The sequence below is a fragment of the Rhizobiaceae bacterium genome, assembly GCA_023953835.1.
Taxonomy (GTDB): domain Bacteria; phylum Pseudomonadota; class Alphaproteobacteria; order Rhizobiales; family Rhizobiaceae; genus Mesorhizobium_G.
Genome location: JAMLJB010000001.1, coordinates 1,897,096 through 1,954,766, shown reverse-complemented (window position 1 = coordinate 1,954,766; position 57,671 = coordinate 1,897,096). Strand labels below are relative to the sequence as shown.

General features: G+C 63.3%; 48 protein-coding genes, 1 tRNA gene and 1 pseudogene (2 of these 50 only partly in view). 28 read left to right on the top strand and 22 right to left on the bottom strand.

What is annotated here, in order from left to right; all coding sequences use genetic code 11:
* Positions 1-95, bottom strand: partial view of a glutamate 5-kinase gene (gene proB, locus M9924_09120; GenBank protein ID MCO5064568.1) — the 5' end (the start) only. 1,042 nt of this gene lie to the left of the window's left edge; the window shows 95 of its 1,137 coding nt (coding positions 1-95); its start codon is at positions 93-95; its stop codon lies beyond the left edge, outside the window.
* Positions 92-1,090 (bottom strand): GTPase ObgE, encoded by a 999-nt coding sequence (obgE, locus tag M9924_09115; protein MCO5064567.1) that lies wholly within the window; start codon positions 1,088-1,090, stop codon positions 92-94. The genes proB and obgE overlap by 4 nt, the downstream gene beginning before the upstream one ends.
* Before the next feature lie 71 nt (positions 1,091-1,161).
* Between obgE and M9924_09110 the strand changes: the two genes are divergently transcribed.
* Positions 1,162-2,031 (top strand): endonuclease/exonuclease/phosphatase family protein, encoded by an 870-nt coding sequence (locus M9924_09110; GenBank protein ID MCO5064566.1) that lies wholly within the window; start codon positions 1,162-1,164, stop codon positions 2,029-2,031.
* Between the two features lie 25 nt (positions 2,032-2,056).
* Here the strand turns inward: M9924_09110 and M9924_09105 are convergent, their stop codons facing one another.
* The 4 genes and pseudogenes from M9924_09105 to rplU form a co-directional block, all read right to left on the bottom strand.
* A complete protein-coding gene (locus tag M9924_09105; protein MCO5064565.1) occupies positions 2,057-2,644 on the bottom strand; it encodes a GNAT family N-acetyltransferase in 588 nt (195 codons plus the stop codon).
* A gap of 124 nt (positions 2,645-2,768) precedes the next feature.
* Positions 2,769-3,038: a 50S ribosomal protein L27 gene (gene rpmA, locus M9924_09100; protein MCO5064564.1), complete on the bottom strand. Its 270-nt coding sequence runs from the start codon at positions 3,036-3,038 to the stop codon at positions 2,769-2,771.
* 22 nt (positions 3,039-3,060) lie between these two features.
* Positions 3,061-3,231: a hypothetical protein gene (locus M9924_09095; GenBank protein MCO5064563.1), complete on the bottom strand. Its 171-nt coding sequence runs from the start codon at positions 3,229-3,231 to the stop codon at positions 3,061-3,063.
* Positions 3,232-3,257: 26 nt separating this feature from the next.
* Positions 3,258-3,674: pseudogene (gene rplU, locus M9924_09090) on the bottom strand (50S ribosomal protein L21).
* A 375-nt stretch (positions 3,675-4,049) separates the two neighbouring features.
* Here rplU and phnA point away from each other — a divergent pair.
* The 3 genes from phnA (at position 4,050) to chrA (ending at position 8,083) form a co-directional block, all read left to right on the top strand.
* Positions 4,050-5,306: a phosphonoacetate hydrolase gene (gene phnA, locus M9924_09085; GenBank protein ID MCO5064562.1), complete on the top strand. Its 1,257-nt coding sequence runs from the start codon at positions 4,050-4,052 to the stop codon at positions 5,304-5,306.
* A gap of 10 nt (positions 5,307-5,316) precedes the next feature.
* A complete protein-coding gene (phnY, locus tag M9924_09080; GenBank protein MCO5064561.1) occupies positions 5,317-6,774 on the top strand; it encodes a phosphonoacetaldehyde dehydrogenase in 1,458 nt (485 codons plus the stop codon).
* A 109-nt stretch (positions 6,775-6,883) separates the two neighbouring features.
* On the top strand, positions 6,884-8,083 hold the full coding sequence (chrA, locus tag M9924_09075; GenBank protein MCO5064560.1) for a chromate efflux transporter: 1,200 nt from the start codon (positions 6,884-6,886) through the stop codon (positions 8,081-8,083).
* 35 nt (positions 8,084-8,118) lie between these two features.
* Here chrA and M9924_09070 read toward each other — a convergent pair whose 3' ends face one another.
* The gene (locus M9924_09070; GenBank protein MCO5064559.1) at positions 8,119-8,325 is read right to left on the bottom strand and encodes a hypothetical protein; all 207 of its coding nucleotides are present in this window, start codon (positions 8,323-8,325) and stop codon (positions 8,119-8,121) included.
* A 36-nt stretch (positions 8,326-8,361) separates the two neighbouring features.
* A complete protein-coding gene (locus M9924_09065) occupies positions 8,362-9,231 on the bottom strand; it encodes a LysR substrate-binding domain-containing protein (GenBank protein ID MCO5064558.1) in 870 nt (289 codons plus the stop codon).
* A 113-nt stretch (positions 9,232-9,344) separates the two neighbouring features.
* Here M9924_09065 and M9924_09060 point away from each other — a divergent pair, with 113 nt between their 5' ends.
* The 6 genes from M9924_09060 (at position 9,345) to M9924_09035 (ending at position 16,432) form a co-directional block, all read left to right on the top strand.
* Positions 9,345-10,547 (top strand): 2-aminoethylphosphonate--pyruvate transaminase, encoded by a 1,203-nt coding sequence (locus tag M9924_09060; GenBank protein ID MCO5064557.1) that lies wholly within the window; start codon positions 9,345-9,347, stop codon positions 10,545-10,547.
* The gene (locus M9924_09055; protein MCO5064556.1) at positions 10,547-11,662 is read left to right on the top strand and encodes a TIGR03364 family FAD-dependent oxidoreductase; all 1,116 of its coding nucleotides are present in this window, start codon (positions 10,547-10,549) and stop codon (positions 11,660-11,662) included. Before M9924_09060 ends, M9924_09055 begins: the two co-directional genes overlap by 1 nt.
* Before the next feature lie 219 nt (positions 11,663-11,881).
* Positions 11,882-12,904 carry a putative 2-aminoethylphosphonate ABC transporter substrate-binding protein gene (locus M9924_09050; protein ID MCO5064555.1) on the top strand — a complete coding sequence of 341 codons (1,023 nt, stop codon included), beginning with the start codon at positions 11,882-11,884 and terminating at the stop codon, positions 12,902-12,904.
* A gap of 63 nt (positions 12,905-12,967) precedes the next feature.
* Positions 12,968-14,125, top strand: coding sequence for a putative 2-aminoethylphosphonate ABC transporter ATP-binding protein (locus M9924_09045; GenBank protein MCO5064554.1), 1,158 nt, complete (start codon positions 12,968-12,970; stop codon positions 14,123-14,125).
* Positions 14,125-16,137, top strand: a complete 2,013-nt coding sequence (locus M9924_09040) for a putative 2-aminoethylphosphonate ABC transporter permease subunit (protein MCO5064553.1) — start codon at positions 14,125-14,127, stop codon at positions 16,135-16,137. Before M9924_09045 ends, M9924_09040 begins: the two co-directional genes overlap by 1 nt.
* A gap of 85 nt (positions 16,138-16,222) precedes the next feature.
* Positions 16,223-16,432 (top strand): hypothetical protein, encoded by a 210-nt coding sequence (locus M9924_09035; protein MCO5064552.1) that lies wholly within the window; start codon positions 16,223-16,225, stop codon positions 16,430-16,432.
* A gap of 9 nt (positions 16,433-16,441) precedes the next feature.
* Here M9924_09035 and M9924_09030 read toward each other — a convergent pair whose 3' ends face one another.
* A complete protein-coding gene (locus M9924_09030) occupies positions 16,442-16,861 on the bottom strand; it encodes a helix-turn-helix domain-containing protein (protein ID MCO5064551.1) in 420 nt (139 codons plus the stop codon).
* Between the two features lie 67 nt (positions 16,862-16,928).
* On the opposite strand from M9924_09030, the gene cadA reads away from it, so the two are divergent.
* The 4 genes from cadA to M9924_09010 all read left to right on the top strand — a co-directional run bounded on the left by cadA (position 16,929) and on the right by M9924_09010 (position 21,443).
* Entirely contained in the window at positions 16,929-19,214 is a 2,286-nt protein-coding gene (gene cadA, locus M9924_09025) for a cadmium-translocating P-type ATPase (GenBank protein ID MCO5064550.1), read from the top strand.
* Between the two features lie 70 nt (positions 19,215-19,284).
* A tRNA-Ser gene (locus M9924_09020) sits at positions 19,285-19,374 on the top strand.
* A gap of 76 nt (positions 19,375-19,450) precedes the next feature.
* On the top strand, positions 19,451-20,980 hold the full coding sequence (locus M9924_09015; GenBank protein ID MCO5064549.1) for a malonyl-CoA synthase: 1,530 nt from the start codon (positions 19,451-19,453) through the stop codon (positions 20,978-20,980).
* A 79-nt stretch (positions 20,981-21,059) separates the two neighbouring features.
* Positions 21,060-21,443, top strand: a complete 384-nt coding sequence (locus M9924_09010) for a hypothetical protein (GenBank protein MCO5064548.1) — start codon at positions 21,060-21,062, stop codon at positions 21,441-21,443.
* A gap of 33 nt (positions 21,444-21,476) precedes the next feature.
* On the opposite strand, the gene M9924_09005 is transcribed toward M9924_09010, so the two are convergent.
* Positions 21,477-23,621 (bottom strand): hypothetical protein, encoded by a 2,145-nt coding sequence (locus M9924_09005; protein MCO5064547.1) that lies wholly within the window; start codon positions 23,619-23,621, stop codon positions 21,477-21,479.
* A 698-nt stretch (positions 23,622-24,319) separates the two neighbouring features.
* On the opposite strand from M9924_09005, the gene M9924_09000 reads away from it, so the two are divergent.
* Positions 24,320-24,883 carry a sugar transferase gene (locus M9924_09000; protein ID MCO5064546.1) on the top strand — a complete coding sequence of 188 codons (564 nt, stop codon included), beginning with the start codon at positions 24,320-24,322 and terminating at the stop codon, positions 24,881-24,883.
* Positions 24,880-25,758 (top strand): NAD-dependent epimerase/dehydratase family protein, encoded by an 879-nt coding sequence (locus tag M9924_08995; GenBank protein ID MCO5064545.1) that lies wholly within the window; start codon positions 24,880-24,882, stop codon positions 25,756-25,758. Before M9924_09000 ends, M9924_08995 begins: the two co-directional genes overlap by 4 nt.
* Here the strand turns inward: M9924_08995 and M9924_08990 are convergent.
* Positions 25,730-27,010, bottom strand: a complete 1,281-nt coding sequence (locus M9924_08990) for an AGE family epimerase/isomerase (protein ID MCO5064544.1) — start codon at positions 27,008-27,010, stop codon at positions 25,730-25,732. The genes M9924_08995 and M9924_08990 overlap by 29 nt on opposite strands.
* A 45-nt stretch (positions 27,011-27,055) precedes the next feature.
* Positions 27,056-27,619, bottom strand: coding sequence for a peroxidase-related enzyme (locus M9924_08985; GenBank protein MCO5064543.1), 564 nt, complete (start codon positions 27,617-27,619; stop codon positions 27,056-27,058).
* Positions 27,620-27,780: 161 nt separating this feature from the next.
* On the opposite strand from M9924_08985, the gene M9924_08980 reads away from it, so the two are divergent.
* Together M9924_08980 and M9924_08975 are read left to right on the top strand one after the other, a co-directional pair.
* The gene (locus tag M9924_08980; GenBank protein MCO5064542.1) at positions 27,781-32,592 is read left to right on the top strand and encodes an NAD-glutamate dehydrogenase; all 4,812 of its coding nucleotides are present in this window, start codon (positions 27,781-27,783) and stop codon (positions 32,590-32,592) included.
* Positions 32,593-32,613: 21 nt separating this feature from the next.
* On the top strand, positions 32,614-33,990 hold the full coding sequence (locus M9924_08975) for an MFS transporter (protein ID MCO5064541.1): 1,377 nt from the start codon (positions 32,614-32,616) through the stop codon (positions 33,988-33,990).
* Between the two features lie 362 nt (positions 33,991-34,352).
* Here the strand turns inward: M9924_08975 and M9924_08970 are convergent, their stop codons facing one another.
* Together M9924_08970 and M9924_08965 are read right to left on the bottom strand one after the other, a co-directional pair.
* Positions 34,353-35,222 carry a transglutaminase family protein gene (locus M9924_08970; GenBank protein ID MCO5064540.1) on the bottom strand — a complete coding sequence of 290 codons (870 nt, stop codon included), beginning with the start codon at positions 35,220-35,222 and terminating at the stop codon, positions 34,353-34,355.
* Between the two features lie 83 nt (positions 35,223-35,305).
* Positions 35,306-35,521, bottom strand: coding sequence for a DUF1674 domain-containing protein (locus tag M9924_08965; GenBank protein ID MCO5064539.1), 216 nt, complete (start codon positions 35,519-35,521; stop codon positions 35,306-35,308).
* An 89-nt stretch (positions 35,522-35,610) separates the two neighbouring features.
* On the opposite strand from M9924_08965, the gene htpX reads away from it, so the two are divergent.
* The 4 genes from htpX to purH all read left to right on the top strand — a co-directional run bounded on the left by htpX (position 35,611) and on the right by purH (position 41,484).
* Positions 35,611-36,609 carry a zinc metalloprotease HtpX gene (gene htpX / locus M9924_08960; protein ID MCO5064538.1) on the top strand — a complete coding sequence of 333 codons (999 nt, stop codon included), beginning with the start codon at positions 35,611-35,613 and terminating at the stop codon, positions 36,607-36,609.
* A gap of 35 nt (positions 36,610-36,644) precedes the next feature.
* Positions 36,645-38,009, top strand: coding sequence for a methyltransferase domain-containing protein (locus M9924_08955; GenBank protein MCO5064537.1), 1,365 nt, complete (start codon positions 36,645-36,647; stop codon positions 38,007-38,009).
* Between the two features lie 145 nt (positions 38,010-38,154).
* Positions 38,155-39,813 (top strand): heparinase II/III family protein, encoded by a 1,659-nt coding sequence (locus M9924_08950; protein ID MCO5064536.1) that lies wholly within the window; start codon positions 38,155-38,157, stop codon positions 39,811-39,813.
* Positions 39,814-39,867: 54 nt separating this feature from the next.
* A complete protein-coding gene (gene purH / locus M9924_08945) occupies positions 39,868-41,484 on the top strand; it encodes a bifunctional phosphoribosylaminoimidazolecarboxamide formyltransferase/IMP cyclohydrolase (GenBank protein MCO5064535.1) in 1,617 nt (538 codons plus the stop codon).
* A 180-nt stretch (positions 41,485-41,664) separates the two neighbouring features.
* On the opposite strand, the gene acs is transcribed toward purH, so the two are convergent.
* On the bottom strand, positions 41,665-43,617 hold the full coding sequence (gene acs / locus M9924_08940; protein ID MCO5064534.1) for an acetate--CoA ligase: 1,953 nt from the start codon (positions 43,615-43,617) through the stop codon (positions 41,665-41,667).
* Positions 43,618-43,899: 282 nt separating this feature from the next.
* Between acs and M9924_08935 the strand changes: the two genes are divergently transcribed.
* Both M9924_08935 and M9924_08930 read left to right on the top strand, forming a co-directional pair.
* On the top strand, positions 43,900-44,172 hold the full coding sequence (locus tag M9924_08935) for an usg protein (protein MCO5064533.1): 273 nt from the start codon (positions 43,900-43,902) through the stop codon (positions 44,170-44,172).
* Between the two features lie 366 nt (positions 44,173-44,538).
* Complete coding sequence (locus tag M9924_08930; protein MCO5064532.1) at positions 44,539-46,530, top strand: PhoX family phosphatase; 1,992 nt, start codon at positions 44,539-44,541, stop codon at positions 46,528-46,530.
* Between the two features lie 188 nt (positions 46,531-46,718).
* On the opposite strand, the gene M9924_08925 is transcribed toward M9924_08930, so the two are convergent.
* Positions 46,719-47,381, bottom strand: coding sequence for a YggS family pyridoxal phosphate-dependent enzyme (locus tag M9924_08925; GenBank protein MCO5064531.1), 663 nt, complete (start codon positions 47,379-47,381; stop codon positions 46,719-46,721).
* A gap of 122 nt (positions 47,382-47,503) precedes the next feature.
* Between M9924_08925 and leuS the strand changes: the two genes are divergently transcribed.
* The 4 genes from leuS to M9924_08905 are packed head-to-tail and all read left to right on the top strand — an operon-like array spanning position 47,504 to position 51,950.
* On the top strand, positions 47,504-50,137 hold the full coding sequence (leuS, locus tag M9924_08920; protein MCO5064530.1) for a leucine--tRNA ligase: 2,634 nt from the start codon (positions 47,504-47,506) through the stop codon (positions 50,135-50,137).
* A 27-nt stretch (positions 50,138-50,164) separates the two neighbouring features.
* Entirely contained in the window at positions 50,165-50,701 is a 537-nt protein-coding gene (gene lptE, locus M9924_08915; GenBank protein ID MCO5064529.1) for an LPS assembly lipoprotein LptE, read from the top strand.
* A gap of 26 nt (positions 50,702-50,727) precedes the next feature.
* Positions 50,728-51,210 (top strand): TerB family tellurite resistance protein, encoded by a 483-nt coding sequence (locus M9924_08910; GenBank protein MCO5064528.1) that lies wholly within the window; start codon positions 50,728-50,730, stop codon positions 51,208-51,210.
* The gene (locus M9924_08905; protein MCO5064527.1) at positions 51,210-51,950 is read left to right on the top strand and encodes a glutamine amidotransferase; all 741 of its coding nucleotides are present in this window, start codon (positions 51,210-51,212) and stop codon (positions 51,948-51,950) included. Before M9924_08910 ends, M9924_08905 begins: the two co-directional genes overlap by 1 nt.
* On the opposite strand, the gene M9924_08900 is transcribed toward M9924_08905, so the two are convergent.
* The 6 genes from M9924_08900 to M9924_08875 form a co-directional block, all read right to left on the bottom strand.
* A complete protein-coding gene (locus M9924_08900; GenBank protein MCO5064526.1) occupies positions 51,925-53,160 on the bottom strand; it encodes an MFS transporter in 1,236 nt (411 codons plus the stop codon). The two genes, M9924_08905 and M9924_08900, sit on opposite strands and share 26 nt — an antisense overlap.
* A 48-nt stretch (positions 53,161-53,208) precedes the next feature.
* On the bottom strand, positions 53,209-54,264 hold the full coding sequence (locus M9924_08895; GenBank protein MCO5064525.1) for a sulfate/molybdate ABC transporter ATP-binding protein: 1,056 nt from the start codon (positions 54,262-54,264) through the stop codon (positions 53,209-53,211).
* Between the two features lie 9 nt (positions 54,265-54,273).
* The gene (cysW, locus tag M9924_08890; protein ID MCO5064524.1) at positions 54,274-55,206 is read right to left on the bottom strand and encodes a sulfate ABC transporter permease subunit CysW; all 933 of its coding nucleotides are present in this window, start codon (positions 55,204-55,206) and stop codon (positions 54,274-54,276) included.
* A complete protein-coding gene (cysT, locus tag M9924_08885; GenBank protein ID MCO5064523.1) occupies positions 55,190-56,044 on the bottom strand; it encodes a sulfate ABC transporter permease subunit CysT in 855 nt (284 codons plus the stop codon). Before cysT ends, cysW begins: the two co-directional genes overlap by 17 nt.
* Before the next feature lie 3 nt (positions 56,045-56,047).
* On the bottom strand, positions 56,048-57,073 hold the full coding sequence (locus M9924_08880; protein MCO5064522.1) for a sulfate ABC transporter substrate-binding protein: 1,026 nt from the start codon (positions 57,071-57,073) through the stop codon (positions 56,048-56,050).
* Positions 57,074-57,330: 257 nt separating this feature from the next.
* Positions 57,331-57,671 carry the 3' portion of a TetR/AcrR family transcriptional regulator gene (locus M9924_08875; GenBank protein MCO5064521.1) on the bottom strand. It continues 205 nt past the right edge of the window, so the window shows 341 of its 546 coding nt (coding positions 206-546); its start codon lies off the right edge, out of view; the stop codon is at positions 57,331-57,333.

The following is a 57,671-nucleotide window of genomic DNA, read 5'->3' as shown; positions in this document are numbered from 1 at the left end:
CATTCGCGCTTGAGGCCGCTTGCGCGGTCCACCAGAAGCGCCGAGCCGATCTTCACCGTGATGCGGCGATATTTTTTCAGCGTCTGGGACATCATGCGGTCCGTGCGGCTTCGATTTCGGTCATCAGCGCGCGCAGCGTTTCCTGAACGCCCTCCCCCGTAACCGCCGACAACAGGATCGGCGCACGCCCCGCCGCGCGTTTCAGCGAGGCCACCTTCTTCTTGCGTGCGTCAGCGTCGAGCGTATCGACCTGGCTGAGCGCCACGATCTCGGGCTTGTCGGCAAGGCCGTGGCCATAGGCCTCCAGTTCGGCGCGGACGATCTTGTATGCCTTGCCCGGGCTTTCGTCCTGCGCCGAAACGAGGTGCAGCAGCACGCGGGTCCGCTCCACATGGCCGAGGAAACGGTCGCCTATGCCGACGCCCTCATGCGCGCCTTCGATGAGCCCCGGAATATCGGCCAGCACGAACTCGCGCGCATCGATGCGTGCGACGCCGAGTCCGGGATGCAGCGTCGTGAAAGGATAGTCGGCGATCTTCGGCTTCGCCGCCGTGACCGTCGCGAGGAATGTAGATTTGCCCGCATTGGGCAGGCCGACCAGCCCCGCATCGGCAATGAGCTTGAGCCTGAGCCAGATGGTCAGTTCCTCGCCGGGCAGGCCGGGATTGGCGCGGCGCGGCGCCTGGTTGGTGGAGGTCTTGAAATGCTGGTTGCCGAAGCCGCCATTGCCGCCCGCCGCCAGCCGGAAGCGCTCCCCGACCGCGGTCAGGTCGCAGATCAGCGTCTCATTGTCCTCGGCATAGACCTGCGTTCCGGCGGGCACCTTGAGCGTCACATCCTTGCCCTTGCCGCCCGTGCGGTTGCGGCCCATGCCGTGCGTGCCTGTCTGCGCGCGAAAATGCTGTTGATAGCGATAGTCGATGAGCGTGTTCAGACCCTCGACGGCCTCGACCCAGACATCGCCGCCCCGGCCGCCGTCGCCGCCGTCCGGACCGCCGAATTCAATGAATTTCTCGCGTCGGAATGACACCGAGCCCGCGCCGCCGTCGCCGGAGCGAATGTAGACTTTGGCCTGATCGAGGAATTTCATCTGGAACGTGCCGCCTTGTTTTCGCGCTACGCTCTATCGCAGGATGCGCAAAAGGGCGAGGGGAAGCATCCATGAAGTGCGTGACTTACAATATTCAATACGGAATCGGGCTCGATTTCCGCTACGATCTCGGGCGCATCGTCGATGCGCTGCACGGCGCCGACCTCATCTGCCTGCAGGAGGTAACCCGCAACAATCCCGGCAATGGCGGGCATGACATGGTGGCCGCGATCAAGGCGGCGCTGCCGGAGTTCTTTTGCGTCTACGGCCCCAATTTCGAGGCCGACATGGGGTCGCGCATCGCGGACGGAAAGGCTGAGACGATCACCTTCCAGTTCGGCAACATGATCCTGTCGCGCTGGCCAATCCTCCTGTCGCGCAACCTGCTGCTGCCTCGCACGCGCACCTTCGACCATGCCAATTTCCAGCGCGGCGCGCTCGAAGCCCTGATCGCGACACCTGCCGGCCATATCCGCTTCTACTCCGTTCATCTCGACCACCGCAGCCCCGACGAGCGCCTGGCGCAATGTCGTTTTCTCAAGGACCGCATTTTCAACTATCCCGCCGAGGGCGGGGGACTGACCGGCCTTGCCGAATACGGCCTGCCGGAACCGCCCTGCCCCGACGAGTTCGTCGTCATGGGCGACTTCAACATGCTTGCCGGCACTCCCGAGCATGCGGTGCTGTGCGGGCACCCCGACCCGGTGTTCGGACTGACGCCCAACGCGCGCCACGCCGTCGACGCCGCCCTGCATCTGGGCGCACTGGAGGCCCACCCCGCCACCTGGGTCGACCCGCACGACCCGGCGGACGAAACGCGCATGAAGCGCATCGACTATGTGTTCACCAGCGCTTCCCTTGCCGGTCGGCTGAAATCCTACCGCGTCGACCGGCAGGCAGTGGGGTCCGACCACCTGCCGGTCTGGGTCGAGATCGAATGATCGGCGACGACGGCCGCCACACATCTCAGTTCTTCCATGTGCGCAGGCTGACCCAGGTCTTGCGGTCCAGCCGGTAGCGCTCGACCGGCACCTTGCCCGCCACGATGGAATCCAGCATGCCCTGCCCCGCATACTGGAAACCGCATTTGTGGATGACACGGCGCGAGGCGGGATTGATGACCCGGCAGGCAGCGTGGACCGTATTGGTCCGCGTCTCACGGAACGCGAGATCGACCAGCGCATGCGCCGCTTCCGTGGCATAGCCCTTGTTCCAGTAGGTCTCGCCGATCCAGTAGCCGAGTTCCAGCCCATGGTCGCGCGAGACGAGCCCCGCCGTGCCGATGAACGCACCGGTGTCGGCGAGCGTCAGGGCATAGGTCGCACCTCCGGCAATGCCGTTGCTGGTGATGGCGAGAAAGGCGCGTGCATCGCGCTCGGTGTAGGGATGCGGCACGCGCGCCAGCATCTCGGCGATGCGGCGATTGTCCGCGAGGCGCACGAGGTCATCAAGATCCTCCTCGCGCGGCGCGCGCAGAACCAGCCGCTCGGTGTTCAGGACCGGCCGATCTATGGTGTAACTTTCGTCATCGAAATCTTCCGTCTCGGCAACCATGTGAAGTCCTCCAGGCAAAGAAAAAGGGGAGCTGGGTGGCGACCCATCTCCCCTGATCCATTTCCTGGACTTGCCAGACACCGGTTCCCGAGATGGGGCGCCGGTGTTGTTGGTGCGGAACCGGCTACTCCGCGGCCTTCGGCATCGGGTTTACCGACACGTAGGTTCGGCCATTGGCTTTTTTGTTGAATGCGACGACGCCCGCTTCGAGCGCGAAAAGCGTATGATCCTTGCCAATCCCGACATTGACGCCGGGGTGCCACTTGGTGCCGCGTTGGCGCACGATAATATTGCCGGCGACGACTGCCTCGCTGCCGAATTTCTTGACGCCAAGGCGCTTGGATTCTGAATCGCGGCCGTTGCGCGACGAACCGCCAGCTTTCTTGTGTGCCATCGTGGTTCTCCTTCAGTCTTTCCTATGCCGTGCCCTTGACCGGCAATGTCGCCAGGTCCGGTTCGGCTTTCTTTTCAGGCCGGACGCCGCCACCGCTGATCGCGGTAATCGACGCCGTCACCATTACACGCGGACGATCTGCCTCGGACTTGCGCTTCTTGCGCGGAGTTTCCTTTCCCGACTTGGGGGCCATGGCGAAAGTCCTTCAACTACCTATTCTTCGGTCGCGGCAGCCTTTTTGGGAGCCGCTTTCTTCGCAGGCTTCTCAGCAGCTTCCGCAGCGGGAGCAGCCTCTGCCTTGGCTTTCTTCGCCGGCTTGGCGCCCCCGGTCAGGATCTCGGTGATCTTGACCGTGGTGAGCAACTGGCGATGGCCGATCCTGCGGCGCGAGTTCTGGCGGCGGCGCTTCTTGAACGCGATGACGGTGCGGGCCTTGCCCTGCTCCACCACTTCGCCGACCACTGTCGCTCCATCGACGAAGGGAGCGCCGATCGTGACGCTCTCACCCTCGCCGAAGGCCAGGACCTGGCCGAATTCCACTGTGTCGCCGACATTTCCGGCGAGCTTTTCGACCTTGAGCAGGTCGTTGGCGGCGATGCGATACTGCTTGCCGCCCGTTTTGATGACTGCGAACATTTTTTGCCTTTCGCTGTTCACTTCGGCGTAGACAATCCCGAGGATCGCCCCGTCGTCTTTTTATCAGTCTGTTTCGGGTTCAAAGCACAACCGGCGCGGAGACGGGCTCCACGCCGGAAGTAAGACGCCTTTAGCCCGGCGGCCATGCGAAGTCAACATTGGAAATGCCCGCGCAGCCCGGCGCGAAGGCGCGCAAACGTGCCGTCTCCAAAGGGTGAAAATGTATCGGCCCTGCCTATGGTAACGATAAGGAATAACGATTTGGCAAATAGATCGATGTGGTTCACAAGGTTCGCGAGACCAAAAGCGCACCCCTGACAGGCCAACCGGATGTCGGTCGGACGCGCATCCAAAGATCAGCCCCGGAGCATAGCGATGAACCAGATGTCACCCGTCTCGGTCGAAGCCAATGGCCGCAAATATCCATGGCCGCGCGTGCCTGCCATAGCAATCTGCCTTGACGGCTGCGAGCCGGCCTATCTCGCCGAGGCGATCGGGGCGGGACTGATGCCGACGCTGGAGCGGATCATGCAGGACGGAACGGTGCGAACCGCCTTTTCCGTGATCCCGAGCTTCACCAACCCGAACAACATGTCCATCGCAACCGGACGCCCGCCTGCCGTGCACGGCATTTGCGGCAATTATCTCTACAACCCGGAAACGGGCGAGGAGGTGATGATGAACGATCCGAAGTTCCTGCGCGCGCCCACCGTGTTCAAGGCGTTCCACGATGCGGGCGCAAAGGTCGCCGTGGTGACCGCAAAGGACAAGCTGCGGGCTCTGCTCGGCCACGGCCTGACATTCGAGGACGACCGCGCCATCTGCTTCTCCTCCGAAAAATCGGATACCACCACAAGAGCCGCGCACGGCATCGACAACGCATCGCAATGGCTGGGTCGACCGGTGCCGGAGGTCTATTCGGCGGACCTGTCGGAATTCGTCTTTGCGGCGGGGGTCAAGCTTCTCAAGGAATGGCGGCCGGACGTGATGTACCTGACCACCACCGACTATGTGCAGCACAAATATGCGCCCGGCGTGAAACAGGCGAACGACTTCTACGCCATGTTCGACACCTATTTTGCCCAACTCGATGCACTCGGCGCTGCAATCGTCGTGACCGCGGACCACGGCATGAAACCGAAGCATCATCCGGACGGCTCGCCCGACGTCGTCTATGTTCAGGACCTGATGGACCAATGGCTCGGCAAGGATGAGGCACGCGTTATCCTGCCGATCACCGATCCCTATGTCGTGCACCATGGAGCGCTCGGATCCTTCGCCACGGCCTATCTCCCGCAGCACGCCGACCGGCAGGCCGTCATTGACAGGCTGCGCAAGGTGGAAGGCATCACGCTTGTTCTCAGCCGCGAGGAAGGATGCGCGCGCTTCGAATTGCCACCGGACCGCGTCGGCGACGTCATCATGATTTCCGGCGAGAACAAGACAATCGGCACTTCGGAGAACCGGCACGATCTGGCGGCGCTCGACGAACCGCTGCGCTCGCATGGCGGACTGACGGAACAGGCCGTGCCGTTCATCGTCAACCGCGTGGTGCCGGACATGCCCGACGCGCCGGTCCTGCGCAATTTCGATGCCTTTTTCCATGCGGTGACCGCCGCAGCCCAAAGTTGAGGTGCGCACCATGGACAGGCCGCAACATGCGATAGCGGTTCGTCACGAGCCGATGCGGATCGCGGGCAGGAAGGTGGACGCGGAGGAAACGCTGGGCATCCGCTACCCCTACACCGATGCCGTTGTGGGAACCGTTCCGGCGGGCAATGCCGCGCATGCCCGCGAGGCGTTCGAGATCGCTGCAAACTACAAGTCGAAGCTGACACGCTACGACCGGCAGAAGATTCTGCTCAGGACCGCCGAACTGCTCGATTCCCGGAAGGAGGAAATCTCCGACCTGGTGACCCTCGAGCTTGGCATCTCCAAGCTCGACTCGCTCTACGAGGTGGGTCGCGCCGTCGACGTGTTCACTCTCACCGGCCAGTTGTGCCTGAATGACGACGGCGAAATCTTTTCCTGCGACATCACCCCGAATGGCAGGCAGCGCAAGATCTTCACGACACGCGAGCCGCTGCTCGGAGCGATCTCGGCCATCACCCCCTTCAACCATCCGCTCAACATGGTGGCGCACAAGGTTGCGCCCGCCGTCGCCACCAACAATTGCGTCGTTGTGAAGCCGACCGAACTGACGCCGATGACCGCGCTGATCCTCGCCGACATTCTCTACGAGGCCGGTCTGCCGCCCGAAATGCTGTCGGTCGTCACGGGCTGGCCGAAGGACATCGGCGACGAGATGATTACCAATCCGAATATCGACCTCATCACCTTCACCGGGGGCGTGCCTGTCGGCAAACTCATCGCCTCGAAGGCGGGATACAGGCGGCAGGTGCTGGAACTCGGCGGCAACGATCCGCTCATCATCCTGAACGACCTGTCCGACGACGACCTCGCAAGGGCCGCCGACCTCGCGGTCACCGGAGCGACGAAAAATTCCGGCCAGCGCTGCACGGCGGTGAAGCGCATTCTGGTGCAGGAAAGCATCGCGGATCGCTTCGTGCCGCTGGTGCTGGAGCGCGCCAGGAAAATCAGGTTCGGCGACCCGATGGACCGCGCGACGGAACTCGGCACCGTCGTGCATGAAAGGGCCGCCGCGCTCTTCGAGAAACGCGTCTACACGGCCGCCGAACAGGGGGCGGAAGTCCTGTACGATCCGGGCCGCAGCGGCGCGCTCCTGCCGCCCATCGTCGTGGATCGCGTGCCGCATGGGTCCGAACTGGTGATGGAGGAGACATTCGGCCCGGTCGTGCCGGTGATACGCGCACCCGACGATGACGACGACCTGATCCGGCTCTCCAACTCGACGGCGTTCGGCCTGTCGTCGGGCGTCTGCACCAATGATTTCCGTCGCATGCGGAAATACATTGGCGGGTTGCAGGTCGGCACCGTGAACATCTGGGAAGTGCCGGGCTACCGGATCGAGATGAGCCCGTTCGGCGGCATCAAGGACTCGGGCAACGGCTACAAGGAAGGCGTCATCGAAGCGATGAAGTCGTTCACCAACGTCAAGACCTTCTCGCTGCCCTGGTGACATATCGGCCACCCGCCAAGCACATGCAGCTTGGCGGCTATTCGCCTTCTGCCGCATGCGGGCCAGTGTGCTAGATTGAGCGGAATGCGTCAGCGAAATCAGGTAGCCGATGGACCGCCAGCATCCCAGCCGGGGAAATGCAGCCGAAGTCTTTCTTGCTTTTCTCAAGCTTGGCCTGACCTCGTTCGGCGGACCCATCGCCCATCTCGGCTATTTCCGCGACGAGTTCGTGGTGCGCCGTCGCTGGCTTGACGACCACGCCTATGCGGACCTTGTGGCGCTGTGCCAGTTTCTGCCCGGCCCCGCGTCGAGCCAGGTCGGCTTTGCCATTGGAATGATCCGCGCAGGATGGGCGGGCGCGCTGGCGGCATTCATCGCCTTCACCTTGCCCTCGGCGCTCATCATGCTGGCGTTCGCCATGTCTGCCTGGAGCCTGACGGGACCGGCGGCGGGCGGCGCGCTGCACGGCCTCAAGATCGTGGCTGTCGCGATCGTCGCGCAGGCGGTCTGGGGCATGGCGCGAAATCTCTGTCCGGATCGCGAGCGCGCAACGATTGCCCTGCTGGCTGTCATTGTTCTGGCCTTTGTCCCGAGCGCCATCGGAATGTTCGTCGCCATTGCGGCGGGGGCGACGGTGGGGTTTGCGCTTGGCCTTGGAAAAGTCATGCCGCAGGGCACTGAGTTGCCCCTGCCCTTTTCAAAGAGCACGGCGACGGCCGCCCTCGTCGCCTTCTTCGCCTTGCTGGCGCTGTTGCCGGTTCTGTCAACGCAATCGCACGCGCTTGCCGTGTTCAACAGCTTCTATCTCGCAGGCGCGATGGTGTTCGGAGGCGGCCATGTCGTCCTGCCGTTGCTTGACGCGCAGGTCGTGCAGCAGGGCTGGGTTTCGCCGGATGCCTTCCTTGCCGGTTACGGCGCAGCACAGGCCGTGCCCGGACCGCTGTTCACCTTCGCCGCATATCTCGGCGCGGTTCTCGGTTCCGAGCCGAACGGCATATCGGGCGCCTGCATTGCGCTCGCGGCGATCTTCCTGCCGGGCTTCCTCCTGCTGATCGCGGTGATGCCGTTCTGGCACCAGTTCCGCTCGGCTGCGGCGGCGCAATCCCTGATGCGGGGCGCAAATGCAGCCGTCGTCGGCATCCTTGCCGCAGCGCTCTACGCGCCGGTCTCCACCACCGCCATTGCCGACCTGCGCGATTTTTCGCTTGCGCTGGCGGGGTTCGTTGCGCTGACCGCCTGGAACGCGCCGCCCTGGATCGTCGTCGCGCTGTCCGCCCTGGCAGGAATGGCCCTCGCCGCATTGGGCTAAGGTCAGACGCTAGAGCGTTTCACAGTTAGTTTGAATCATTCTGTTTGTCGTTTGGCGAGGCGATCCACAAGGAAGGTCGCGAAGAACGGGCTGGTTGCCCGGTCGAGCGGCATGACGAAGTGGGTGCCCGCCAAACGCAAACCAGAAGGGCCGGGCCGTTTTGCGCCAAATCCTTCGGTCTTTGTCTTGTCCGGGCCACCAGCCCGACCTGCGACAAACCCCTTGGCCTTGTCGCAAACCATCGCCGGCAGAATGCTTCAAACTAACTGCGAAACGCTCTAGTCATTGATCGAACTGCTGGCCATGTCCCAGAACGCCTTGACCAGCTTGCCGCTGGAGCGTTCGCGCAGGCATATCAACGCCTCGTCCATCAGCATCTCCGGCGCGTCTATCTCGATGGGCAGCAGCCTGGCGTCATTGCCGAATTCGGCGCGCGACACGAAGCCGATGCCGGCACCCGACGCGACGATCTCCCGTACCGCCTCGCGACCCTCCGCCTCGATGGTGGGCTTGAGTTCGATTTCCTGCGAAACGGCGAGCGCTTCGAGCTTGTGCCGCGTCTTGGAGCCGCGCTCGCGCATCACCAGCGGCTGTGCCGCCAACTGGTGCAAGCTGAGTTTCCGGGTACCCGCAAGGGGATGGTCCCGCGAAACAAAGGCGACGATGGGCGACGAGTTAAGCTTCAAAATGTCGAACTCGCGCCCCTCCGGAATTTCGCCCAGCACGCCGATATCGGCCTCATAGGCGAACAGGCTGGCGATCACGGATTGGGTATTGCCGGCGCGCACGGTGACACGGATGCCCGGATATTTCTCCCGGAAGCGCGCGAGAATCTGCAGAAGATGGTGGGCGGCGTCCGCCACGATGCGCAACGTGCCGGAACGCAGCGCCCGCGATTCCGAAAGCAGGTCCAGCGCCTGCTGTTCGGTATCGAACATGCGTCGGGTGATTTCGAGCAGGCGCGCGCCCTGCCGCGTGAGATTCACCTGCTTTTTGTGGCGATTGAACAGCAGCACATCATACTCTTCCTCAAGCTTGCGGACCTGATCGGAAATGGCCGGCTGGGTGAGAAAAAGTGCCTCGGCGGCGCGCGAAAATCCACCGCAAATGGCCACGTAGTGAAATGCGCGAAGCTGGACATATCGCATGGCGCTCTCCCGACCCATATGCGGCGCTTATCGAAGGATACAAAATAACGATTGTGCAGATAGGTCAATCGCGCCGTATGACATTGGGGTCCAAGAGCATCTGGAGACAACGCATGGGCGCCGGAAAGACCAAGACCGCGGCAGGATCGTTTGAAGCGCCCGCGATGGGCGAACCCTACCTGCTGACGCCGGGGCCGCTGACCACCGCCTATTCTGTCAAGCAGGCGATGCTGCGCGACTGGGGGTCGTGGGACGGCGATTTCCGCGACATGACCGCCGACCTGCGCCGTCGGCTTCTCGCGCTGACCGGCGACCGCAAGGGCGAATATGATTGCGTGCCGATGCAGGGATCCGGCTCCTTCTGCGTCGAGGCGATGCTCGGCAGCTTCGTGCCCCGCGACGGCAAGGTGCTGGTGCTTGCAAACGGCGCCTACGGCCTGCGCGCCGCACAGACCATGCACTATCTGAACCGCGCCTGCATGTTGATCGACAAGGGCGACTACCTTCCGCCACGCGGAATGGAGGTCGCCGCGGCGCTCGATGCGGACCCGGCCATCACCCATGTCGTCGCAATTCATTGCGAGACGAGTTCAGGCATCCTCAATCCGCTCAAGGAAATATCGGATGCGGTCATCGCGCGCGGCCGCGACCTGCTGGTGGATTCCATGAGCGCGTTCGGCGCGATCCCGCTCGATGTTCGCGAAATCCCCTACGCGGCAATGGTTTCGTCGGCAAACAAATGCATCGAAGGCGTTCCGGGCTTCGGCTTCGTGATCGCCGGAAAAAGCGAACTGGAGGCCGCCCGGGGCAACAGCCACTCGCTGTCGCTGGACATCAACGCGCAATGGGAGGTCATGGAGCAGACGGGCCAATGGCGCTTCACGCCGCCGACCCACGTGGTGGCGGCTTTTGTCGAGGCCTTGAAGATGCATGAGGCCGAAGGCGGCGTCGCCGCGCGGGGCGCGCGCTATACGCGGAACCGCGACGTGATGGTGGCCGGCATGCGCGAACTCGGGTTCGAGACGCTTCTGGCGGACACATGGCTGTCGCCGATCATTGTTACCTTCTTCTGCCCTGCGGACGAAAGATTCGTGTTCAGCCGCTTCTACGATCTCATGAAGCAAAAGGGCTTCATCATCTATCCCGGCAAGCTGACCGCGGTGGAATCCTTCCGCATCGGCTGTATCGGGCGGATGGACGAGCATGTGATGCGGCAGGTCGTGGACGCCGCGCGCCATTCGCTGGCCGAGATGGATGTCGCCAGCGCCGCCCCGCCCCGCGCCGCGCTTGAGGAACGCGCCAAGCTCGCCGCCTGATGGCCTTCGACCTCGCCGTCGTCGGAGCCGGCATCATCGGCCTGGCGCATGCGCTGGCAGCCGCAAGGCGCGGCCTGCGCGTGGTGGTGATCGACCGCGACGCTGCTGCCAACGGCGCGTCGATCCGCAATTTCGGCCTTGTGGTCGTTTCGGGCCAGCAACCGGGCGCGGCTCGCGCCCATGCGATGCGGACCCGCGACATATGGATCGAGCTGGCCGAACAGGCGGGGATCGACATTCTCCAGCAAGGCAAGGTTGTGGTCGCCCAACGCGCCGAAGCGATGGACCTGCTGGAGGCCTTCAAATCCTTTCCCGAACAGGAGCATTGCCGTCTGTTGACGGCCGCGGAGGCGGCCAGTCGTGTCGAGGGTCTGAATGCCGCGCAACTGGCGGGCGGCATGTACAGTCCTCATGAACTGCGAGTCGAATCCCGGCATGCGGTTCCACGGCTGGCCGCATTTCTTGAAGAGCGGCACGGGGTGGTGTTCCGCCGTGGCGTCTGCGTCACCGCCGTGACGCAAGGCATGGTCGAAACCTCTCATGGTCCGTACCACGCGGAAAAGGTCGTGGTGTGTCCCGGCGATGACCTTACGACCCTGTTCCCGGAACAAATCGCCGCGCGCAAGGTGCAGCGCTGCAAGCTCCAGATGCTGCGCCTCGCCGATCCGGGGCATCGCATCAAGAGCGCCGTGATCTCGGACCTCTCCCTGCTGCGTTACGAAGCCTACGCCATGCTGCCGCAGGCAATGCCGCTCCGAAGGCGGCTCGAAGCAGAATGTGCGGAAGCGCTCGCCAATGGCGTACACCTCATCGTGACGCAAAGCGCGGATGGATCGCTGGTCGTCGGCGATTCCCATCACTATGCCGCAACGCCCGATCCGTTCGGTTCCGAAAGGATCGACGAACTGATCCTCGGCGAATTTTCAAAGCTGTTCGGTCGCGCGCCCAAGGTGATTGCACGCTGGGTCGGAACCTATTCCTGGTGCGCCGATCATGCCTATTTCGCGGACGCGCCCGCCCCGGACACAAGGCTCGTCATGGTCACGGGCGGAACCGGCGCGAGCACGTGCTTTTCCATTGGCGAAGAGACTGTTTCTGGGCTCTTCGGAGCCTGACCGGAAGCGGTCGCTCCACCCGCCCGGAACGGGCGTGACAACCCCGTGACAAATATCAGCCTGCTCTATCGCAGTATAGGATAAATAGATTTTCTTTATCGATTCGGTCCCCATACGGTGCTGATGACGATACGCACCGGCGGTGTTCGGGCCGGTGATCTGCCTGAGGGCAAGCGTCTCACACCATCGCAGAATGTGTCACCGAATGGGGAACCCGCTATGACATCTCGTTTCGCTTCAATCCTCGCAGGACTGGCGGCAACACTGGCCGCATCGGCTGCTTTCGCCGAGACAAACCTCACCGTTTACACCGCCATCGAAGCGGTCGATCTGGATCGCTACAAGGCAACGTTCGAGAAGGCCAACCCCGACATCAAGATCAACTGGGTCCGCGACTCGACCGGCGTGATGACCGCCAAGCTGCTAGCGGAAAAGGACAATCCGCAGGCCGATGTGGTCTGGGGGCTGGCGGCGACCTCGCTGCTGCTGCTCAAGGGCGAGGGCATGCTGGAGCCTTATGCGCCGGCCGGGGTCGAGAAGCTCGACCCACGCTTCGTGGACACCAGCACGCCGCCCACCTGGACCGGCATGGACGCTTATGTTGCGGCGATCTGCTTCAACACCGCGGAAGCCGAAAAGATCGGGCTCGCCGCCCCCAAGAGCTGGAAGGACCTCACCAAGCCTGAATACAAGGGCCATGTCGTGATGCCGAACCCCAACTCGTCCGGCACCGGGTTCCTCGACGTGTCCGCATGGATCCAGATGTTCGGCGAAGAAGACGCGTGGAAGTTCATGGACAGCCTCCACGACAACATCTCGGCCTACACGCATTCCGGCTCCAAGCCCTGCAAGATGGCCGGCGCAGGCGAAACCGTCGTCGGCGTCTCGTTCGAATTCCCCGGCGCGAAGGCAAAGTCGGCGGGTGCACCGCTCGACATCATCTTCCCGGAGGAAGGATCGGGCTGGGAAGCAGAGGCCACCGCGATCGTGGCCGGCACAGCAAATCTCGAAGCAGCGCAGAAGCTCGTCGATTTCTCGGTCTCGAAAGAAGCCAACGAGATGTACAATGAGGGATATGCGGTTCTGGCCTATCCCGGCATCGCGAAGCCGGTCGAGAACCTGCCCGAGAATGTCGCCGACCACATGATCAAGAACGATTTCGAATGGGCGGCGAACAACCGCAAGGCCATCCTTACCGAGTGGGCGAAGCGATACGACTCCAAGTCGGAGCCGAAGAGCTGAATTCCTCAAAGGGCGTCGCATGGAGCGGCGCCCTTTTTCAATGCATCATTCGCGGTGGAAACGATGAGAAACCTGACCGTAGCCAGGACGGCGGCAACGCCGGCAAACGCCGTGCCCCAATCGGAAACCGCGAAGCCGGACTACCTCACCATCAGCGATGTGTGGAAATCCTTTCAGGACTTCCAGGCCCTGAAAGGCGTCTCGCTGTCCGTCAAGGAAGGCGAGTTCATCTGTTTTCTGGGTCCCTCGGGCTGCGGAAAAACGACCCTGCTGCGCGCCATCGCGGGCCTCGACCTGCAAACCCGCGGCACCATCCGACAAGCGGGCAAGGACATATCGACCCTGCCGCCGTCGAAGCGCGACTACGGCATCGTGTTCCAGTCCTACGCGCTCTTTCCCAACCTGACCATCGAGAAGAACATCGCCTTCGGGCTTGAAAATGCGCGGCGCTCGAAGGCGGACATCAAGGCGCGCGTCGCCGAGCTGCTGGAGCTTGTCGGACTGACCAGCCAGGCGAAGAAATATCCGGCGCAGCTTTCCGGCGGTCAGCAGCAGCGCATTGCGCTGGCCCGCGCCATGGCGGTGTCGCCCGGACTGCTTTTGCTCGATGAGCCGCTTTCGGCGCTCGACGCGAAGGTGCGCGTGCACCTGCGACACGAGATCAAGGAATTGCAGCGCAAGCTCGGCGTCACGACGATCATGGTCACGCATGACCAGGAGGAAGCGCTGGCGATGGCGGACCGCATCGTGGTGATGAATCAAGGCACGATCGAGCAGGTCGGCACGCCGACCGAAGTGTATCGCCAGCCCGGCACGTTGTTCGTCGCGGACTTCATCGGCGAAACGAACCGCTTCCCAGCCACCACGCTTGGTCCAGACCGCATCGCACTGGCAGCCACCGAACTCATGACCGCACCGCACGACATGAAGCCCGGCGCCGAAGTCACGGCGGTCATCCGCCCGGTGGACATCATTCCTCATGCGCTCACCGTGACCGAGCAGGTCGGAACGCCGCAGAACCTGATCGACGTGACCGTTGAGAAGATGGAGTTCCTGGGCGGATTCTGGCGGTGCCGCCTGTCCTCGCCGCGATTTGGCGAGGGTGTGCTGATTGCGGATTTCTCGATAAACGCCGTCCGCCGCCTGGGGATCGAGACCGGATGCAGGATGCATGCCGAGCTTCCCCAGAGCCGCGTGCTCGTTTTCGCCGGGGGAAGATGATGACCGCGGCGACGGCGACCCTGCCCGCCGGGCGGGCCCTGCGACCACAGCTCTCGTCGGACGACGTGACAAGGCGCGGGTTGATGCTGGTGATCGCGCTCTATCTGATCGTCGCGCTTGCCCTGCCACTCTACGTGCTCCTGTCGAAATCGCTTTCGACCTATCATTTCGATCTGAACCTGTTCGAGATACAACAGAGCGACGGAACGGGCGCGAATTTCGGCCCGGCCAAATCGGTCGCCGAGCTGAATGCGCAAGCGCAGGCCTTTGGGCCGGAACAGCTTGACACCGGATCGGATGGGCGCTTGCCGGTCACGGCCCTGTTCAAGGATTTCTCGTTCCGCAGCCCGGTGAACTACCGACTGCGCGGTACCACTCCGGAATCGGCCTTCCTCGTCGGATCGGAACTGAAACGCGGCACGGACTGGGTCGAAGTCGATTCCAACACGTTCCGGCGAGTGTCTTTGCGGCCCGTTCGCGCGCTTGGGCTGAACAATTTCGTCAACTATTTCTCGACGCCCTCGCTGGCCAATTCCATCGGAAACTCGGTGCTGATGGGGCTCATCAGCACAGCGCTGGTCATATCGATCGCCTTCGGGCTTGCCTATGCGCTGAACCGCAGCCACATGCCCTTCAAGGGCTTTTTCCGGCTCGTGATGACAGTTCCCATACTGGTGCCCTCCCTGTTGCCCGGCATCGCGCTTGTCTATCTGTTCGGCAATCAGGGCCTGCTCAAGAGCTGGATGATGGGCAATTCCATCTATGGACCGATCGGCATCGTGATCGGTTCGGTGTTCTTCACGCTGCCGCACGCGCTGCTGATCATTTCGACCGCGCTTTCAATTGCCGACGCCCGCCACTATGAAGCCGCCGCCGCGCTGCGCGCCTCCAGATGGCGCACCTTCTGGACCGTTACCGTTCCCGGCGCGCGCTACGGGATCATCTCGTCCGCTTTCGTGGTCTTCACGATGGTGATCACGGATTTCGGCCTGCCCAAGGTTATCGGCGGGCAATACAACATGCTTGCCGTCGACATCTACAAGCAGGTGATCGGCCAGCAGAACTTCGAAATGGGCGCTGTTGTGTCGGTGCTGCTGCTGGTGCCGGCGGTCGTCGCCTTTTTCGTGGACCGCACGATACAGAAACGACAAGTGGCCCTGCTTTCGGCGCGCGCAGTTCCCTACGAGCCGAAGCAAAATCCTCGTTTCGATCTCGGCTGCCTGGCCTATTGCAGCCTGATCGCCGCCTTCATCCTGGTGATGATCGGCGTGTGCCAACTCGCGGCAATCGTCAAATTTTGGCCCTACGACCTGACGCCGAGCCTCCGCAATTTCCGTTTCGACCTCATGGATGGCGGCGGCTGGGGCGCCTATTACAACTCCATCCGCATGGCCCTGCTGACGGCGATCTTCGGGACGATCATCGTCTTTACCGGAGCCTATATGATGGAAAAGAGCGAAGGTTTCCGGGCCGGGCGCACGCTGTTCCAGTTCCTCGCAATGTTGCCGATGGCTGTGCCCGGCATGGTTCTGGGCCTCTCCTATATTTTCTTCTTCAACAATCCGGCCAACCCGCTCAATGTGATTTATGGCACCACGACGATCCTCGTGGTGTGCACGGTGACCCACTTCTACACGGTTTCGCACCTGACGGCGCTGACCGCGCTCAAGCAGATGGACCGGGAGTTCGAACCTGTCGCCGCCTCGCTGAAACAGCCTTTCCACAGGCTGTTCATCCGCGTCACCGTGCCCGTGTGTCTACCCGCGATCCTCGACATCGCGATCTATCTCTTCGTCAATGCCATGACCACCGTGTCGGCGGTGGTCTTCCTCTACTCGACACAGACGCAACTCGCCTCCGTAGCCGTGCTCAACATGGACGACGCCGGAGACATCGCCCCGGCAGCGGCGATGGGCATGATGATCTTTTATACGAATGTCGCCGCGCGGCTGGTCCACGGCGCGGTGTCCCGGCTCTTGCTGAGACGAACGCAGGCATGGCGGCAACGCTGACCGCCGCCCGCGCCCATGCGGCGCAATTTCCGGTTGGCCTTGAGCGGTGGATTGCGCGTATGCTCTTCGGACAGGAGGCAAGCCGATGACCGATGAGACAAGCGCGCCAATCGACGATATTCCGACCCATCCTGAAGAGATGAAGGCGACGTACAACCTTCGCATCGGGAAGAGCATCTCGCTGCAAGGCAGCGCCAGAATTACCCCGGCCGGCGTTGTCACGATAGGCGTTACGACGCTGCTCGTCGCGCTCGCTTTCGTCGCGCTCAACTCGCCCCGGATGCGCAGGTATTAAGGCATCCGCTCAGGCAAGCGGTCCGTGGTGATGGTGTTCTGACAGGGTTTCGATCACGCGGCAATTCTCGACGTGACCCTCGCAGCCACTAGCCAGCATGCGAAGCAACTCTCCGCGTAGGGCCTGCAGGCTGGCGATGCGGCGATCCACTTCCGCCAGCCGGGTTCGTGCCGTCTCGTCGGCGGCCTCGCAGGATTGACGCGGATTGTCCTGCAGTGCCAGCAGCGTGCGGATCGCCTCTGTATCGAAGCCGAGTTCCCGCGCATGCCGGATGAACGCCAGACGATTGAGGTCGTGCTTTCCATATACGCGTCGGTGTTTCGCCGTGCGATCCGGCGCGGGGAGCAGGCCGACCTGCTCATAATACCTGATCGTCGGCACCTTCACCCCGCTCAGCCTGGATGCTTCGCCAATCGTCACGCCGGGCATTTTCCGCTTGCTCCTCTAGTCACTAGAGGATGTAGCACAGTTGCATTCCCGCAGGAAAGGCACTGGCATGGACGGCACACTCACCACGCGTTTCCGCGTTGACGGCATGGATTGCGCAAGCTGTGCGACCAAGGTTTCCACGGCTGCGAAGGGCGTCAAAGGGGTGGTGGACGCTTCTGTGTCGGTGCAGGCCGGGACAATGGTGCTGAGGCATTCGGCGGACGCCGATCTTGAGGCGGTGACCACGCGCATTCGAAAACTCGGCTATGGCGTGCAGAATGCCAACGCAAAAAATGCGCAACCGGCGAGCCCCGCGCACCCCGATCACGACGGCCATGATTGCGCCGGGCATGACCATGAAAAGGCTGCAAGCCGCAAAGAAGAGGCGTCGGGCCTGCACAGTCACGATCACGGCCCGACCGAGGGGCCGTGGTGGAACTCCCGCAAGGCCGTGCTCACCGCCGCAAGCGGCGGGGCTGTGGCCTTTGCCTGGATCGTCGGACGCATGGTGCCGTCGCTCGATGCCTATGCCTTCACGCTGGCGATGCTTGTCGGCCTTGTTCCCATCGCCTGGCGCGCCGCGATGGGCGCGCGATACGGTACGCCGTTTTCCATCGAGACCCTGATGACGATAGCTGCGGTCGGCGCGGTCATCATCGGCGCAGCCGAAGAAGCGGCGATGGTCGTGTTCCTGTTCCTCATCGGTGAACTGCTCGAAGGCGTCGCGGCGGGCCGGGCGCGCGCCAGTATCCAGGCGCTGACGAAACTCGTGCCGCAAACCGCACGCGTCGAAGAAAACGGCGAGATGCGCGAGGTGCCGGCGGAAAGCCTGAACATTGGCGCGACGATCGTCGTTCGCCCCGGCGACCGGATACCGGCCGACGGCGACATCATCGAAGGCGCAAGCTCGATCGACGAAAGCCCGGTGACGGGCGAAAGCGTTCCCGTTCGCCGCGAGGCAGGCGAGAAGGCGCTTGCCGGAACGATCAACGGCGACGGCGTCCTGCGCATCAGGGTGACGGCGGCGGCGGCAGACAATACCATCGCCCGTGTAGTCCGTCTCGTCGAAGAGGCGCAGGAAAGCAAGGCGCCGACGGAGCGGTTCATCGACCGCTTTTCCCGCTGGTACACGCCGGGCGTGCTGGTGCTGGGCGCACTCGTCGCCGTGGTTCCACCCCTGCTCTGGTCAGCCTCCTGGTCCGAGTGGATCTACAAGGGCCTCGCGCTGCTGCTCATCGGCTGTCCTTGCGCGCTGGTCATTTCCGTTCCCGCCGCCATTGCCGCAGCACTTTCGGCGGGCGCCCGGCGCGGCCTTTTGATGAAGGGCGGCGCGGTGCTGGAAGGCTTGGGCGGGATCACCGCCGTCGCGCTCGACAAGACCGGCACGCTGACGGCGGGCAGGCCGCAAGTCACCGACATCGTTGCGCGAGGCGGGAGCAAGCGGGATGCGTTGGCGCTCGCCGCCGCGCTGGAAGCGGGATCGAGCCATCCGCTGGCAATGGCCATCCTGGCGAAGGCGAAGGCCGACACCATCGCGGTTCCGCCCGCCTCAGGGTCGAAGGCCATCGGCGGAAAGGGCGTGTCGGGCATCGTCGATAAAAAGCAGGTTTTTCTGGGTTCGCCCGCCGCCGCAGCGGAAATGGCCGGGCTTTCGCAGGAGGATCAGAGCGCGATCGCCGGGTTGAACGATGCGGGCAAGACAGTTTCTGTGCTTGTCGCCGACGGCAAGGTCGCGGCCTTCATCGCGATGCGGGACGAGCCGCGACCGGACGCGGTGGCCGGGCTGCGCAAGCTGGCGTCCTCGGGAATAAAGACTGTGATGCTGACGGGCGACAACCGCAGGACCGGCGAGGCCATCGGCGCCCGCCTCGGCATCGAAGTCCGGGCCGGGCTTCTCCCGGAGGACAAGCAGCGCATCGTTGCCTATCTCCAGAAGCAGGGATTCGTCGTCGCAAAGGTCGGGGACGGTATCAATGACGCGCCCGCGCTTGCCGCAGCCGACATAGGCATCGCAATGGGCGGCGGAACCGATGTCGCGCTCGAAACCGCCGACGCGGCGGTGTTGCACGGCCGGGTCGGCGATATCGCGGTGATGATGGAGCTGTCGAAGGCAACGCTTTCGAATATCCGGCAGAACATTGCGATTGCGCTGGGGCTGAAAGGGGTCTTTCTCGTCACGACCATTCTGGGCATCACCGGGCTTTGGCCGGCGATCCTTGCCGATACCGGCGCGACCGTGCTGGTCACCGCAAATGCACTGCGTCTGCTTGGTTTCAAACCGGCAGCAGATGAACGCGTTGACGAAACAGTGCCGTTAGCGCTAGAGAAGCCCGCGTCGGGAGACATTCGATAGCTATTCGGCAGCCACAGGGCGTTTTCAACCACCCGCCCCGGTCCGGATTTGTGAATGTTTTCAATGGCGTGGAGAAGTGGCTGAGTGGTTGAAAGCACCGCACTCGAAATGCGGCATACTCGCAAGGGTATCGGGGGTTCGAATCCCTCCTTCTCCGCCAGAAATTTCCTGCCTTGTATGGTATTTCACTTCGCGGCATCAGTTGGCATGCCGGGATAACGCGACAAGCAAGGCCCATGACGAACCATCTCATTTCCCGAATCCTTCCGGCTGATCGCGATCCGGACCGGCCCTGCATCATCTGCCAGAACGGGCGGCGATACAGCTATGGGGAAGTTGTGCGATGGTCGCGGCGCTATGCGGCGGCGTTGAGAGCAGCCGGTGTCACCGTGGGCGACCGTGTTGCCGCACAGGTGGAGAAATCGCCGGAGGCCCTCTTTCTTTACCTCGGATCCGTGCGCGCGGGAGCGATCTTCCTGCCGCTGAACACAGCCTACACGCCTTCTGAAATCGGCTATTTCCTGGGTGACGCAGAGCCTGCGATGTTCGTCGCCGACCCCGCGAAGCTGGAACTGCTGCGCCCCGTCGCCGCGCAGAACGGCGTCGGGCGAACGGAAACGCTGGGCGCCGACGGCAGCGGTTCCCTACCCGATCTCGTCGCCGCCGCGCAGGCGGACGCACCCGATGCCGCGCGCAGCGCTGATGACCTCGCCGCGATCCTTTACACATCCGGCACGACGGGCCGCTCCAAGGGCGCGATGCTGAGCCACGGCAATCTGCTCTCGAACGCCGAGGCGCTGCTTCCGACATGGGGCTTTACCGGGGAGGACGTGCTGATCCACGCGCTGCCGATCTTTCACACGCACGGCCTGTTCGTGGCGACGAACCTCGTCCTGCTTTCGGGCGCCAGCATGATCTTCCAGCCGAAGTTCGATGCGGCCGGCGTCATCGAGGCGATGGCCGGCGCAACCGTCCTGATGGGTGTCCCGACCTTCTACACGCGCCTGCTCGACCAGCCCGGCCTCGACCGCGCGGCGACCGAACGCATGCGCCTGTTCATATCGGGTTCGGCCCCGCTGCTCGCCGAAACCCACAGGGCGTTCGCCGAACGCACCGGGCACGCGATCCTCGAGCGATACGGCATGACCGAGACCAATATGAACACGTCCAATCCGCTGGTGGGCGCGCGTGTGCCGGGTTCGGTCGGCTTTCCCCTTCCCGGCGTGGACCTTCGCATCTGCGATCAGGACACGGGCAAGGAGTTGCCGACCGGCGAGATCGGCGTGATCGAGGTGCGCGGCCCGAACGTCTTTTCCGGCTATTGGCGCATGCCGGAAAAAACCCGCAGCGAGTTCCGCCCGGACGGCTTTTTCATCACCGGAGATCTGGGCCGGATCGACGAGCACGGCTATGTGTGGATACTCGGGCGCGGCAAGGACCTCGTGATAACAGGCGGCTACAACGTCTATCCCAAGGAGATCGAACTGGAGATCGATGCGATTCCCGGCGTCGTCGAAAGCGCGGTCATTGGCGTGCCTCATCCCGATTTCGGCGAAGCGGTGGTTGCCGTCGTCGTGCCCGAACGCGGTGCGGACATAAGCGAAGGCGACATCGCCGAAGCGCTTCGCCCGAGATTGGCCAACTACAAATTGCCGAAGCGCGTCGTCATGGTCGACGAACTGCCGCGCAACACCATGGCGAAAGTGCAGAAGAACATCTTGCGCGACAGCTACCGCGACATTCTCGCGGAAGCGCCCACGCGATAGCCAATACGCCTTAATGGGAAATTGCCGCGCCCTGCGGTTTTGATAGCGTCCGGCACGGTATCGCATGAGGGGGCCAAACATGGCCAGCGCCGGACATATGATGCGTCGGGTTGCGCCGATCATTGTTGCGCTCGCATTTCCTGCGCTGGCGAACGCGCAGAGCGGTCCCTGCGAACTCGACGCATCCGGAGAGCTGTATTGCTACAGCAACAACAGCGCCAACATGCTGGAAGCTTCCTGCCTGACTTACGCCGATCCGCGATATTGCCTGCCTTATCACCAGCGCGCATGTCAGGTGAACGGGTTCGCGCTGGCATGCCGGATGACCAGCCTCGGGCAGAACTGCATGGGAGGCGATCCCAACCAATGCAACTACTATATCCAGATTCTGCAGGCGAACCGCGCGTGCAACCTCGAAGGCAACCGCCAGGCCTGCAACTGGATCATCCAGCAGGGGCTTTGAGAGGGTCGCCCGCCCGCCCGCTTGCTGCTGTCATCAAGGCTCGTTCCGCGCTGCTTCCGTCTCATAGGTAACGCTATAGTGCCCGCGCCCGCCCGGGAACATCGCATAGTCGACGCCCTTGATCCTCTCGCTCCGGAACGCCACTGCCTCGCCATTGCGCGCGATCGCCAACAGCCTGCCGGCCTTTGAATCGAGCGGAAGCATCGCGGTCAGCGCCTCGCCCATGTCATCACGGGTGTTGATCGCAAAGCTCAGGATTTGTCCCTCCAGCCTCACACCTTCGAAGGTGGACTGGGACCTTGCATCCTGCCACGCGAGGAGTTGATCCGCGGAAATCATCGGAACATTCCATTTGCGCGCGGCGTCGACCACAACCGTGGCAAAACTGTTCGAGAAATCGATATGGGTGCCGAAGGCGCCATAGAACCCGTCCGGACCGAGCGCACTTTCAATGAGCCGGTCCACGGCACCCGGATTGGAATTGAAAATCTCATCCACCAGATGCGTCTCCTGCTGGTAGACATCGACGACCTCGCCGTCCGGCGTGCCGTATCGCATCGGCAGTCCCGAACCGGTCATGAAGCCGGATCGATTTCTCAACCAGGATTCCGGCCAGTAGTAGTAGTTCATATCGAGCCGGATACCCCAGCTCCGCTCGATTTCCGCATGGCTCAGATAGTCGGACCAGACAATGCAGTGCAGCCGGCTGGTCACCTGCGTCGGCAGCGATGGGAATCGCTGCTGGAATACGCCCAGATCGCGTGCAATCGCATTGTTGAGCGACGCCCGGGTCCAGTCCTTGCAATCCGTGGATATGTGCGATCCGACCGAGAACCCGGTCGCGGCATATTTTTCGGCGTCCTTCACAGTCAGGCCGCTGCTCGCATAGATCCATGACGTGGCGCGAGCGCATTCCCATTCGGCCAGGCTGCAATTCTTGGGGCTGAATTCGTCCAGAAGCTGGAAGAAGCTGCGGGTCCCGTCCTTCGTGCCGTGATCGTCGGCGGCCATGACCACCGCCGCCTTGTAGTCCTTCGGGAAATACCAGAAGCGCGGCAACGGGGTCCCGTCCCGCTGAAGGTGAAGCATCAGGTTCGACAGGAAGCGCATCGTCTCGTCGGCCTGCGGAATGGCGACCTTTTCGAGATCGAGATAGTCCGGCTGCGGATCGTCCTTCGCATTCCCGAAAAACAGGTCATTTGGACGAATCGGCGGCAATCCGTCCCGATCCTGTCCGGCCCATGCGGGATTGCCTTGCCTGGTCAACATGACAGACAAGGCGAGATCGAAGGCGAGCGCCGAAACCTCGCCACCAAGCGAGCCGATGCTTCGCACCGTTGCGGCGGGCGTGAACTCATCATTCCCGTCGAAGCGCAGGGAAGCGATGACGCTCGTGCCGGGCTGCGCGGTCAGCCTGGCGGCTTGACCATGAAACTGGATCGGCTCCTTGACCAGCCCGGCTCCCGGCGCCTGCCCGGTGTCGAAGCTGAGATATCCCGATGTCTGCACCAAATTCTCCGTGGCCACCCCCGCCAACTGTGCAAGCGCGCCCGAAGGCTGTATTGCAACCAGATTTCCGCCGTCCTCGACCCAATCTTCCAGCCGGTTTGTCAGGGCGTCATCGATATTGCCCGCAACGATCGCAATCTCGTAGCCCGCCAATTCCAGTTCGCGGACCTCGGCCGCGCTGGCGATCGTGAAATCGGTAAAGCCCTCGGCACGCAATATCTCGCCATAATATGCGCTGAAATCCTTCTTCCCGCCTTGCACGATCAGGATCGGAGGGCTGCCGGTCGATGCAATGCCTTCTGCCTCGTTGACGTTGAAGTTCCAGTCCGCAAGCTGGTCGTCCCGGGAATAGACCTTCACGCTGTATTCGGCAGGCTTGAGGATGCTGCTCGTGGTGACGACGATGGCTTCCTCGGAAGGGAGATATTCGATGTCGCCCATGACGGGAAAGGTATCGGTGCCTGTCCGCCCTTCGATTCGCACCTCGGTGTCGGCCGGGGAAATCGCGCGGTCGAAGGTGATCTTGATCTTGCCCAGCGGCGCAACCTGGGCATTCGGCTTGGGCACCATCGCAATCGGCCTAGGATCGCGAAGCATGAAATAGGCCGCACCAGTGCAGACCGCGAGAACGAGGAAAACCGCGATACTTCGAATAAAGCTTCCCCTCATAAGCCCCGCCCCATTTCCAGTTCGTCCAACATGTGCCCAATGAACCGCACCCGCGCCGGAACGGCACGGATGTGCCCTTCCGCCGACGCATGCTTTTCCTGAAATTCGCGGTAGACCGAACCCCGCGATTGGTTTTTTTACGCTGAATGAACCTGCCGCTATCCTGCTTTCGCGTGACGACATCCTTTGTGCAAGTGGGCGCACGTGAATGTGAAGAGCGTTTGCGGCAACTGAGTCGACTTTACAAAATCTGCCTTAACAGATCAAATTTTAGCTATGCTGTAAGTCCCACTTCAATAAGCCTGTGCTCTATTTGCCGTCACAATCGATGGGGCGATTGGGTGGGCCATGAAATCAGATTCGAAAGTGGCGGCGAGCGCCGTGTTTGCTTTGCTCGCGGCAGTCGCGACAGTCGAGACCAGCGGGCATTGGGGCGCGGGGTCAAGTTGTGTCGGAACCGGGCAAACTCCAATCAGGACAAGGGTTTGCGCAGGTTGGGGCAGGATCGACGCGCCAATGATCACCGGCAGCATCAAGCCCCATGGACTGACACGGATAGCTTCGATCGATCCGGATCTTGCGCTCGACGTGCGGCTGCGTCGATAGAGCCCGCGCCTCACGCCGCCGATTGAGCCCTTGCCGAACGGGCGGCCGGCTTGGTAGGTCCCGCAAATGTTTGCAGATTCTGCGGCGGCTCAATGGACTTGAACGGAAGGCTTTTCGACACGGGCGCGGCGGCCATCGGCCTGCTGCTCGCATCGCCCGTGCTTCTGGCCTGCGCTTTGCTGATTCGGCTTGATTCGCCCGGTCCCGCCTTGTTGCGACAGGTGCGCATCGGCGAAAACGGCAAACCGTTCACATGTGTGAAGCTGCGCACCATGCATGCCGATACGGGCGACCGGCCAACGCATGAGGTGGGCCGGTCGGCGGTCACGCGCGTCGGTCATTTCCTGCGTCGCACCAAGCTCGATGAACTGCCCCAGCTCTGGAACGTTCTGGCGGGCGACATGAACATCGTTGGACCCCGCCCCTGCCTGCCGACCCAGCTTGAGTTGATCGAGGCGCGCAGGAAGGCGGGCGTGCTGGCCATGCGCCCCGGCATCACCGGCGTATCCCAGATCGCGGGCGTGGATATGTCCGATCCCGAGCGGCTTGCGAAGCTGGATGCGACCTACCGGCGCTCGCTCAGCGCGGACCTCAGGATCATCGCCGCGACGATCCTCGGCGCAGGGCAAGGCGACAGGACCACGAGCGGCGCATGAAGGTCGCTGTCACCGGCACCAGCGGCTTCGTCGGAACGGCGCTTGTTCCGCTTCTGATGTCGCAGGGCCATTCGGTCCTGACGATCCGGCACGGAGAGCCGCTTCCGGCGCTCGATGGCGCGGACGCGGTGATTCACCTCGGAGGGCTGGCGCACCGGACCGGGCGCTCGACCCCGACGCCGGAGGAATTTGAAAGCGCCAACCACACTTTCACGCGCGACCTCGCGCAGCGCGCACAGGACGCGGGCATCCGCAGGTTCGTGCTTGTCTCGACGATCAATGTCGTTGCCGCCAACAAGGGCGTGCTCACGCCCGACATGCCCGTCAATCCGCTCAGCCCCTATGGCGAGTCCAAGGCGCGCGCCGAGCGCGCGGTGCTCGACTTGCCTGAGATAGGGCCGGTCGTCCTGCGCCCGCCTCTCGTCTATGGAAAAGGCCCCAGGGCGAATATCCGGAGCCTCACGCGGCTAGCGCTGTCACCGTGGCCGCTGCCCTTCGCTTCGGTCAACAACCGACGCAGCATGGTCGGCCTGTCCAACCTGATCGAGGCCGTCACGTTCGCGGCCACGGCTCCGGGCATTGAAGGCCGCATCTTCCACGTCACCGATGCGCGCCCGCTTTCGCTTCGCGAGATCGTGGGAACGATTCGAAAGAGCCTCGGTCGCCCGGAACACCTGTTCCCCGCGCCTGTCTGGCTGATGCGGGCGATTATGCAGGCAACGGGACGGTCGCACATGGCCGAACAGCTTTTCGGCGATCTGCTCGTGGACGGCACCGCCCTGAATATTGCGGGGTGGAACCCGCGCCACCCGCCCGAAGAGAACCTTGCGGCAATGGCCGCAAGCCTCAACCGAGTTGAAGATCGCCCTTCATGAGGCCGCGCGTGATGCTGCCATCAGCAGGTAGCAGCGGAATCAGACATGCCTGCACCGCGTGGTAGATGTCCGGTCGTCCGGTAAAGACCCGGCTGACCGGGCGCATTCCGGCGTCGAGTTCAGGAAGCCAGCTTCCATTGCGCCGGTCGATGAAATGATTGGCGACGACGCCCCAGATGCGGCGATACCAGGTTTCGAAAAACGGTTCCGGCAGCGCAGTCCCCAATACGGCGGCGGCAGCGATGCCTTCCGCGCAGGGCCACCAGAAGTGATCTTTCTGGTCGGGCCGGTCGCTCCAGTCGAGCGTATAGAAAAAGCCCCCCGACGAATGGTCCCAGCCGATTTCCGTGGTGTGCTTGAAGAGCGATGCGGCCGCCTCCGGCAGCCATTCCACCTGCCGCCCGCCAAGCTGCCAGAGCTGGACGAGAAGGCGACTCCATTCCAGCGCATGCCCCGGCGTCGTGCCGCGCGGGCGGAACATCGGATCGCCGGCATAGGCAATATCGACATTCCAGGCCCTGTCGAAATGTTCGGCCACCCGCCAGCCCTGCTCCCGCGCGTGGCGATTGACGATAAGGTCGGCGATGCGGCCCGCCATCGCCAGATAGTCCGTATCGCCCGTTGCCTCATGGGCCGCCATCAGCGCCTCGGTCAGGTGCATATTGGAATTCTGCCCGCGATAGTCGCTGATCGGCGACCAGTCGGCAGCATATTCCTCCGAGGTTGCGCCCGCCGTCTCCTCCCAGAATCGCGTGCGCAGCACCTCCGTGACATCGCCGATAAGCCTGTCCGCAAGCGGATGCCCGACAACCTTTGCCGATGAAGCCGCAAGCAGGACGAAGGCATGCCCATATGCCTGCTTCGTGGGGTTGGTCGGCGTCTCGTCGTCGACCGCCCAGAAATAGCCGCCATGAGAGGAATCGCGGTGCCGGCGCCACAGAAAGTCCATGCCGTGGTCGATGACGCGATCCGCGCCCGGCAGGCCGAGCAGGCTTGCGACAGCGAAGCAATGCACCATCCTCGTGGTGTCGTGCAGTTGCCGCTCGACGCCCGCATGGGCAGGCCGCGCGGCATTCGGCCGGCCAAGCTCGTCCAGCGTGAAGAACCCGCCCGCAGGATTGAAGGCAGCCGGCTGGAAGAAGTCAAAAAGTTCGAAGGCGCGCGACAGCAGCCAGCGACGATGCGCCGGACGGTCGACAAGCCTCGGTCCTGCGGTGCCTGTCCAGTCCGGGCCAGTTGCGGTGTCGTTCATTTGCGCTCCCACGGTTTCATGCGCGCACCCGCCACTTTGACCGGCCTATCGCGCCATCGCGTGATACTCCGGATTGGGGCGCATATCGACGGCGGCGGCGACGCGATTCGACATGTTGAAGAATGCAGCCGTCGCCGCGATATCCCAGATGTCGCGATCGCTGAAGCCAACCTCGCGCAGACGCGCCCTGTCGGCCTCCTCCATCTCTGCCGGCCGTTCGGTCAGCTTCACCGAAAAATCGAGCATCGCCCTTTGGCGCGGCGAAAGGTCGGCGGCGCGATAGTTCATCACCATCATTTCGCCAAGCGCCGGATCGCCGGAAAGCTGCCGCACCGCCGCGCCGTGCGCGGTCAGGCAATAATAGCAGTGGTTGACCGAGGATACGGCAACCGCGATCATCTCGCGCTCCAGCTTGGAAAGGCCGGATTCGCCCAGCATCAGCTCATTGTACATGTCGGTGAACGCCCTGAGCTTCTTTTCATCAAAGGCGTAGGCCAGCAGCACATTCGGGATCAGCCCGAGCTTCTCGACGCATTTGTCGAAATACGCCCTGGTGGCGTCACTCAGTTCGCCGGGCTCAAGCGCCAGTGCAGTCGGGCGAAGCGTCATATGAGCGTTCCTCTAATATAGTTGTTGCACTTTTTTTGAGCATACCCCATTGAGCGGTCGCCAAATATGGCCGCATTGGTCTAGCATAGACAAAAAAATGTGGTCTGGGCCTGCTATCGATCGGTCTGTTCAAGGCCAACTGTACGGACGGGAGGGAAGCGATGGACGCCAAGCACAAAGCGACATCGGTCAAGGCAAGCACCGGCAACAAGCCCACTCCGGGCAAAACAGGGGGCGAAACATCCCGACGTCGACTCGCCGGATTCGCGAAGCACCTTCTCGACCGCGCTGCGCCGGAAGACGTTGCTCCTTATGATGAAAATGCGCTTGCCAGGGCGGCCGAACTCGCCGAGCAGGCGCTTCTGCGCCATCGCAGGGGCGACAGCATCGTTTCAGTCGACACCGATCCGGCCATCGCGCTCAACGGCAAGCCGCTGACGGTGGTGACGGTTGTCAACGACAACATGCCATTCCTGTTCGACTCCATTCTCGGCGAGGTGACCGACGCCGCCGGCCAGCCGCATTTCGTCACCCACCCGGTGCTCACGGTCGAGCACGGCAAGAACGGCGTCCAGAAGCTGGCGGCGGAAGCCGCACTCAAGACAGACCATGGGGCCGACAAGGTCAGCGTCATCCACATTCACGTCAGCCGCCTGAGCGCCGAACAGGTCGAGGCACTCGACAAGAGACTGGACAGGCTGGTCAGGCAGATCCGGGCCGTGGTGCGCGACTGGAAGCCGATGCTGGCGCGGCTCGACCAGGCGATCTCCCAGTTCCGCTACACGCCGGTGCCGCTCGACAAGCATGCGGTGGACGAGGCGATTGCCTTCCTCGAATGGCTGCGCGACGAGAATTTCACATTCCTCGGCATGCGCGAGTTCAAATATTCCGGAACCGAAAAGAGCGGTACGCTTTCGCGCGTCAAGGAACCCGGCCTCGGCATCCTTTCGGACCCCGACGTGGTGGTGCTGCGCCGCGACACGCACAGCAGTCCGACGACCAGCGAGGAGGTGCGCGCCTTCCTCTACGGCCCCGATCCGCTGCTCGTGACCAAGGCCAACGCCAAGTCGGCGGTGCATCGCCGGGCCTATCTCGACTATATCGGCGTCAAGATTTTCAATGCCAAGGGCGCGCTGGCGGGCGAGTTGCGCATCGTCGGCCTGTTCACCTCGACGGCCTACACGCGCTCGGTGATGAAGATCCCCTATCTGCGCTCCAAGGCCGAGACAGTGCTCGCCAAATCGGGCTTCGACCGCTCCGATCATTCCGGCAAGACGCTGATCAACGTGCTGGAGTCCTATCCTCGCGACGAACTGTTCCAGATCCCCGTCCCGATCCTGCGCAAGCATGCCGATGCGATCCTCGGCCTGCTCGACCGTCCCCGCGTGCGTGCGCTGGTGCGGGTGGACCAGTTCGACCGCTTCGTCTCGATCATCGTGTTCGTGCCGCGCGACCACTACGATTCGCATGTGCGCGAGAAGATTGGCGCCTACCTCAAGACGATCTATGACGGGCGGCTGTCCGCCTACTATCCGGCCTTCCCCGAGGGCGGTCTTGCCCGCGTCCATTTCATCATAGGGCGTTCGGGCGGCAAGACGCCGAAGATCGACCCCGCGACCATCGAGGCCGGCATCCGCGACATCGTGCGCACATGGGAAGATTCCGTGCGCGAAGCATCGACCGGCTCGGAGGAGGACGCGGTCCTCGTCGGCATGGCGAACCGCTTCCCCGAGAGCTACCGCAACAGCTTCACGCCGGCGGAGGCCCTTGTCGATGCACGCCGCATCGCCGCGCTCGACGCGATGAACGCCATCGCCACCGATTTCTACCGCGCGCCCGGCCAGAAGCCGGAAGAGGCGTCGCTCAGGATCTATCATTTCGGCACGCCCGTGGCGCTGTCCCGGCGCGTCCCGCTGCTTGAAAACATGGGGTTCAGGGTCATCAGCGAGCGCACCTTCGAAGTCGCTGATGAAAATGCGGCGCCGGTCTTTGTGCACGACATGCAGATCGAAACCGCCTACGGCAAGCCGCTCGACCTGACCGACGAAGGCGTGCTGTTCGAAAAGACGTTCCTTTCGGTCTGGCACGGCGAGGCCGACAATGACGGCTACAACACGCTGGCGCAGACGGCGGGCCTGAACCCGGCGGAACTCGGCATCCTGCGCGCCTATGGGCGCTACCTCCAGCAGGCGGGCATCCCGCAGAGCCAGGATTTCATCGCCGCCGCGCTGAACCGCTACCCGGACATTTCGCGCGGGCTGCACGCGCTCTTCGTGGCGCATCTCGATCCGTCGCAAAAGAACGGCGAGGTCACCGCGCGCCACCTCAAGGCCAAGATCAAGGACGCGCTGGACGATGTTCCGAACATCGACGACGACACCATCATCCGCCGCTATGTGAACCTCATCGAGGCATCGCTGCGCACCAATCATTTTGCGCCGGTCGAACCGGGTCAGCCGCGTTCGCTCGCCATCAAGCTCGATCCGCGCGCCATTGACGGGCTGCCCGAGCCGAGGCCCTGGCGCGAAATCTTTGTCTACGGCCCGGAGGTCGAAGGCGTGCACCTGCGTTTCGGTCCCGTCGCGCGCGGCGGCCTGCGCTGGTCCGACCGCGCGCAGGACTACCGGACCGAAGTGCTCGGCCTCGTGAAGGCGCAGCAGGTGAAGAATGCGGTCATCGTGCCGGTCGGCGCGAAGGGCGGCTTCTTCCCCAAGCAGCTTCCGGCAGGCGGCTCGCGCGATGCGGTCTTCGCGGCGGGCACCTCCGCCTATATCAATTTTGTCTCCAGCCTGCTGTCCATCACGGACAATCTCGACGGCAACAAGATCGTGCCGCCGAAGGATGTCGTGCGCCGCGATGCGGACGACCCCTATTTCGTCGTCGCGGCCGACAAGGGCACCGCGACTTTCTCCGACACGGCCAACGCCATCAGCGCCGCGCATCATTTCTGGCTGGACGACGCATTCGCCTCCGGCGGCTCGGCAGGCTACGACCACAAGAAAATGGGCATTACCGCGCGCGGCGCATGGGAAGCGGTGAAGCGGCATTTCCGGGAGATGAACCGGGACATCCAGACCTCCCCCTTCACCGTGGTGGGCGTCGGCGACATGTCGGGCGACGTGTTCGGCAACGGCATGCTGTTGTCCGAACAGACGAGGCTGATCGCGGCCTTCGACCATCGCGACATCTTCATCGACCCCGATCCGAACCCGGCGATTTCCTTCGCCGAGCGCAAGCGCATGTTCGCGCTGCCGCGTTCGAGCTGGCAGGACTATGACAGGTCGGCGCTCTCGGAAGGCGGCATGGTCATCTCGCGCGCCCAGAAATCGGTGACGCTCACGGCACAGGCCGCAGCCGCCATCGGGCTCGGCAAGATGGTCGCCGCGCCCGCCGAAATCCTCAACGCGATCCTCAAGGCCGATGTGGATCTGCTTTGGTTCGGCGGCATCGGCACCTATGTGCGCGCGTCCGGTGAAACCAATCAGGAGGTCGGGGACCGCGCCAACGACGCCATCCGCGTGACGGCGGCCGAACTGCGCGTCAAGGTCATCGGCGAAGGCGCGAACCTCGGCGTCACGCAACGCGCACGCATCGAATACGGCCTGCTGGGCGGGGCGTGCAATTCCGACGCCATCGACAATTCGGGCGGCGTGAACTCCTCCGACGTGGAGGTCAACATCAAGATCGCGCTGGCGGGCGCGATGCGCCGCAATGTGCTGACGCGCCCGGCCCGAAACCGCCTGCTCGCCGAAATGACGGAGGAAGTGGCCGGGCTGGTGCTCGCCAACAATTACGAGCAGACCCTTGCGCTTTCGCTCGCCCGCAAGCGCGGGCTGCTGGACCTCGGCCATCAGGCGCGGTTCATGAGCATTCTAGAGGGGCGCGGCCTGCTGGATCGCGCGGTCGAGAACCTGCCCTCGCCCACTGCGCTGGCCGAACGCGAGGCGCGCAACGAACCGCTGACGCGCGCCGAACTGGGCGTGCTGCTCGCCTATGCGAAGATCGTGCTGTTTTCCGAGATCGTTGCCAGCGACGTGCCGGATGACGGCCATTTCGACCGGGACCTGATGGCCTATTTCCCGGATCGCATGGAAAAGAAATACAATCAGGACATTCACGGGCACCGGCTGCGGCGCGAGATCATCGCCCGCGTGCTGGCAAACGATGTCATCAATCGCGGCGGCCCCTCGTTCATCACCAAATTGCAGGAAGCCTCGGGCCGCAGCGCGCGCGAGGTCGTCCGCGCCTTCGCGGTGGTGCGCGACGGGTTCCACCTGCCAGCGCTGTTCAAGGAGATCGACGCGCTCGACAACCGCATCGACGGGCAGTTGCAGCTCGACCTCTACGCCACCGTGGGGCGGCTGATCCATACGGCCAGCGCCTGGGACCTCAAGAACGGCGACGAGTTTTCGCCGATCGGCGCGCAGATCGCAGCGCTTCAGGAAGCGCGCCGCATGCTGGAGCCAAAGCTCTTCGCCCTGCTGCCGGATTTCTCCCGCGACAGGCTCGCCGCGCGCCGCGAAAGCTGGATCGCCGCGGGCGTTCCGGAGAAACTGGCCGAGCGCATCTCGCTGACTGAAGTCGGCGAACTCATTCCCGACATCGCGCTTGTCGCGAAGGAGGCGAAGTCTGACGTCAACGCGGCCGCGAAGGCCTATTTCACGCTGACGGAGGCATTCCGCGTCGGGCGGATCGAGGATGCCGCGCGCGCGCTGGCGCCCGCCGACTATTATGAGGGGCTGGCGCTGACCCGCGCGATCGACATGACCAGCGCTGCGCGCCGGGGGATGGCTGTCGCCGCGCTGACGCGCTATGCAGACAGGCCGGAGCCGGTGGCCGCATGGCTCGAAGCGGGCGGCGAGAGGATCACGCGCCTGCGCGAACGCCTGCAGGCGCTGACCGAAGGCAGCGAGTTGACGGTGTCCCGCCTTTCGGTCGCGGCGGGGTTGATGGGCGACCTGACCGGACTCTGATCCGGCACTGAGGGGGGAAGCATGGCTTCACCGACCGACGGCCGGGCCACCAGGTCCGGCATCTGGGGCTGGATGCTGTTCGACTGGGCGGCCCAGCCCTTCTTTACAGTCGTCACCACCTTCATCTTCGGTCCGTATTTCGTCTCGCGCATGGCGAGCGATCCCGTGACGGGACAGGCCGCGTGGGGCTATGCCGTTGCGCTGGCGGGTTTCGTGATCGCCATCCTTTCGCCCGTGCTCGGCTCGATTGCCGACGAGACCGGCAGGCGCAAGCCGTGGATCGCGTTTTTTGCCGCGATCAAGATCGCAAGCCTCACCATGCTCTGGTTCGCCGCCCCCGGCTCGCCACTGGTGCCCGTGCTGCTCGCCTTTTCGCTTGCGTCCATCGCCGCCGAGTTTTCCACGGTCTTCAACGACTCCATGATGCCGCGCCTCGTGCCGTCCGCCGAAATCGGGCGCATCTCCAATGTCGCATGGGGCCTCGGCTATCTCGGCGGCATGGTGGTGCTGGTCTTCGTCGTGCTCTGCCTTGCCGGATCACCGACGACCGGCACGACGATCATCGGCATGAAACCGCTGTTCGGCCTCGACCCGGCGCAGGGTGAGGACGCCCGGATCACCGGGCCGATTTCGGCGCTGTGGTATTTCATATTCATCATGCCGATGTTCCTTTTCACGCCGGATGGCGCGCGCGGCAAGCCGCTCGGCAAGGCAGTGCGGCAGGGCCTGTCGGAACTGAAATCGACGCTGGGTGAAGTGCGCGGGCGAAGCGGAATCCTGCGGTTCCTGATCGCGCGGATGATCTATCAGGACGGCGTCAACGCATTGCTGGCGCTGGGCGGCGTGTTCGCCGCCGCAATGTTCGGCTGGACCATCACCGAGATCGGCCTGTTCGGAATCATCCTCAACGTGATCGCCATTTTCGGCTGCCTGGTTGCCAGCCGGCTGGACACCGCGCTGGGATCGAAAGCGGTCGTGCTCGTGTCGATTGTGCTGCTGGCGGCAGCGACGCTCGGGATCGTATCGACGGGCACCGACTACACGCTGTTCGGCGCGATCCGGTTTTCGGGCACGGGCGGCGAGGGACTTTTCAGTTCGCCCGCCGAAAAGGCCTATATCGTCTACGGCCTTCTGATCGGCATTGCCTTCGGTCCGGTGCAGGCGTCCTCGCGCTCCTATCTGGCGCGCAGCGTGTCTCCCGAAGAGGCTGGCCGCTATTTCGGCATCTATGCGCTTGCGGGCCGCGCAACCAGTTTCCTTGCGCCATTCATGGTCGCCACCGTCACCGCGCTCAGCGGTTCGACGCATCTTGGCATGGCAACGATCCTGATTTTCCTTGTCGGAGGACTGCTGGTCCTGCTGCCGACGCCCTATCCGGCTGCGAACCCGAAAGCCTGAACGCACCCCCGAAAATACGCGAGGCCGCTTCTCCCCGTCGGAAGAAGCGGCCCCTTTGCTAGGTCCGTAGTCAGCGCGCCCCATTTGCCCCAAAAACGCGCGACTTCACCTGGCCCTAGTTACTTACTCTGCGTACCCACCCGCCCCTGCGGCCTTCACCGCAGTTGAACATAACAATGCATGTTGCGGGCCAGTTCGGGCCGCGCCGTGCCAATCCGCGTCGGGAAGCGGCAAGTATATGATTTTATTGGGTTGAATTTATCGCATTGCGGCGAGAGGGGTCACGCCGCCACCGCCTGGATGCGTCTCACCCTCGAATTTGTGCCAAATTCGAACATGGCGATCTGTCCCAAACGGATACATCAGGCGAGTATCTGTGCCGTCTGGGTCCGGTCGACCCGCTGCTGCATCTGGACGGCTGGCACGCCCTTTTCCTCATAGGTCCAGACCTTGAACAGCTTCAGCTCATGGCGGCCGAATGTGTGGAGAAGCGGCACGTCGGTTGCGTCGCGACCGCGCGCGATCACCACGCGCCCGATGCGAGGAATGTTGTGCCGCGCATCGAAGGTGTACCATTTGCCGTCGAGAAAGGCCTCGAACCACGCGCTGAAATCCATCGGCGCGGGATCGGCGGGCACGCCTATGTCGCCCAGATAGCCGTTCACATAGCGGGCCGGAATGTTCATGCAGCGGCACAGCGTGATCGCCAGATGCGCAAAGTCCCGGCAAACGCCGACGCGTTCGTCATGCGCCTGCGCGGCGGTGCGCGTCGAGCGGGCATAGCCGTAGCCGAATGACAGCCGATTGTGGACATAGTCGCAGATCGCCTGCACGCGCGCCCAGCCGTCCGGCACCGAGCCGAATGTCGACCAGGCGAGGTCGGACAGATGATCGGTTTCGCAATAGCGGCTGCCAAGCAGGAAGGAGAGCGCCTCGGGCGGCAGTTTTTCGACCGGCATCTGCCGCGCCAGCGGATTGATCTCATCGGTGTCGCCGCTGTCGTTCACCAGCGCATCGTAGCGAATTGCGAAATCTCCGACCGGAACATGGAATCTGCGGCATATATTGCCGTAGAGGTCCGAATAGGTTTCGCTCTTCACATTTGGCCGCGTGGCCACAGGCGCCTCGCTCCTGATGTCGCCGCGGCGTTCCGGGTGAATCTCCAGAAGCGAAACGAGTGGCATGGGGCTGTCGCAGGCAACTTCAATCTCGTAACCCAGGCGGATGAGCATCGGCGTCCCAATCTTTTTTGAGGAGATTCGCTGATGTCAAACGCGTTCGGGAAAACGAAGTTCCGCCGCCTTCCGGCAACGCGTCAGAAATCGGTGGTAAGTCCTTTGATCTCCCAATCGCCATACCGACCCGGTTCGAGACCGCCGCGTCCGCCCTTCTCGACCGGAACCTTCGCTTCGGCCTCACGATAGAGGCGACGCCGCTCCTCGGCCTCGGCGAGCGCGCGGCGCGCAGTGTCGCACAATGGCCGGGAAGGCGCTTTCACATTTTCTTGGCTGACGTTGTCGTTATCGGTCATCGCGCACTTGTCATTGAAACCGTCGGATCGATCCACCATCATATAGACCGCATGGGCGCAAAGTGCGACCGGCATTTTGGGAGCTTTCGATGAACCTCGTCCGCACGGCAATGCTGATCGCAGTCCTTACCGCGCTCTTCATGGGCGTCGGTTATGTTCTCGGCGGAAGCGGCGGCATGATGACCGCATTCTTCATCGCCGCCGCGATGAACCTGTTCAGCTACTGGAACGCGGACAAGCTGGTGCTGCGCATGAACCGCGCGGTGGAGGTGGATGCGCGCAACGCGCCCGAATTCTACGCCATCGTGGCTGAGCTCGCGCAGCGCGCCGGACTGCCCATGCCGAAGGTCTACCTGATCGACCAGCCGCAGCCCAACGCATTCGCCACGGGCCGCAATCCGCAGAACGCGGCGGTCGCCGCAACCACCGGGCTCCTGCAAAGGCTGAATGCCGACGAGGTCGGCGCGGTCATGGCGCACGAACTGGCGCACATCCAGCATCGCGATACGCTGACCATGACGATCACCGCCACGCTTGCGGGCGCGATTTCGATGATCGGCAACTATGCGCTGTTTTTCGGAGGCAGCCGCGACAACAACAATCCGCTCGGCGCGGTCGGCACGATCATCGCCATCATCGTCGCGCCGTTCGCCGCCATGCTGGTGCAGATGGCGGTCAGCCGCACGCGCGAATATTCCGCCGACCGGCGCGGCGCGCAGATTTGCGGCAATCCGCTTGCGCTGGCCTCAGCCCTTTCGAAGATCGCGCAGGCCGCGAAGCGCATCGAGAACCCGCCCGCCGAGCGCAACCCGGCCATGGCGCACATGTTCATCTACAATCCGCTGCATGGAGAACGGATGGACAATCTGTTCTCGACGCATCCCAATGTGGAAAACCGCATCAGGGCGCTTGAGGACATGGCGCAACCGGGCACAGCCGCTCCCACCGCGCAGGCTCCCGATGCCGGACCCTGGGGCGGCGCGCCGCAGCCTTCCGGCCCGTGGGGCAGCGCGACCAGCGAGGCGCAGGACGACACTGCCGGGCCATGGGGCAAGCCGCGCGGACAACCCAACGACCGCTGGTCCTGATTGCCTCGACGCCGCCGGAGCGATAAGGGGCGGCAATGAAAGCATCCCGCCCCGGCAAGACAGACGCCCGACCATCCGAAACACCCGGCCTGCCCGCGCGCATGGCGGCTGCCCGCCTGCTGGCGGCGGTCATCGACGCCCACACCTCGCTCGACGGGTTGACGGATCATGACCACGGCCATCCGCAGTTTCGCGCGCTCGACATGCGCGACCGCGCACTGGTGCGCGCGATCCTCAACGCCGCATTGCGCCACCGCGTCACCATCGCCGAACTGATCGCGGCCCGGCTGGAGCGCCCGCTGCCGGGCAATGCCAGCGCGCTCCAGCACATATTGCATGTCGGCGCGGCGCAGATCCTGTTTCTGGACGTGCCGGACAGCGCCGCCGTGGATCTTGCGGTCAGCCATGCCAAATCCGACCCCCGCACGACGCGCTTCGCCAACCTTGTCAACGCGGTGCTACGCGAAATCGCGCGGCGCAAGGAGCGCGCGCTTCCCGCCGTTCTGGCGCGCACCGACGACGCGCCGGACTGGTTCAGGCAGCGGCTCGCCGACGCCTACGGCCCGGAAAAGGCGGGCCGAATCCTCGCCATGCATCGCGTCGAAGCACCGCTCGACCTGACCGTCAAATCCGATGCCCAAGGCTGGGCGCAGCGGCTCGGCGGCATCGCACTGCCCACGGGTTCAGTACGCATCGGCAAACTGGGCGGCCCCGTCACCGACCTGCCCGGCTTCGCGGAAGGCGAATGGTGGGTGCAGGACACGGCGGCAAGCCTTCCCGCGCGGCTGCTCGTGGACGTAGCCGGGCTGGAGGTGGCGGACCTGTGCGCCGCGCCCGGCGGCAAGACCGCGCAACTGGCGCTGGCGGGTGCGAAGGTGACGGCGGTCGATACATCCCGCAACAGGCTGCGCCGTCTGGAAGCGAACTTCGCCCGGCTGGGATTGTCGGCCAATATGGTCGAGGCAGACATCGCATCGTGGAAGCCCGGCGCGACATTCGACGCCATCCTCCTCGACGCGCCCTGCTCCTCGACCGGAACGGTGCGCAGGCATCCCGATGTGCCGTGGACCAAGACCGAAGCCGACATCGCGAAGCTGGCGGGCGTGCAGCGCAGATTGCTGGATGCGGCGCTCGACCTGCTGAAACCCGACGGGCGCATCGTATTCTCCAACTGCTCGCTCGATCCGCTTGAAGGAGAGGAACTGGTCGCCGCGCTCCTGCGGGACCGCGCCGACGCCATCCGCGCCGATCCGGTAGAGCCCGGAGAGTTCGACTGGTCCGATGCTTTCAGGACCGCCGAAGGGTGGCTGCGCACCGCGCCCGCCGACCTCGACCTCGGCGATCCCGCATTGTCTGGCATGGACGGGTTTTTCGCCGCGCGGTTCAGGCGCATTGCCTAGACAAGCGCTTTTCTCGAAAGCCTTCCATGTTTGGATATAAGACTCTAAATTCGCGGCGCGGAGGAACGGGGATTCGATCTTGGCCAAAAGACCAGGCCGAAATCACAATACGGGAACTCTGGTTGCAGGTGCGCTCTGGCGCAGGATGCAGCGCAGATTGCGCACCGGACCACTGTATCGCTGGCGCTTCAGCGGACGCACGCCGGAGCGCTTTCGCCTTGTGCCGCCGGACCTGCGCCTGTCGGACCCCAGCCTTGCGCAGGAAATCTACTACGGGCGCTTTCCCTTCTCGGGCAATGTGGTGGACACGGGCGGCGTGTCGCCGTTCCAGTTCACGATCGCCAATCGCGGCTGGCTGAAGGCGCTTCACGGTTTTCGCTGGCTGCGCCATCTGCGCGCCGCCGGAACCGAGCTGGCCTCGGCCAATGCGCGCGCGCTCGTCTCCGACTGGATCAGGCAGCATGGCAGCCGCATTTCCGGCGTCGCCTGGGAACCCGGCACCGTGGCCAAGCGGATCATCGCCTGGCTCCAGCATTCCTCGATGTTGCTCGGCGGGCCGGACAGGAATTTCAACAGGCAGTTCCTGAAAAGCGTCGCGGTGCAGGTGCGCTACCTGCGCGCGACCGCGCCGGAAATGCCGTCCGGGCGCGAGCGGCTGCGGGCCCGCGTGGCTCTGGCCTTTTCAGCGCTTGCGCTCCCCGCGTCCGCTGGCGCGCAACGCAACGCCGTGCGCAGCCTCGACGCCGAACTCGAACGCCAGATCCTGCCCGATGGCGGCCACGTCTCGCGCAATCCGCTGACCCTGCTGGAGCTTCTGGCCGACCTGCTGCCGCTGAGGCAGGTCTATATCGGCCAGGCGCTGCAACCGCCCGCAAGCCTTCTGGCCAGCATCGACCGCATGATCCCCGCAGTCCGCTTCTTTCGCCACGCGGACGGCTCCATTGCCCGCTTCAACGGCATGGGCGTCACCGTCTATGAACGCGTCAACGCGATCCTGCGTCATGACGACATCGCCGGTGCGCCGCTGCTGCATGCGCCGCATTCGGGCTACGACAGGCTGGAACTCGGCCAGACCGTGGTGATCGCCGATACCGGCCTGCCGCCGCCCTCCGTGCTGTCGACTGCGGCGCATGCGGGCTGCCTCGCCTTCGAGATGTCGTCGGGACGGCAGTGCTTCATCGTCAATTGCGGGGTCGACAATTACGGTCCGCCGGAACTGCGACCTCTCGCCCGCGCCACCGCCGCCCATTCCACGGTGACGCTGAACGAGACATCGCAGGCCCGCTTCATCCACCCGAAGCTGGTTCAGCGCATTGTCGGCGCGCCGCTCACCAGCGGCCCGACCGAAGTGGACTGCAGGCGGATCGACGCGCCGGGTATGCATGGTTTCATCGCCGCGCACGACGCTTATGAGCCGTTGTTCGGCATTCGCCACGAACGCGAAATGCAATTGTCCGCCGAGGGCAATGTGCTCGACGGAACGGACAGGTTTACCGGAACGGACGGCATGACGATCCTCGCCAACGGCAAGGACCTCGCCGCCATCCGCTTTCATGTCCATCCCAACATCAAGGTCGAGAAAAGCAGCGGCGGCGAGGTTTTCCTGCTGGGACATTCCGGGGAATGCTGGGTTTTCCTTTCGCCCGATGTTCACCCGATGATCGAGGAATCCGTCTATTTCGCGAGTTCGAGTGGCGCGCGCCGCACCGCGCAGATCGTCCTTTTCACGCTGCTTTCCAAGACGCCCGTCGTCCGCTGGCGGCTGGTGCGCGAAACACTGGATTCCCGCGCAGCGCGCCCTTGATTTCCCGGCCCCCTATGTTTAGGCCGCAACCAACGCCGCATTGGGAAAGCTGTCATGGCCGTCGCCTCCAAGAAAATACCCGCACCCGACCTTGTCCCGATTCGCCGCGCACTGATCTCCGTGTCCGACAAGACCGGGCTGGAACCGTTTGCCCGGGCGCTCTTCCACGCCGGGGTCGAGCTGGTTTCGACGGGCGGCACCGCCAAGGCGCTGGCGGCGGCGGGCGTGACCGTCACCGACGTTTCGCAACTGACCGGCTTTCCCGAGATCATGGACGGCCGCGTCAAGACGCTTCATCCTTCCGTGCATGGCGCGCTGCTCGGCATCCGCGACGATGCGGAGCATGTCGCCGCCATGGAGCAGCACGGCATAGCGCCCATCGATCTCGTGGTGGTGAATCTTTATCCGTTCGAGGAGGTGCGCCGCTCCGGCGCGGACTATCCGTCCATCGTCGAGAACATCGACATTGGCGGTCCCGCGATGGTGCGCGCCTCCGCGAAGAACCACGCCTATGTCGCCATCGTCACCGATCCCGAGGACTACGCATCGGTACAGAACGCGCTGGAACTCAACGCGGGCAGCCTGACCTACGAATTTCGCAAGAAGCTGGCCGCCAAGGCGTTCGCCCGCACCGCCGCCTATGACGCGGCGATTTCCGGCTGGTTCGCCGAGGCGCTGGAAATCGAGCATCCCACATGGCGGGCATTCGGGGGGCATCTCGAATCGGTGATGCGCTATGGCGAAAACCCCCACCAGAGCGCCGGGCTTTACCTCACCGGGGATGTACGCCCGGGCGTCGCGACCGCAAGGCAGCTCCAGGGCAAGCAGCTTTCCTACAACAACATCAACGACACGGACGCGGCCTTCGAACTTGTGGCCGAGTTCGACCCGGCGCGCACGGCGGCGGTTGCCATCATCAAGCATGCGAACCCCTGCGGCGTGGCGACCGGCGAAACGCTTGCCGAGGCCTATGAAAAGGCGCTCGCCTGCGATCCGGTGTCGGCGTTCGGCGGGATCGTAGCGCTCAATCGCCAGCTTGACGCTGAAGCCGCCGAAGCGATCGTCAAGGTGTTCACGGAAGTCATTATCGCGCCTTCCGCGACTGACGAGGCGGCGGCCATCGTCGCGGCGAAGAAGAACCTGCGCCTGCTGGTTACCGGGGGATTGCCGGACCCCCGCGCGGCCAGCCAGACGGTCAGGTCGGTCGCCGCCGGCCTGCTTGTGCAGGGCCGCGACAATGCGGTGGTGGACGACATGGAGCTAAAGGTCGTAACGAAGCGCGCGCCGACGGAACGCGAGATGCAGGACCTGAAATTCGCGTTCCGGGTCGCCAAGCACGTGAAGTCGAACGCCATTGTCTATGTGAAGGACGGTGCGACCGTCGGCGTCGGCGCAGGGCAGATGAGCCGCGTGGATTCATCGCGTATTGCCGCACGCAAGGCGCAGGATGCGGCCGACGCCGCCGGATCGGGCGAGGTCCTGACCAAAGGCTCGGTCGTCGCGTCGGATGCGTTCTTTCCCTTCGCGGACGGTCTGCTCGCGGCCGTCGAGGCAGGCGCCACCGCCGTCATCCAGCCGGGCGGCTCCATGCGCGACGAGGAAGTGATCGCCGCCGCCGATGAACATGGCATCGCAATGGTGTTCACCGGCTTCCGGCATTTCAGGCATTGACGACGCCTTTCCGAGCACCCCTCATCCGCCTGCCGGCACCTTCTCCCACAGGGGGAGAAGGGGGGTCGTCCGCGCCGGCTTCAATCGCCGACTTTGCAGGAAGTGCGAGACGTTGTTGCCATTGTCCTTCTCCCCCTGTGGGAGAAGGTGCCGGCAGGCGGATGAGGGGTAAGCTATGGCCTACCTCTTGTTCTGCCGGTTCTCGATCAAATCATCCACGACCGCCGGATCGGCAAGCGTCGACGTATCGCCCAACGCACCGAAATCGTCCTCGGCGATCTTGCGAAGGATGCGCCGCATGATCTTGCCGGAGCGGGTTTTCGGCAGGCCCGGCGCGAACTGGATCTTGTCGGGCGAAGCAATTGCGCCGATTTCCTTGCGCACATGCGTCACCAGTTCCTTGCGCAGGTCCTCCGAGCCGTCCACGCCCGCCATCAGCGTCACGTAGCAGTAAATGCCCTGCCCCTTGATGTCGTGCGGATAGCCGACCACCGCCGCCTCGGACACCTTGTCATGGCTGACCAGCGCGGACTCGACTTCCGCCGTGCCCATGCGATGGCCGGATACGTTAATCACGTCATCGACGCGACCCGTGATCCAGTAGTAGCCGTCCTTGTCGCGACGGCAGCCGTCGCCGGTAAAGTACTTGCCCTTGTAGGTCGAGAAATAGGTCTGCACGAAACGCTCATGGTCCCCATAGACGGTGCGCATCTGCCCCGGCCAGGAATCGACGATGCAGAGATTGCCGTCGGCTGCGCCCTCCAGCACCTTGCCTTCATTGTCCACCAGTTGCGGCTGCACACCAAAGAAGGGCCGCGTTGCCGAACCGGGCTTGAGGTTCGTCGCGCCGGGCAGCGGCGTAATCAGGATGCCGCCGGTTTCCGTCTGCCACCAGGTATCGACGATCGGGATGCGCCCCTCGCCGACCACATTGTAATACCATTCCCAGGCTTCCGGGTTGATCGGCTCGCCGACCGAGCCCAGCACGCGCAGCGACTTGCGCGAGGTCTTTTTCACCGGGCCGTCGCCAGCGCCCATCAGCGCGCGGATCGCGGTGGGCGCGGTGTAGAAGATGTTGACCTTGTGCTTGTCCACAACGTCCCAGAAGCGCGACTGGCTTGGATAATTGGGCACGCCCTCGAACATCAGCGTCGTCGCGCCGTTCGCCAGCGGGCCGTACACGATATAGCTGTGGCCCGTGACCCAGCCGACATCGGCGGTGCACCAGTAGACGTCGCCGTCATGATAGTCGAACACATATTGATGCGTCATCGAGGCAAAGACGAGATAGCCGCCCGTGGTGTGCAGCACGCCTTTCGGCTTGCCCGTCGAGCCGGACGTATAGAGGATGAAAAGCGGGTCTTCCGCCTTCATCCGTTCCGGCACGCACTTGGCGTCCACGGTCTGGATTTCGTCGTGGTACCACATGTCGCGACCGTTCGCCCAGCCGATCTTGCCGCCGGTGCGGCGCACCACCAGCACGTTCTTGACCATGACATATTGCTTGGCCGCAAGGTCGATGGCCTTGTCGGTGTTTTCCTTCAGCGGAATGGTGCGCCCGCCGCGCAGGCCCTCGTCGGCGGTGATGACGAAGGTCGATTCGCAATCGACGATGCGCCCCGCCAGCGCGTCGGGCGAGAAGCCGCCGAACACGATCGAATGGATCGCGCCGATACGCGTGCAGGCCAGCATCGCATAGGCCGCCTCGGGTATCATCGGCATGTAGATCGTGACACGGTCGCCCCGCTTCACGCCATGCTTCTTCATCACATTGGCGAGACGGCAGACATGCTCATGGAGTTCGTTGTAGGTGATCTTCTTGTCGTCATAGGGATTGTCGCCTTCCCAGATGATGGCGACCTGGTTTCCCCGCTTCTTCAGGTGGCGGTCGATGCAATTGTAGGAGACGTTGGTGATCCCGTCCTCGAACCACTTGATCGAGACCTTGCCCTTGAAGCTGGTGTTCTTGACCTTTGTGAAAGGCTTGAACCAGTCGATGCGCTTGCCGTGCTTGCCCCAGAATTTATCGGGGTTCTTCACGCTCTCCGCGTACCATTTGAGATAGGTTTCGTTGTCGACCAGCGCATTCTTCTTCCACGCAGCCTTGACCTTGTAGACCTGTCCTTCCGACATTGGCTTCCCTCCCGAAAATCGCGGTGCTCCGCGCGCAAACACGGCCTTTGACCGGCAGTCTATTATCAGGATGAGGCCAACAACAACATTAGACGTTGGATTCGTGTGGCGGCCTGACGCACTGAGCCGCCGGCAAAATCAGCAGCCGTCCTCCTATGCTGCCAACATACTGATTTCACGTAAAATTTTCGCGCTGCAACAGAAATTTCAATAGACCGTTCATCTGTCCTGCATCACTCTTTGCATCGGGAGGACCGGAGCAACGAAGCACGAGGTGGGTTAATGCAAGCGCATGCCGAAACGGATCTGATGCTGAAGGGCTATGGGCTGACGACCGCGAAAATACTCTATCACTACCCCGACCATCCGCATCTTCTTCAAACCTTCGTCTGGCAGGACTACGACATCGCGCCGCGCTTTCCGGTGCTCGTCCGCTTCATCGAATTCTGGCGCGAAAGGCTGGAGGGGCCGCTGCATTCGGTGAGTTATACGCATCGCCGCCTGATCGCGCCGAACGAGTGGCGCAACGTCAACGGGGAGTTTCTGGTGAACTGAGGATCGTCCAAAAAGTCGGCTTGCCAATCGTCACCCGGCTGTCACCAACTGGCCATAGAAAGGCGGTGATCCCAACCCAGGGTCAGGACCTGTTGATTTGGACGAAATGGTGTGAGGCCATCCGGTCCGATACGAGGAGCAAGGACGAAGGAAATGTGAGCATTTTCGAGTTCCTTGCGACGAAGTTGCGGACCGGATGGGCCACATCCGAAGGACACCGAAACGGCTGCAAGCTGCCGCGTCGAACCGCTCGGACGATGGAACCCCATCGACCTTCGCGCTTCTCCTCGCATCTTCTTGCCGTTTCAGGTGCCATTTCGTTCAAATCAACAGGTCCTGACCCTAGCCAGACAGCCGGAGGCATCTATGTCCAGCGAATCCCCTTTCCGAACAAGCCTGCTCGAGGAAAACGAAGGCCCGGGGCACAACCCCACCAGCAACCGAACGATGGGCGAGATCATCGCCGCGCGTTTTTCGCGGCGCGGGCTGCTCAAAGGCTCGCTCGCCGTATCGGCCATTGCGGCAACGGTCAGCCCGGCGGCGCTGTTTCTCGCCGATGAGGCACGTGCGGAGAGCGGTTCGGCGTTCAAGTTCGACGAGGTGGAAGCCGGTGTCGATGAAAAGCATCACGTCGCAGCCGGATATGACGCGGACATCCTGCTGCGCTGGGGCGACCCGCTCTTTGCCGACGCCCCCGCGTTCGACCCGGCCAACCAGAGCGCCGAGGCTCAAGGCCGCCAGTTCGGCTACAACAACGACTATGTCGGCTACATTCCGATCGACGGTTCAGCCGAGCATGGCCTTCTCGTGGTCAACCACGAATATACCAATCCGCACCTGATGTTCGCCGGCCTCGTCACGGTGGTAGAAAAGGGAGGCAAGAAGGAACTCGAGCAGAAGCCGCTCAGCAAGCAGCAGGTCGATATCGAGATGGCCGCGCATGGCGGCACCGTCGTGGAAATCCGCAAGGTGGACGGCAAATGGCAGCCGGTGCTGGACGGCGCGCTCAACCGCCGCATCACCTCGACGACCGAAATGTCGATCCATGGTCCGGCGGCAGGCAGCGACCGGCTCAAGACCGCCGCCGATCCGAGCGGAACCAGGGTGTTCGGCACGGTCAACAATTGCGCCGGGGGCGTGACGCCCTGGGGCACCTATGTCATGGCCGAAGAGAACATCCACGGCTATTTCATGGGCGAACTTCCGGCGGATCACCCCGAAGCAGCGAACTACAAGCGTCTCGGCATTCCCGAGGGCGCCTATGAATGGGGCGCGCATTACGAGCGCTTCGACATCGGCAAGGAGCCGAACGAGCCGAACCGCTTCGGCTGGATCGTCGAGGTCGATGTGTCCGATCCGAATTCCGCCCCGAAGAAGCGCACCGCAATGGGCCGCTTCAAGCATGAGGGGGCAGAATCCATCGTCGCCAAGGATGGCCGCGTGGTGTTCTATCTCGGCGACGACGAGCGCTTCGACTATGTCTACAAGTTCGTGACCACGGGTACGTTCAACGCGAATGATCGCGCGGCCAATCTGGACCTGCTCGACGAGGGCACGCTCTACACCGCGCGCTTCAACGAGGACGGCACAGTCGAATGGATGCCGCTGACCTTCGGCGAAGGCCCGCTCACTGCCGAGAACGGTTTCGCCAGCCAGGCGGACGTGCTGATCGAGACGCGCCGCGCCGCCGACCTGCTTGGCGCGACGCCGATGGACAGGCCGGAAGATCTCCAGCCGAACGGCGTCAACGGCAAGGTCTATGTGATGCTGACGAACAACACCAAGCGCACCGGCGAGCAGGTGGACGCAGCCAATCCCCGGGCCAAGAACGCGTTCGGCCACATCATCGAAATCGCCGAGGACGACGGCAATTTCGCCGCGACCAAAGGCAAGTGGGAAGTGCTGCTGAAATGCGGTGATCCCTCAGTCGCCGATGTCGGCGCGACTTTCTCGACTGACACCACGGTCAGTGGCTGGTTCGGCATGCCGGACAATTGCGCGGTCGATGCCGCCGGTCGCCTGTGGGTCGCCACCGATGGCAACTCACCAAAGGAAACGGGTCGTACCGACGGGCTGTGGGCAGTCGATACCGAAGGTTCCGCACGGGCTACTTCCAAGCTGTTCTTCCGCGTGCCCGTCGGAGCGGAAATGTGCGGCCCGCTTTTCGCGCCCGACGACCAGACCGCTTTCGTGGCCGTCCAGCATCCGGGCGACGGCGGGCAGGACTGGGAAGGTTTTGGCCGGCCCTCCTACTATGAGGATCCGTCGACCCGCTGGCCGGACTTCAAGCCTGACATGCCGGTGCGTCCGGCAGTCGTGGCCATCACCAAGCAGGGCGGCGGCAAGATCGCTGTCTAGTCGGGAAAAGCACGGCAATATCCGCGCTTGCCCCTCACCCTTGCCCTCTCCCCGCTCGCGGGGAGAGGGGGGCGTCAGCGCCGGCGACTATCCTCCTTCTCCCCGTCAGGACGGGGAGAAGGTGCCGGCAGGCGGATGAGGGGCGGCACCGGCATTGCAAGACTTTCGACCGAGCAGCGGCAGCGCGATCAGCGGCTTCCGAAGATCGCGCTGCCCACTCTCACACTGGTCGCGCCAAAGGCGATGGCGGTTTCGAAATCGCCCGACATGCCCATCGAGAGCTTGCCGACGCCCGCCTCGCCCGCGATCTTCGCCAGAAGCGCGAAATGCGGACCGGGGTTTTCCTCGACCGGCGGAATGCACATCAGCCCTTCGATGGCGAGGCCATGCACCTCGCGGCAGCGCGCAACGAAAGCCGCCGCTTCGCGGGGATCGATGCCGGCCTTCTGATCTTCAAGCCCGGTATTGACCTGCAAATAGAGGCGCGGCGCGCGGCCCTGCCTGCCGATTTCCTTCGCAATCTCCGCAGCGATCTTCTCGCGATCCACCGTTTCGATCACGTCGAACAACGCCACGGCCTCCTTCGCCTTGTTGGACTGAAGCGGGCCAATCAAATGCAGTTCGATGTCGGGAAACGTCGCCTTCAACCCCGGCCATTTCCCTTGAGCCTCCTGCACGCGGTTTTCACCGAACACGCGCTGGCTGGCCTCGATCACCGGACGCACCGCGTCGGCATCAAAGGTCTTGGACACGGCGACGAGCTGCACGGAACCGGCGTCTCGGTTCGCAAGCCGCTCCGCCTTTGCGATCCGCGTCCGGACCGCCTCAAGTTGCGCAACAGCGTCAGTCATACCAAAAATTCCCGGCAAAGCCGCTTGAGGTTGACGCTTCGTCCAAAGCGTGGTGAAGACCCGGATCGAAGCTGGCCGCACGAATGCGGCGCAATCACCGTCTTTTATGTAAATTTCCGGCCATGGCAACCGAACGATACAATCCGCGCGCATCCGAACCGAAATGGCAGAAGGCCTGGGCCGAAGCCAGGCTGTTCGAAACAAACAACGACGATCCGCGCCCGAAATACTACGTGCTTGAGATGTTCCCCTACCCGTCCGGGCGCATCCACATGGGCCATGTGCGCAACTATGCGATGGGCGACGTGGTGGCGCGCTATCGCCGCGCGAACGGCTTCAACGTGCTGCATCCGATGGGTTGGGACGCGTTCGGCCTGCCCGCCGAAAACGCCGCGCGCGACAACAAGGTGAACCCGCGCGACTGGACCTACGCCAATATCGCGACCATGCGCAGCCAGTTGAAGACCATGGGCCTGTCGCTCGACTGGGCGCGCGAAATCGCGACCTGCGACGCGAGCTATTACAAGCACCAGCAGAAGATGTTCCTGGATTTCTGGAAGGCCGGGCTGGTGGAGCGCAAATCCGCCAAGGTCAACTGGGACCCGGTGGACATGACGGTGCTTGCCAACGAACAGGTGATCGATGGCCGGGGCTGGCGCTCCGGCGCGCCGGTCGAACAGCGCGACCTGACACAATGGTTCTTCAAGATCACCTCAATGAGCCAGGAGTTGCTGGACAGCCTCGACACGCTGGACCGCTGGCCGGAAAAGGTGAAGCTGATGCAGGCGAACTGGATCGGGCGCTCCGAGGGGCTGCTGATCCGCTGGCCACTGGCGAAGGACACCGCACCGGAGAGCGAAAGCGAGCTGGAAGTCTATACGACGCGGCCCGACACGATTTTTGGCGCGTCCTTCATGGCGATTGCCGCCGACCATCCGCTGGCGAAGAAGGCTGCCGCCACCAATCCGGTGCTCGCCGCCTTCATAGATGACATCAAGCGCAGCGGCACATCGGCCGTCGAGATCGAAACCGCCGAGAAGCAGGGCTTCGACACAGGCATCCGCGTTGTGCATCCCTTCGATCCGGACTGGACGCTGCCCGTCTATGTCGCCAATTTCGTGCTGATGGACTATGGCACGGGTGCGATCTTCGGATGCCCTTCAGGCGACCAGCGCGACCTCGATTTTGCCAACAAGTACGACCTGCCGGTCGTTCCTGTCGTCATGCCGGAGGGCGCGGACGAAGCTGCTTTCCGCATCACCGATACGGCCTATACCGACGATGGCGTGATGATCAATTCACGCTTCCTCGACGGCATGAAACCCGCCGACGCGTTCAACGACATCGCCAGCCGGCTGGCCGCGATCCCCATCGGCAACCGCCCGATGGCCGAGCGCAAGGTGCAGTTTCGCCTGCGCGACTGGCTGATCTCGCGCCAGCGCTATTGGGGTTGCCCGATACCGGTCATCCATTGCGACGATTGCGGCTCGGTGCCGGTGCCGGCGAACCAGCTTCCCGTCGAACTGCCGCAGGATGTCAGCTTCGACAAGCCCGGCAATCCGCTGGATCATCACCCGACATGGAAGCACGCGACCTGCCCGAAATGCGGCAAGGCAGCGCGGCGCGACACCGACACGATGGACACATTCGTGGATTCGTCGTGGTATTTCGCCCGCTTCACCGATCCGTGGAACGAGACGGAGCCGACCACGCTTTCCGTGGTCGACGGCAAGAATGGCTGGCTGCCGGTGAACCAGTATATCGGCGGCATCGAGCATGCGATCCTGCATCTGCTCTATTCCCGTTTCTTCACCCGCGCGATGAAGGCCACCGGCCATTTGAACGCCATCGAAGAGCCGTTCGAGGGCATGTTCACGCAGGGCATGGTGGTGCACGAAACCTATCGCGGCCCGGACGGCTGGGTCACGCCCGCCGAAATCCGGCTCGTGGATACGGACGGCGTGCGCAGCGCCACCCTCTTGTCGAACGGCGCGCCGGTCGAGATCGGCGCAATCGAGAAAATGTCAAAGTCGAAGAAGAATGTGGTCGATCCCGACGACATTCTCGCAAGCTACGGCGCGGACACGGCGCGTTTCTTCATGCTGTCCGATTCGCCGCCCGAGCGCGACGTGATCTGGACCGAGGCCGGCGTCGAAGGGGCGCATCGTTTCGTGCAGCGCATATGGCGGCTGGTCTCGGAAACGGCGGAGGGCCTGACCGGCGTCAAACCCGCTGCGGGAACCGACGGCGAAGCGCTGACCATCTCCAAGGCCGCCCACAAGACGGTCAAGCTGATCGGAGAGGACATTGAGAAACTGGCCTTCAACAAGGCCGTCGCCCGCCTCTACGAACTGGTGAATGCGCTCCAGCCGGCACTCGCCGCCATCGCCACGGGCAAGGCCGACGACGCAACGCGCCGCGCATGCCGACAGACGCTGGAAATGCTGTGCGTGCTGATTGCGCCGATGATGCCGCATCTGGCCGAAGAATGCTGGGCCGCACTGGGCGGCGAAGGCTTCGTCGCCGAGCAGCACTGGCCTGCGTTCGACCCGGCGCTGACGGTTGACAACGAGATCGTCTATCCCGTCCAGATCAACGGCAAGAAGCGAGGGGATTTGACAATCGCCCGCGACGCGGACCAAGCTGCCGTCGAAAAGGCCGCGCTCGCGCTCGACGCGGTTGTCAGAGCACTTGACGGCAAGCCGCCGCGCAAGGTCATTGTGGTTCCGCAGCGCATCGTCAACGTCGTCGCCTGAGCCGGCGCAGCGAATGGGGAAGTCCTGTTGAGATCGAAACGCACAGCCTCACTCGCAGCGCTCGCTTTGTTTGCCGCATTCCTGTCGGCCTGCACAGTCCGCCCGCTCTATTCGGACAGCGCTCCGGCGGCGGGCGTGCCGTCCAGCACGCGGACGGAACTGGCCTCCATCGCCATCAAGCCCGTGCAGACGCGATATGGGCAGGAGGTGCGCAACAGGCTGATTTTCCTGTTCGGCGGTGGGCAGGGTGAGCCCGCAAGCCCGCTCTATTCCCTGAACCTGAGAGTAACCTCCATACGCGAGGCTGCGGCGATGCGGCAGGTCACGCGGGGTGAAAACGAGCCAACCGCCGCGACCATCACGCTGACGGGTTCCTATGTGCTCACCCGGAACCAGGACGGCGTCGTCATCGGGCGCGGTTCGCGCCATATTATGTCGTCGTTCGACGTGCCGCGCCAATCTTTTGGCGAGATGCGGGCCGAAATCGATGCCCAGAACCGCGCCGCGCGGGAACTCGCGCAGCTCCTGCAACTCGCAATCGCTCAGGACCTATTGCAGAATTGAAGAACAGGCAGGAGATTGGCGGATCGATGCTTGAACGAATGATGGCATTCCTGAAAGACCTGCCCCTTTCAGGCGCCTCGGGCGCATCACGCGACGACGATCCGCGCGTTGCCGCCGCCGCCCTTCTCTATCATGTCATGAACGCTGACGGGATCAGACAGGATGTCGAGTGGGACCGCATCAAGGTCCTGCTCGCCGAGCAGTACGGGCTTGAGCAGGCCGAGCTGGACCGCCTCGTCGCGGCTGGTGAGAAGGCCGACGCAGAAGCCATCGACCTCTACACATTCACAAGCGTGCTGAAGCGCCATCTCGATGAACAGCAGCGCATTCATTTCGTGCGGATGCTCTGGGACGTCGTCTATGCAGACGGCGAGGTGCATGAGCTTGAGGACAATACGTTGTGGCGCATTGCAGAGCTGATCGGCGTCGACCGCCGCGACCGGATCACGGCGCGCCAGGAGGCAGCCGAGCAGCGGGCTGCAACGAGGAGAACGCTCGAAGACGAATGATGGAAAAGCAGCGTCCAAAGATCCTCATCGTTCTGCACCAGGAAACCTCCAGCCCAGGCAGGGTCGGCCACCTGCTCCTCCAGGAAGGCTTCGATCTCGACATCCGCCGTCCGCCGCTGGGCGAGCCATTGCCCGACACGCTTGAAAACCACACCGGAGCGGTAGTGTTCGGCGGCCCGATGTCGGCCAACGATACCGACGAATTCGTTGTGCGCGAGACGAACTGGCTGTCCGTTCCCCTGAAGGAAAACAAGCCGTTTCTCGGCATCTGCCTCGGCGCGCAAATGCTGGTCAATCATCTCGGCGGAAAGGTCGAGGGCCATCAGGATGGACTGGTCGAGATCGGATGGTATCCCTTGCGCCCCACCGACGAGGGCAAGGAGCTGATGGACTGGCCTGAAATGGTCTACCAGTTCCATCGCGAAGGTTTTTCGCTTCCCGTTGGAGCAACGCTGCTCGCGACATCGGACACCTATACCAATCAGGCCTTCCGCTATGGCGAGAACGCCTGGGGCATTCAGTTCCACGCCGAACTTACGCGTGTGATGATGCAGCGCTGGGTGGTGCGCGGCGCGCACCGCTTCGAGCTTCCGGGCGCACAACCGGGCCACGACCATCTGGGAGGCCGGATGATCTGGGACATGCACCTGAAGCGCTGGCTGACGGGGTTTCTCGAACAGGTATTCGGCACCCCGGCCCGAAAGCCGAAGGCGATCAGCTACGCCGATCGAGATGCCTGACCTTCGCGAGCGAGGGAAATAAGGCAAACCAGATGGCGGCGACGCCGACGGCGCCGACACCACCGGCCACGACGGCGGCAACCGGTCCGATCAACGCCGCCATGGTCCCGGCGCGGAACTCGCCAAGCTCGTTCGATGCGCCGACAAAGACCATGTTGACCGCATTGACCCGCCCGCGCACCTCGTCCGGCGTCCAGAGCTGGATAAGCGTTTCGCGCACATAGACGCTGACCATGTCCGTCGCGCCAAGCATGGCGAGCGCAAAGATCGAAAGCCAGGTCACGGTTGACAGTCCGAACAGGACCGTGAAAGCGCCAAAGAGGCCGACGAAGAAGAGCATGATCGCGCCCGCATGGTCCCTGATCGGATGTGACGTGAGCCACAGCGCGACAAAGATGGCGCCGATGCCGGGGGCCGCGCGCAACAGGCCGAGCCCCCATGGGCCGAGATCCAGAATGTCCCGCGCATAGACAGGAAGCAAAGCCACCGCACCCGACAGCAGCACCGCAAACAGGTCGAGCGAGATGGCGCCCAGCACGACCTTTTCGCTCCAGATGAAGCGGAACCCGGCGAGCAGCGTGTGCAATGTCGGCTTGTCGGTCTCGCTGCGCTGCGCCGGGCGCGGTATGGAAAGGACGAGGAACCCCGCCAGGGACATGAACACCGCAGCGGTTCCATAAGCGGCGAGCGCCGATACGCCGTAAAGGAGGCCGCCCGCAACCGGCCCGACAATGGTTGCCGTCTGCCATGCCGAGGATGTCCAGGCGATTGCGTTGGCAAATTCCTTAGGCGGCACGAGGTTCGCCACGAGCGAAGCGGCCGACGGCCCGAAGAAGGCACGGGCGACGCCAAAGACGAACAGGACAGCGAATATCGGCATCGGATTCGTCAGGCCGTGCCAGGTCAGCAGCAGGATGGCGAGGGCGCATGCGGCTTCGAGCAGCGAGGACAGGCCCATGATGAGCCTGCGTCCGAAACGGTCGGCGATCGCGCCCGTTACGAGCACCAGCAGGAGAGATGGCAGGAACTGGACGATGCCGACAATGCCGAGGTCGAACGGGTCGCGCGTCAGGTCATAGATCTGCCAGCCGACCGCAACCGAAACGATCTGGGTGCAGAAGGTCGTAAGGAACCGTGCGATCCAGAAGCGCAGGAAGGCGCTGTGGCGGAAGGCTGCATACCGATCTTCGGAGGAGGCGAGGCCTGACATGACGGACCGTCATTTGGCATGACCGCCCGCAATCCGCCAGCGGTTTCTTCAGGCCGCTCGGCTCTCCGCGACCGGGAACACCTTCCATCGATTGGGCCGAAAGGCGATCCGCGAACGTTCCGCCGCCGGATGCTCAATCGGCAGTTCGATCTCCACGAGGTGCTGCGCGCCGCCGATCTGCAATTCGACGCGCCGCGTTCCCGCAACGCGCCTGCTGGCCGCCACCGTGCCTGCAATGCAGCCGCCGCAGCCGTCCAGAAGCGTCACGTCATGGGGCCGGAAATAAAGTGCGGCGTCTCCATCGGGCACATCCTCGACGGTCAGGCCGACGGTCCTGTCGGCCAGCCATACCTGCCCGTTTTCGATACGCACAGGCAGCGCCGAGGAGTCGCCGATGAAACCGTAGACGAAGGGCGAGTTGGGCCGGTCATAGGCATCGTCGGCGGTCCCGACCTGCTCGATGCGTCCCTGGCTCATGACCACGACACGGTCGGCCAGTTCCAGCGCTTCCTCCTGATCGTGCGTCACGAACACGGTCGTATGGCCGGTCGCGTCATGGATCTCGCGCAGCCAGCGGCGCAGTTCGCGGCGCACCTGCGCATCGAGCGCGCCGAACGGCTCGTCGAGCAAAAGCACGCGCGGCTCGATTGCCATGGCGCGGGCCAGCGCGACGCGCTGCCTCTGCCCGCCGGACAACTGGTTCGGATAGCGATTCTCGAGGCCCGAAAGCTGCACGAGGTCGAGCAGTTCGAGCGCGCGCTTGCGAATGTCCTCATTGGAAGGCCGGATCGGACCCTTGCGGACCTTGAGGCCGAAGCCGATGTTCTGGGCGACGGTCATGTGCCGAAACAGGGCGTAGTGCTGGAACACGAAGCCGACATTGCGCTCCTGCACGCTTTTGAGCGAGGCATCTTCCTTGCCGAAATAGATCGACCCTTCGGTCGGCGTCTCCAGCCCCGCAATGAGCCGCAGCAGCGTGGTCTTGCCCGAGCCGGAGGGGCCGAGCAGGGCGATCAATTCGCCGGAGCGGATATCGAGCGACACGTTGTGCAGCGCCGGAAACCGGTCGAACTCCTTGCGGACATTGCGGATCGATACGTCCATTGTGCGGTCCTAATGCTTCTTCGCAGCGGCGATCTCGTCGCCATAGCGATATTCGAGGATGGATTTCAGCACGAGCGTGACAAGCGCCAGCCCTGCAAGCAGCGTGGCGACGGCGAAGGCGGCCACGAAATTGTACTCGTTGTAGAGGATTTCGACATGCAGCGGCATGGTGTTGGTCAGGCCGCGAATGTGGCCGGAAACCACCGACACGGCGCCGAACTCACCCATGGCCCGGGCGTTGCACAAAAGAACGCCGTAGAGCAGCCCCCATTTGATGTTCGGAAGCGTGACATACCAGAAGGTCTGCCAGCCGGAAGCGCCCAGCGAAAGCGCGGCTTCTTCCTCACTCGTGCCCTGCTCCTGCATCAGCGGAATCAGTTCGCGCGCGACGAAGGGAAAAGTGACGAAAATCGTTGCCAGGACGATGCCCGGAAGCGCGAACAGGATTTCGATGCCGTGGCTCTTGAGCCATGGTCCGAGCACGCTGCTGGAACTGAACAACAGCACGTAGACCAGACCGGAAATGACCGGGGAAACCGAAAACGGCAGGTCGATCAGCGTGGTGAGGAATGCCTTGCCCTTGAATTCGAACTTGGCGATGGCCCACGCCGCAACGACGCCGAAAACGAGATTGAGCGGCACGGCGATTGCAGCCACGGTCAGGGTCAGCCGGATCGCGGCGAAAGTATCGGGATCGTTGAGCGACAGGAAGAACTCTTGCGGGCCCTTCCGAAAAGCCTCCGCGAACACGGCGACCAGCGGCAGGAGCAGGACGAGCGCAAGAAAAGCAAGCGCCAGCGCGGTCAGTGCGGTCCTGACGCCGATGCTTTCGCTGACCGGATCGGGCCGCTTGCCGCCGCGCCGCCGCGCGGTCGGCTTTCCACGCAAGGACGTATCCTCGACATCCGCCATGCGGTCGGTCGCCTCAAGCACCATAGCCATACCTCCGCCGGCTCCAGGTCTGGATCAGGTTGATCGCGAACAGCATGACGAAGGAAATCAAGAGCATGATCGCGGCGATCGCCGTCGCCCCGGCATAGTTGAACTCCTCCAGCCGGATGACGATCAGCAGGGGCGCGATTTCCGAGACATAGGGAATATTGCCCGCGATGAAGATGACGGACCCGTATTCACCGACCGCGCGCGCGAAGGAAAGCGCAAAGCCGGTCAGGATGGCGGGCGCAAGGCCCGGCAGGATGACCCGGAACACCGTCTGGAAACGATTCGCGCCGAGCGTCGCCGCCGCTTCCTCGACGTCCCGGTCGATCTCCTCCATCACCGGTTGAACGGTTCGCACGACGAAGGGCAGCCCGACGAAGATGAGCGCCACGACGATGCCAAGCGGCGTGAAGGCAACCTTGATGCCGAGCGGGGCAAGCAGGCCGCCGATCCAGCCGTTGGGCGCGTAGATCGCGGCCAGCGATATGCCCGCAACCGCCGTCGGCAGCGCGAAGGGCAGGTCGACGGCGGCGTCGATGAGCCGCCGCCCCGGGAAGCGATAGCGCACCAGCACCCATGCCACCAGCGTGCCGAACACGACGTTGACGATGGCCGCGACCAGCGACGCTCCAAACGATATTTCAAGCGCCCGCAATGTCCGTTCGTCGAGGACAAGCGACCAGAAACCGGTCCACCCCAGCGAGGCGGCCCTGAGCGCCACGCCGCTCAGAGGTATAAGGACGATGAGGCTGAGATAGGCTATCGTGAAGCCAAGCGCCGGCCCGAAACCCGGGACGACGCTCGGCTGCCGAAATCGCCATGTGCCGGCAGCGATGCTCATAGGCTAGTTGGTCGGCTTGTAGAGTTGATCGAAAGTGCCGCCATCCCCGAAATGATAGGGTTGCGCCTTGGCCCAGCCGCCGAAGATCGGGTCGTCGATCGAGATGAGATCGAGCTTCGGCAGTTTCTGAAGTTCCTCCGCCGGGACGACCGAAGGATTGGACGGGCGGTAAAAGTGCTTGGCGGCGATCTTCTGGCCCTCTTCCGAATAGAGATATTCGAGATAGGCCTGCGCGACCTTGCGGGTCCCCTTCGCGTCGACATTGCCATCGACCAGCGCGACCGGAGGCTCGGCCAGGATCGATGACGGAGGAACGACGATGTCGAACTGATCCGCTCCGAACTCGGCTCCGGCGAGCGCGGCCTCGTTCTCCCATGCGAGAAGCACGTCGCCCAGTTGCCGCTGTGCGAAGGTCGTGAGCGAGCCCCGCGCTCCCGTGTCGAGGACGGGAACGTGCTTGAACAGTTCGGCGATATAGGCCCTGATCTTTTCCTCGTCGCCGCCATATTGCTTGTAGGCCCAGGCCCAGGCCGCGAGATAGTTCCAGCGCGCGCCGCCCGATGTCTTGGGATTGGGCGTGATGATTTCAACACCTTCCTTCACGAGATCGCCCCAGTCGTGAACGCCCTTCGGGTTGCCCTTGCGCACCAGGAACACGATGGTGGACGTGTAAGGGGCGGAATTGTTGGGCAGCCGGCTGCGCCAGTCGGCGGGAATCTTGCCCGTGTTCTTGACGATGGCGTCGATATCGCTTTCCAGCGCAAGCGTCACGACATCGGCGTCGAGGCCGTCGATGACCGCGCGGGCCTGCTTGCCCGAACCGCCATGCGACGCCTGAATGGTCACGGTTTCCCCGGTTTCCGCCTTCCATTTTGCTGCGAAGGCCGCGTTGAATTCCTTGTAGAGCTCACGCGTCGGGTCATAGGACACGTTGAGGATGGTGGTGTCCGCGAAGGCCATTCCCAAGCCCCCGAACTGGACGGCGCTGGCTATTGCGGCGGAGATGAGAATGCTGCGTCTCTTGAACATCGAATTGCCTCCTGTGAAACCACGTTACCCTATCGAGCGGATCGTGATTTTGGCTCGCAACTTTGTTCCAACTTCTGGCGGTTGCCCGAAATGACGCTCTAAATTTCAGCAAAGACGGAAATATCAATGTCCTGTCCTGCAAACGCAGCTTCCGTCAGACGGGCAACACGCTTCACCGAACGTTACAGAGATTCACACTCTGTGCAAGAGCAAGACGGGGTCCATCACCAGCGGCATTTCGCCCGCACGGCAGGCATTCATCCGGGGACGCAATTGTCGGCCCGGTTCGTGATCGCATCGAGCGCACGCTGCTGCTCTTCTTCGGTCAGCACGTCGAGATCGAACAGGCGCAGGCTTCGCAGGCCCTCCAGTGCGAGATAGATGACCAGCACCTCATCTGCATCGGCCGAAATCGATTGCAGGCGATCCAGCAAACGCCGCTGAAAAACCTTGACCGGCTTGAGAAAGTCCGGGTCCTCGGCAATCGCGGCCAGCACCCCGGCGGCTCCCGGCACGGGCTTTGCACATTCCTCACTGGTGATTCGCACGAAGGCGGACAGGAGATTGCCGCCGTTCTTCACGGTTTCATCAAGGTCGG

Bases quoted from the DNA above. Each gene is read 5' to 3' on its own strand.
- obgE (MCO5064567.1), bottom strand. From the start codon at position 1,090: ATGAAATTCCTCGATCAGGCCAAAGTCTACATTCGCTCCGGCGACGGC.
- M9924_09110 (MCO5064566.1), top strand. From the start codon at position 1,162: ATGAAGTGCGTGACTTACAATATTCAATACGGAATCGGGCTCGATTTC.
- M9924_09105 (MCO5064565.1), bottom strand. From the start codon at position 2,644: ATGGTTGCCGAGACGGAAGATTTCGATGACGAAAGTTACACCATAGAT.
- rpmA (MCO5064564.1), bottom strand. From the start codon at position 3,038: ATGGCACACAAGAAAGCTGGCGGTTCGTCGCGCAACGGCCGCGATTCA.
- M9924_09095 (MCO5064563.1), bottom strand. From the start codon at position 3,231: ATGGCCCCCAAGTCGGGAAAGGAAACTCCGCGCAAGAAGCGCAAGTCC.
- phnA (MCO5064562.1), top strand. From the start codon at position 4,050: ATGAACCAGATGTCACCCGTCTCGGTCGAAGCCAATGGCCGCAAATAT.
- phnY (MCO5064561.1), top strand. From the start codon at position 5,317: ATGGACAGGCCGCAACATGCGATAGCGGTTCGTCACGAGCCGATGCGG.
- chrA (MCO5064560.1), top strand. From the start codon at position 6,884: ATGGACCGCCAGCATCCCAGCCGGGGAAATGCAGCCGAAGTCTTTCTT.
- M9924_09070 (MCO5064559.1), bottom strand. From the start codon at position 8,325: ATGGTTTGCGACAAGGCCAAGGGGTTTGTCGCAGGTCGGGCTGGTGGC.
- M9924_09065 (MCO5064558.1), bottom strand. From the start codon at position 9,231: ATGCGATATGTCCAGCTTCGCGCATTTCACTACGTGGCCATTTGCGGT.
- M9924_09060 (MCO5064557.1), top strand. From the start codon at position 9,345: ATGGGCGCCGGAAAGACCAAGACCGCGGCAGGATCGTTTGAAGCGCCC.
- M9924_09055 (MCO5064556.1), top strand. From the start codon at position 10,547: ATGGCCTTCGACCTCGCCGTCGTCGGAGCCGGCATCATCGGCCTGGCG.
- M9924_09050 (MCO5064555.1), top strand. From the start codon at position 11,882: ATGACATCTCGTTTCGCTTCAATCCTCGCAGGACTGGCGGCAACACTG.
- M9924_09045 (MCO5064554.1), top strand. From the start codon at position 12,968: ATGAGAAACCTGACCGTAGCCAGGACGGCGGCAACGCCGGCAAACGCC.
- M9924_09040 (MCO5064553.1), top strand. From the start codon at position 14,125: ATGACCGCGGCGACGGCGACCCTGCCCGCCGGGCGGGCCCTGCGACCA.
- M9924_09035 (MCO5064552.1), top strand. From the start codon at position 16,223: ATGACCGATGAGACAAGCGCGCCAATCGACGATATTCCGACCCATCCT.
- M9924_09030 (MCO5064551.1), bottom strand. From the start codon at position 16,861: ATGCCCGGCGTGACGATTGGCGAAGCATCCAGGCTGAGCGGGGTGAAG.
- cadA (MCO5064550.1), top strand. From the start codon at position 16,929: ATGGACGGCACACTCACCACGCGTTTCCGCGTTGACGGCATGGATTGC.
- M9924_09015 (MCO5064549.1), top strand. From the start codon at position 19,451: ATGACGAACCATCTCATTTCCCGAATCCTTCCGGCTGATCGCGATCCG.
- M9924_09010 (MCO5064548.1), top strand. From the start codon at position 21,060: ATGGCCAGCGCCGGACATATGATGCGTCGGGTTGCGCCGATCATTGTT.
- M9924_09005 (MCO5064547.1), bottom strand. From the start codon at position 23,621: ATGAGGGGAAGCTTTATTCGAAGTATCGCGGTTTTCCTCGTTCTCGCG.
- M9924_09000 (MCO5064546.1), top strand. From the start codon at position 24,320: ATGGACTTGAACGGAAGGCTTTTCGACACGGGCGCGGCGGCCATCGGC.
- M9924_08995 (MCO5064545.1), top strand. From the start codon at position 24,880: ATGAAGGTCGCTGTCACCGGCACCAGCGGCTTCGTCGGAACGGCGCTT.
- M9924_08990 (MCO5064544.1), bottom strand. From the start codon at position 27,010: ATGAACGACACCGCAACTGGCCCGGACTGGACAGGCACCGCAGGACCG.
- M9924_08985 (MCO5064543.1), bottom strand. From the start codon at position 27,619: ATGACGCTTCGCCCGACTGCACTGGCGCTTGAGCCCGGCGAACTGAGT.
- M9924_08980 (MCO5064542.1), top strand. From the start codon at position 27,781: ATGGACGCCAAGCACAAAGCGACATCGGTCAAGGCAAGCACCGGCAAC.
- M9924_08975 (MCO5064541.1), top strand. From the start codon at position 32,614: ATGGCTTCACCGACCGACGGCCGGGCCACCAGGTCCGGCATCTGGGGC.
- M9924_08970 (MCO5064540.1), bottom strand. From the start codon at position 35,222: ATGCTCATCCGCCTGGGTTACGAGATTGAAGTTGCCTGCGACAGCCCC.
- M9924_08965 (MCO5064539.1), bottom strand. From the start codon at position 35,521: ATGACCGATAACGACAACGTCAGCCAAGAAAATGTGAAAGCGCCTTCC.
- htpX (MCO5064538.1), top strand. From the start codon at position 35,611: ATGAACCTCGTCCGCACGGCAATGCTGATCGCAGTCCTTACCGCGCTC.
- M9924_08955 (MCO5064537.1), top strand. From the start codon at position 36,645: ATGAAAGCATCCCGCCCCGGCAAGACAGACGCCCGACCATCCGAAACA.
- M9924_08950 (MCO5064536.1), top strand. From the start codon at position 38,155: ATGCAGCGCAGATTGCGCACCGGACCACTGTATCGCTGGCGCTTCAGC.
- purH (MCO5064535.1), top strand. From the start codon at position 39,868: ATGGCCGTCGCCTCCAAGAAAATACCCGCACCCGACCTTGTCCCGATT.
- acs (MCO5064534.1), bottom strand. From the start codon at position 43,617: ATGTCGGAAGGACAGGTCTACAAGGTCAAGGCTGCGTGGAAGAAGAAT.
- M9924_08935 (MCO5064533.1), top strand. From the start codon at position 43,900: ATGCAAGCGCATGCCGAAACGGATCTGATGCTGAAGGGCTATGGGCTG.
- M9924_08930 (MCO5064532.1), top strand. From the start codon at position 44,539: ATGTCCAGCGAATCCCCTTTCCGAACAAGCCTGCTCGAGGAAAACGAA.
- M9924_08925 (MCO5064531.1), bottom strand. From the start codon at position 47,381: ATGACTGACGCTGTTGCGCAACTTGAGGCGGTCCGGACGCGGATCGCA.
- leuS (MCO5064530.1), top strand. From the start codon at position 47,504: ATGGCAACCGAACGATACAATCCGCGCGCATCCGAACCGAAATGGCAG.
- M9924_08910 (MCO5064528.1), top strand. From the start codon at position 50,728: ATGCTTGAACGAATGATGGCATTCCTGAAAGACCTGCCCCTTTCAGGC.
- M9924_08905 (MCO5064527.1), top strand. From the start codon at position 51,210: ATGGAAAAGCAGCGTCCAAAGATCCTCATCGTTCTGCACCAGGAAACC.
- M9924_08900 (MCO5064526.1), bottom strand. From the start codon at position 53,160: ATGTCAGGCCTCGCCTCCTCCGAAGATCGGTATGCAGCCTTCCGCCAC.
- M9924_08895 (MCO5064525.1), bottom strand. From the start codon at position 54,264: ATGGACGTATCGATCCGCAATGTCCGCAAGGAGTTCGACCGGTTTCCG.
- cysW (MCO5064524.1), bottom strand. From the start codon at position 55,206: ATGGCTATGGTGCTTGAGGCGACCGACCGCATGGCGGATGTCGAGGAT.
- cysT (MCO5064523.1), bottom strand. From the start codon at position 56,044: ATGAGCATCGCTGCCGGCACATGGCGATTTCGGCAGCCGAGCGTCGTC.
- M9924_08880 (MCO5064522.1), bottom strand. From the start codon at position 57,073: ATGTTCAAGAGACGCAGCATTCTCATCTCCGCCGCAATAGCCAGCGCC.